Origin of the sequence: Kitasatospora sp. NPDC086801 (genome assembly GCF_044745805.1) — a bacterium.
GTDB lineage: Bacteria > Actinomycetota > Actinomycetes > Streptomycetales > Streptomycetaceae > Kitasatospora.
Genome location: NZ_JBIVAX010000022.1, coordinates 56458 through 114128, shown reverse-complemented (window position 1 = coordinate 114128; position 57671 = coordinate 56458). Strand labels below are relative to the sequence as shown.

The 57671-nt window shown below is 76.3% G+C and carries 6 protein-coding genes (1 of these 6 running past the window's edge); 1 reads left to right on the top strand and 5 read right to left on the bottom strand.

Features of this window, described 5'->3' with window-relative positions:
* The 4 genes from ACIPLC_RS22785 to ACIPLC_RS22770 form a co-directional block, all read right to left on the bottom strand.
* Window positions 1-870: the beginning of an SDR family NAD(P)-dependent oxidoreductase gene (locus ACIPLC_RS22785; RefSeq protein WP_400474825.1), read on the bottom strand. Its footprint begins 15528 nt before the window's first position; the window shows 870 of its 16398 coding nt (coding positions 1-870); it begins with the start codon at window positions 868-870; its stop codon lies beyond the left edge, outside the window.
* A 242-nt stretch (window positions 871-1112) separates the two neighbouring features.
* Window positions 1113-17453 (bottom strand): type I polyketide synthase, encoded by a 16341-nt coding sequence (locus tag ACIPLC_RS22780; protein ID WP_400474830.1) that lies wholly within the window; start codon window positions 17451-17453, stop codon window positions 1113-1115.
* On the bottom strand, window positions 17450-27637 hold the full coding sequence (locus ACIPLC_RS22775; RefSeq protein ID WP_400474824.1) for an SDR family NAD(P)-dependent oxidoreductase: 10188 nt from the start codon (window positions 27635-27637) through the stop codon (window positions 17450-17452). Before ACIPLC_RS22775 ends, ACIPLC_RS22780 begins: the two co-directional genes overlap by 4 nt.
* A 10-nt stretch (window positions 27638-27647) precedes the next feature.
* Window positions 27648-55655, bottom strand: a complete 28008-nt coding sequence (locus ACIPLC_RS22770; RefSeq protein WP_400474829.1) for a type I polyketide synthase — start codon at window positions 55653-55655, stop codon at window positions 27648-27650.
* Window positions 55656-55927: 272 nt separating this feature from the next.
* On the opposite strand from ACIPLC_RS22770, the gene ACIPLC_RS22765 reads away from it, so the two are divergent.
* A complete protein-coding gene (locus ACIPLC_RS22765; RefSeq protein ID WP_400474823.1) occupies window positions 55928-56242 on the top strand; it encodes a hypothetical protein in 315 nt (104 codons plus the stop codon).
* Window positions 56243-56292: 50 nt separating this feature from the next.
* Here the strand turns inward: ACIPLC_RS22765 and ACIPLC_RS22760 are convergent, their stop codons facing one another.
* On the bottom strand, window positions 56293-57330 hold the full coding sequence (locus ACIPLC_RS22760; protein WP_400474822.1) for a GDP-mannose 4,6-dehydratase: 1038 nt from the start codon (window positions 57328-57330) through the stop codon (window positions 56293-56295).
* Window positions 57331-57671: the final 341 nt, after the last annotated feature.

Sequence of the window (57671 nt, the reverse complement as noted above, 5' to 3'; positions counted from 1 at the left end):
GCGCACCACGGCCAGCACCGGGTGGCCGAGGCGCTGCGCGTCGGAGAGCCGCTCGACCAGGAGGACGGCCGCGCCCTCGCTCCACGCGGTGCCGTCGGCCGCCGCCGCGAAGGGCTTGCACCGGCCGTCGGCGGCGAGGCCGCCTTGCCGGGAGAACTCGGTGAACATCTGCGGGCTCGACATCACCGTCACGCCGCCCGCGAGCGCGAGCGTGCACTCGCCGCGGCGCAGCGACTGGACGGCGAGGTGCAGGGCGACCAGGGAGGAGGAGCACGCGGTGTCGACCGTGATGGCCGGGCCTTCGAGGCCGAGGACGTAGGAGATGCGGCCGGAGGCGACGCTGACGGTGTTACCGGTCAGCAGGTGTCCGGCGGCGGTCTCGGCGATCTGGCCCGCGGTGGTGGAGGCGCTGTCGTAGCCGCCGTGTCCGGCGCCGACGAACACGCCGGTCGGCGTGCCGGTCAGCGTCCCGGGGTCGATACCGGCCCGTTCGACGGCCTCCCACGCGGTCTCCAGGAGGATCCGCTGTTGGGGGTCCATGGCGAGGGCCTCGCGCGGGGAGATGCCGAAGAACCCGGCGTCGAACTCGCCCGCGTCGTGCAGGAATCCGCTCTCGCGGGAGGTGACGGCGCCCTCGGGCAGGTCCCAGCCGCGGTCGGCGGGGAAGGCCGAGACGGCGTCGACGCCGTCGCGCACCAGGTCCCAGAGCTCCTCCGGGGAGGCGACCCCGCCCGGCAGCCGGCAGGCCATGCCGACCACGGCGATCGGCTCCCGGTGCTGCCCGGTCGCCTCGCGGAGCTGCTCGCGGGCCTCGTGGAGGTCCGCGATCGCCCGCTTCAGGTAGTCGCGGAGCTTGTCTTCGTTCGACATCGGGACGTCAACCTCTCCGGGGGTCGCCAGGAACGCGGTGCGGGCGGCCCTGTCGTGCGGGCCCGTCCCGGCAGGCCCGTTCCGGGGGCCGGCCGCAGGCTCCTGACGTCAGGTCCGACCCGTCGCCCGCCCAGTCTCGCCACGGACGGCTCCGGTTTTCCCTAGAGGCGTGGACGCGCCGAGGAGCACGGACGGGCGTGCCCGGCACCCGTGGGTACCGGGCACGCCCGTCCGGCCTGCGACTACTCCTGGCCGCGCAGCCACTCCTCCACGATCTCGGCGGTGAGGGCCGAGTCCTCGCGGATCATCGACAGGTGGTCGGCGTCGACGGCGACCACCCGGGCGCCCGGCACGAGCGGCTCGGCCTGGGCGCGCTGCTCGATGGGGGCCTCGTCGACGCCGGTCAGGGCGCGGTCACAGGTGACGAGCAGGACGGGGGCCGTGGTGTGGTGGACCTCCAGGCGGTTGAGGAGGACCATCCAGCGGCCCATCGCGGACAGGCGGGAGTTGGTCAGCCGCACCGGCGAGTGGGCGCCGGTGAAGTTGAGCCGCATCATGCCTGTGTAGTCGGTGCCCTCGTCGGCGTTGTGCTGGAAGCTCAGCGTGTCGAGGAGGACGACGCCCGCCGGGCGGATGCCCCAGGTGTGCTCCAGCAGGCCGGCCGCGGCGTAGGCGAAGGAGCCGCCGGAAGAATGGCCGACGAGGACGAACGGGTGGCCGTCGCCGGCGCGCAGGGCGCTCTCGGCGATCACCCGGGTGGCGGCCTCGGGGGTGGCGGGCAGCCACTCGCCCGCGGCGAAGCCGATCAGCGGGAGCACCGACACCTCGCGCTCGCCACGGAAGTGGGCGGCGAGCCGGGAGTACTGGTGCACGCCCGCGTTGGCCGTCGGCGCGTTGACGCAGATCAGCCGGGTCGGGCGGGGCCCCTCGGCGAGGCGGGTCGCCCGGGGCAGGTCCTCCAGTTCGGCGGTCGCCTCGAAGGCGGGGCGCAGGTCCGCGACGGTGGCGAGCATGCGCTGGGCCTCGGGCACCTTGCCGTTGGCCAGGGCTTCGGTGAACAGCCGCTCCAGGGAATCGAGTTCGGGCTCGCCGCCGGGCACGAGCACGGCCCCGCCCGCGCCGTCCGCGGTGCGCTGGTTGGCGAGCTCGCTGCGGATCCAGGTGGCGAGCTCGACCGGCGAGCGGCTGTCGAAGACGACGGTGGCGGGCATCCGCAGGCCGGTGACAGCGGCGATCCGGTTGCGCAGCTCGACGGCGGTGAGCGAGTCGAACCCGAGCTCGTAGAAGTCGCGTTCGGCGTCGACGGCCTCCGGGGAGGGGTGGCCGAGGACGGTGGCGGCTTCGGCGCGGACGGTATCAACGAGGTAGCGCATGCGGTCGCGGTCGTTGAGGTCGAGCACCTGCCGGGTGAAGTCGGCGGCCGCGTCGGCGCCGCTCGCGCCGCCGCCCGAGGCGGTGCGCCGGGCGGCGCGGACGAGTCCGCGGAACAGCGGCGGCACGTCGCCCTGGGGGCGCATGCCCCCGGCGGCCAGACCCATCGGAATGACGAGCGGTTCGGCGGAGCCGAGGGCGGCCTCGAACAGGGCGAGGCCCTGCTCGACGGAGAGCGGCGGGATGCCGCCGGACTGCATGCGCCGTATGTCGGTCTCGCTGAGCTCGCTGGTCATGCCCGCCTCCTGGGCCCACGGGCCCCAGGCGAGCGAGGTGCCAGCCAGGCCGAGCGACCTGCGGTGGTCGACGAGGGTGTCCAGGAACGCGTTGGCCGCGGCGTAGTTGCCCTGGCCGGGGCTGCCCATGACGCCCGCGATGGACGAGAAGACGGCGAAGACGGCGAGGTCGAGGTGCCGGGTGAGCTCGTGGAGCTGCCAGACGGCGTCGACCTTGGGCCGCAGGACGGCGGACAGCCGCTCGGGGGTGAGCGCGGTGATGATGCCGTCGTCCAGCACACCGGCCGTGTGGATGAGGGCGGTGAGCGGGTGCTCGGCCGGGATGCCGGCGAGCAGGGCCTCGGTGGCGGCGCGGTCGGCGGTGTCGCAGGCGACGACGCGGGCCTCGGCGCCGAGCGCCGCCAGGTCGGCGAGGAGTTCGGCCGCGCCGGGCGCGTCCGGTCCTCGTCGGCTGGTGAGCAGCAGGTGGCGGGCTCCAGTGACGGCGAGGCGGCGGGCGAGGTGGCGGCCGAGGGCGCCGGTGCCGCCGGTGATCAGGACGGTGCCGTCGGGGTCGCGCTCCGCGGGCATCGTGAGGACGGTCCGGGCGGCGGACTCCCCGGCGGTGAGCGCGGTGCGGGCGGTGAGCGCGGTGCGGGCGGCGCGGACGTCGTGCGCGGCGACCGGCGGCGCGGTGAGCTCGCCGCGTCCGGCCAGGGCGACGAGCTCCGCGAGGATCGCGGCGGTCTCGTCGGCGTCCGGTGCGGGCAGGTGGGCGAAGGCGTCGTCGTCGAGGACGAGGTCGGTACCCGCCGCCGCGCGCCCCACGAGCCGCTCGGGCGGCAGGCCGTGGCCGAGCAGGGCGTCGCGCAGCCCGTCGGGGGCCGTGGCGGAGACCTCGGCGCCCAGTCGCAGGGCGAGCTCGACGGCGGCGGTGGCCGGTCCGGTGGCGGTGGCGTGCACGTGGACGGTCCGGCCGGCCTGGACGGCCGAGCCGCCGAGGGCCTGCCGTGCGGGGACGAAGTCCGCGGCCAGGGCGGCGGCGGCCCCGGAGGACCAGCCGTCGGGCAGCGGGGCCAGCAGGCGCCGGTCGGCGACCGCCTTCGGCCCCGCCGCCAGCAGGCCGAACACCTCGTCGCCCGGGCGAAGGTCCGGCACGCCGTCACCGACCGCCGTCACCACGCCGGCCGCGCCGGTGCCGCGGCCGTGGACGGCGGCGAGGACGGCGGCCCGGACGGCGACGGCGACCTGCCCGGCCGCGGGCGGCCCGGCCGCCTCGGGGCGGGGCACGAGCGCCATGTCGTCGGGCCGCAGGCCGTCCAGGACCCACGGCGTGCCGACCGGGGGCAGCAGCCCCGCCGCGTCCGCGAGCCGGGCCAACCGGCCCACCCGCAGGGCACCGCCGCGGACGGCGAACTGGGCCTCGCCGTCGGCCAGCAGTCCGGGCAGCAGCGGCAGGACCGCGGCCACGTCCTCCGTGCGGTCGACGTCGAGCAGGGCGAAGCGGCCGGGGTGCTCGGAGTTCGCCGAGCGGACCAGGCCCCAGGCGGCGCCGCCGGGCAGGTCGCGGACGGTCTCGCCGTCGGCGGCCCGGACGGCGCCCCGGGTCACGAACACCAGCCGGGAAGTGGCGGCCCGGTCCTCGGCCAGCCAGTCCTGGACCAGGGCGAGGACGCGCGTGGTGTGCGCGTGGACGGCCTCCGGGACATCGCCGGCCGGGCCCTCCAGGGCGACCAGGACGAGGTCCGGCACCGGGCGGCCGAGGTCCGCGAACGTCGCGGCCGAGGAGCCCGTGCCGTAGCAGTCCCGGCCGAGCGCCGTGCAGCGCACTGCCGTGGCGGCGGTCGGCGTGGCGGGGGCGGGGACCCACTCCACCCGGAACAGCGGGTCGCGGCCGGTGCGGGCGACGGCAGCGGCGGCCTGCGGGGCGCGCAGGGTGACCGAGCCGACCGTCAGCACCGCGCCGCCCGCCGGGTCGGTGGCGGTGACGGACACCGTGTCCTCGCCGAGGCGGGCGACGCGCACCCGCAGGGCGGCCGCTCCCCCGGCGTGCAGGGTCACGCCCTGCCAGGCCCGGGGCTGCGGCAGCTGCTCCTCGGTGCCGACGCCGATCAGCACGGCGGCGTGCAGGGCGGCGTCGAGCAGGACCGGGTGGAGGCCGAAGTAGCGGGCGTCCTCGCCGGGTTCGCCGGCCGGCTCGACCTCGGCGAACACCTCCTCGCCGCGCAGCCAGGCGGCGCGCAGTCCCCGGAACGCCGGGCCGCGCCCAGACTCGCGGTAGAAGCCGGCCAGGTCGACGGCGAGCGCGCCGGCCGGCGGCCAGGCCGCCTGGGCGTAGTCCGGCAGGTCGGTGTCCTGGGGCACGAGGGTCCCGGTGGCACAGCGCGTCCACGGCTCGTCGGGGGCGGCGTCGCCGGGGCGGGCGTAGCAGGCCACCGGGCGGGCGCCGGTGTCGTCGGGCGCGCCGACGCGCACCTGCACGACGGGTTCGTCGTCCTCGGCGAGCGGCAGCGGGTCGCCGAGCGTGAGCTCCGCGATCCGGCCGCAGCCGACCTGGTCGCCGGCCCGGACGGCCAGTTCGACGAAGGCGGCGGCGGGGAAGGCCAGCCGACCGCCGATCCGGTGGTCGAGCAGCCACGGGTGGACGCGCAGGGCGAGGCGGCTGGTGAAGAGCACGCCGTCGGTGTCGTCGGCGAGCGGGACGGCGGCGCCGAGCAGCGGGTGGTCGGCCGGGACGAGGCCGACGGAGGCGACGTCGCCGGAGAGGGCGGCCGGGCGCGGCCAGTAGCGGCGGTGGTCGAAGGCGTAGGTGGGCAGGTCGACCCGGCGGGCGCCGGTGCCGTCGAACAGGGCCGCCCAGTCGACCGGGACGCCGGCCGCGTGAAGCGCGGCGAGGGCGGTGAGCAGGGTGCGCTCGTCGGCGCGGTCCTTGCGCAGGGCGGCGGCGCGGACGCAGTCGGCCGCGTCGTCGCCGAGGCTCTGTTCGGCGAGGGCGGTGAGGACGCCGTCGGGGCCGAGTTCGAGGAAGGCGGTGGCCCCGGCCCCGCGCAGGGTGCGGACGCCGTCGGCGAAGCGGACGGCCTCGCGGACGTGGCGCACCCAGTGGTCGGGGCTGGTGAGGTCCGCACCGAGGGCGCCGGTGAGGTTGGAGACGACCGGGATCGAAGGGGCGCCGTAGGACAGGCCGTTGAGGACGGTGCGGAAGTCCTCCAGCATCGGATCCATCAGCGGGGAGTGGAACGCGTGGGACACCCGCAGGCGGGTCGTCCGGCGGTCGGCGAAGTGCGCCTCGATCGCCGCGACGGCCTCCTCCGTGCCGGAGACGACGACGGAGGCCGGGCCGTTGACGGCGGCGATGGACACGAACTCGGTCAGCAGGGGCAGGACTTCGTCCTCAGCGACCTGCACGGCGAGCATCGCTCCACCGGACGGCAGGGCCTGCATCAGCCGGCCGCGCGCCGCCACCAGGGCGCACGCGTCACCGAGCGAGAACACCCCGGCGACGTGCGCCGCGGCGATCTCGCCGATCGAGTGACCGGCGACGAAGTCCGGCCGCAGGCCCAGGGATTCGACGAGCCGGTACAGCGCCACCTCGACCGCGAACAACCCGGCCTGGGCGTACGCCGTCCGGTTCAGCAGCTTCGCGTCCTCGCCCCACACGACCGCGCGCAGCGGCTGGTCCAGGTGCTCGTCCAGCACCGCGCACACCGCGTCGAAGGCGTCCGCGAACACCGGGAAGCGCGCGTACAGCTCCTGGCCCATGCCGAGGCGCTGCGAGCCCTGGCCGGAGAACAGGAAAGCCGTCGAGCGGTCCGCCGCGACGCCGCGGGCGACCTCGGTCAGGCCCTCGCTGCACGCGAGCAGCACGGCCCGGCACTCGAAGGCGGAGCGTCCGGTGGCGAGCGAGAACCCGATGTCCAACGGGGAGAGTTCGAGGGCGGAGGCGCGGGCGAGGTGGGTCTCCAACGCGTTCTCGGAGCGGCCGGAGAGCACCAACGGGACGACGGCGGGCAGCACCCGCTGGTCCTCGGTGCGCTCGGTCACGGCGGGCGCCTGTTCGAGGATCACGTGCGCGTTGGTGCCGCTGATCCCGAACGAGGACACCCCGGCGCGCCAGGGCCGGTCGACCTCGGGCCACGGCCGGGCCTCGGTGAGCAGGTCGATCGAGCCCGCCGTCCAGTCCACGACGGCGGACGGCCGGTCGATGTGCAGGGACTTCGGCAGCACGCCGTGCCGCATGGCGAGCACGGTCTTGATCACCCCGGCGACGCCGGCGGCGGCCTGGGTGTGGCCGATGTTCGACTTCAGCGAGCCGAGCAGCAGCGGCCGTTCGCGGTTCCTCCCGTACGTGGCGAGGAGCGCCTGGGCCTCGATCGGGTCGCCGAGGGCGGTTCCGGTGCCGTGGCCCTCGACGGCGTCGACCTCGGCAGCCGACAGTCCGGCGCTCGCGAGGGCCTGGCGGATGACGCGCTGCTGGGACGGGCCGTTGGGCGCGGTGATGCCGTTCGAGGCGCCGTCCTGGTTGACGGCGCTGCCGCGCACGACGGCCAGCACCGGGTGCCCGTTGCGGCGGGCGTCGGACAACCGCTCCAGGACCAGCATGCCGACGCCCTCGGACCAGTTGGTGCCGTCGGCGGCGTCCGAGTAGGCCTTGCAGCGGCCGTCGGCGGCGAGGCCGTTCTGGACGGTGAAGCCGGCGAAGCTCACCGGCGTGGTCATCACCGTCACGCCGCCCGCGAGCGCGAGTCCGCACTCGCCGTTGCGCAGCGCCTGGGTGGCCCAGTGCAGGGCGACCAGGGACGACGAGCACGCGGTGTCGAGGGTGACGGCCGGGCCCTCCAGGCCGAGCGTGTAGGAGATGCGGCCGGACAGGACGCTCGACGCGAGGCCGGTGCCGGCGTGGCCGCCGATGTCCTCGCGCGAGTTCATCATGAGCGTCGCGTAGTCGAGGCCGTTGGTGCCGACGAAGACGCCGGTGCGGCTGCCGCCGAGCTTCTGCGGGTCCACCCCGGCGCGCTCCAGGGCCTCCCAGGACGTCTCCAGCAGCAGGCGCTGCTGCGGGTCCATGGCGAGGGCCTCGCGCGGCGAGATGCCGAAGAAGGAGGCGTCGAAGTCGGCGACGGCGTCGATGAAGCCGCCTTCCAGGGTGGCGCTGCGGCCGCGGCCGTCGCGGTCGCCGACGAGCAGGGTCCGCAGGTCCCAGCCGCGGTCCTCCGGGAAGCCGGCGATGCCGTCGCCGCCCTCGGAGACCAGGCGCCACAGCTCGTCGGGCGAGGTGACCCCGCCGGGCAGGCGGCAGGCCATGCCGACGATCGCGATCGGCTCGCCGTCGTCGGCCGCGGCTCGCACGGCGGGCGGCAGCGGGTCGGCGGGGGTGTCGAGGAGCTCGGTCAGGAGGTGCTCGGCGAGGGCCTGGGCGGTCGGGTAGTCGTAGACGGAGGTGGCGGGAAGCTTGAGGCCGGTGGCCGCGCCGAGCCGGGCGGGCAGCTCGACGGCCGTCAGCGAGTCGAAGCCGAGGTCGCGGAACTTGCGGTCCGGGGCGACGGCGGAGCGGTCGGCGTGGCCGAGCACGGCGGCGACGTGGGTGCGGACGAGGTCGGTGAGCAGGGCGGTGCGCTCGGTCGGGGTGAGGGCGCGCAGGCGGCCGGTGAGCTCGGAGGCGGCGGTCGCGTAGTCGCGGCGGACCGCGGCGGCGGCCTCCAGGGCGGGCCGGGCGGCCGGGAGGTCGCGCAGCAGCGGGTTGCCGCGCAGGCCGACGAGGCTCTCCAGGACCTGCGGCTGTGTCAGGTCGAGCAGCACGAGCGCGGGGGCCGGGCGGGTGACGGCCTGGCGCAGCGCGGCCAGGGCGAGGTCGGGGTGCAGGGCGGGGACGGGGTGCAGGGCGGGGACGGCGGTGCGCTGGGTGCGTCCGTCGTCCTCGGCCGGAGCCCCCGAGTCGATGCTGGTGTATTCAGCGCCGATCCACGCGCCCCAGGCCACGGAGGTGGCGGGCAGGCCGTCGGCGCGGCGGCGCTGGGCGAGCGCGTCCAGGACGGCGGCCGGGGCCGCGAGGGTGGCCCGGCCGGGGGTGCCGACGGCACCCGCGACGGAGGAGCAGAGCACGAAGGCCGTCAGGTCGAGGCCGCGGGTCAGCTCGTCCAGGTGGAAGGCGGCCCCGGCGCGGACCCGGTGGACGGCGGCAAGGCGCTCGGGCGTCAGGTCGTCGAGGACGCCGTCGTCGACCGTGCCCGCCGCGTGGACGACGGCGGTGAGCGGGGCGTCGGCGGGGATCGAGGCCAGCAGGGCGGCGAGGGCGTCACGGTCGGCGACGTCGCACGACGCGATCGTCACGACGGCGCCCAGGCCGCTCAGCTCCTCGACGAGGTCGGCGGCGCCGGGGGCGTCCGGCCCCCGGCGGCTCGCCAGCAGCAGGTGGCTCGCGCCCGCGGCGGCGAGCTGGCGGGCCACGGCCGCGCCCCGGCCGCCGGTGCCGCCGGTGATCAGCACGGTGCCCGGGGTCTGCCCCGGCGTCCAGCCCGCGTCCGGCGCGCCAGCCGGGGCCGGGACCAGGCGGCGGGCGTGGACGGCGGCGGCACGGATCGCGATCTGGTCCTCGCCGTCCGCTCCGTCCGCTCCGGCGAGGACGGCGGCCACCCGGCGCACCGCGGACTGGTCCGGCGCCTCGGGCAGGTCGACGAGGCCGCCCCACTGCTGGGGGTGCTCCAACGCGGCGACCCGGCCGAGGCCCCAGACGGCGGCCTGCTCGGGCGCGGTCGGCGGGTCGGTACGGGCCACGGCGACCGCGCCGCGCGTCAGGCACCACAGCGGCGCGGTGACGTCCGCGTCGCGCAGTCCCTGGAGGAGGGCGAGGGTCGCGGCGGCCGGGTCGGTCTCACGGCCGAGCGCGAGGAGGGACAGGACCCCGGTGAACGGGCGCCCGGTCGAGGGAAGTTCGCGCAGGAGCGCAGCGAGCTCGGCGCGCTCCGGGGCGGGCACGGACAGGCACAGCGCGTCCGGTCCGACGGCCTGGCAGGCCGCCTCCGTCCACGCCTCGTCGCCGTCCTCGGCCGGCGTCACCACCAGCCATGGGCCGGACGGCCGGGCCGTCGAGCCGCCCGGCAGCGCGCGCCAGGACTCGTGGAAGCGCAGCGCGTCCAGCAGGGACTGGTCGCGGTGGTGGCGCCGCCACGCGGACAGGGCCGGGAGCACCGCGCCGAGCGCGTCGCCGTCCACAGCGAGGTCGGCGGCGAGCACGTCCAGGTCCTCGCCCTCGACGACGGCCCAGAAGCGGGCGTCCAGCGCGTCGTCCGGCGCGGCGGCGCCGGGGCGGGTGGCCGGGGCGTGCGTCTGCGGCCAGTAGCGCTCGCGCTGGAAGGCGTACGTCGGCAAGCCGGTGCGGCGGGCACCGGTGCCGTCGAACAGGCGCGCCCAGTCGACGGGCACGCCGACGACATGGAGGCGGGCCAGCGCGGTCAGCAGGGCGGTCTCTTCGGGACGGCCGCGACGGCCGGCCGGCTCGATGACGATCTCCGAGGCATCCGCCAGGGTCTGGCGGACGGCCAGCGCCAGGGCCGCATCCGGGCCGACCTCCACGAAGTCGGTCGCACCGGCGGCGTGCAGGGTGCGGATCCCGTCGGCGAAGCGGACGGCCTCGCGGACGTGGCGCACCCAGTAGTCGGGGGTGCAGAGGTTCTCGTCGCCGAGTTCACCGGTGAGGTTGGAGACCAGCGGGACCGAAGGGACGTTGTAGCTCAGCCCGTTGAGGACCTCACGGAAGTCCTCCAGCATCGGATCCATCAACGGCGAATGGAACGCGTGCGAGACCCGCAGCCGCGTGGTCCGCCGGTCGGCGAAGTGCGCCTCGATCGCCGCGACGGCCTCCTCCGCGCCCGAGACGACGACGGAGGTCGGACCGTTGACGGCCGCGATCGAGACGAAGTCGCCCAGCAGCGGCAGGACTTCGCCCTCCGTCGCCTGCACGGCCAGCATCGCGCCGCCGGGCGGCAGGGCCTGCATCAGGCGGCCGCGAGCAGCGACCAGGGCGCAGGCGTCGGCCAGGCTGAACACCCCGGCGACGTGTGCGGCCGCGACCTCGCCGATCGAATGCCCCGCGACGAACTCGGCCCGCACGCCCAGCGATTCGACCAGCCGGTACAGCGCCACCTCGACGGCGAACAGCCCGGCCTGGGCGTACCCGGTCTGGTTGATCAGCTCCTCGTCCTCACCCCACACGACCGCACGGACGGGCAGGTCGAACTGCGCGCAGACCGCGTCGAAGGCCTCGGCGAACACGCGGAAGCGGGCATACAACTCCTGCCCCATGCCGAGGCGTTGGGCGCCCTGTCCGGAGAACAGCAGTGCCGTCCTGCGCTCGCCGTCGGCGACGCCCCGGGCCACCTCGGCGCCGTCCAGCAGCACCGCCCGGTGCGCGAACCGCGACCGCCCGGCGGCCAGCGAGAGGCCGACGTCAACGGGCGAGGCGTCCAGCCCTTCCAGTCGCACGAGCTGGGCGTTCAGCGCGGCCTCGGACTTGCCCGCCAGCACCCACGGCACGACGCCCGGCGCCACCGACGGCTCCGCCACGCCGGCCTCGGCCGGCGGCGCCTGCTCGATGATCACGTGAGCGTTGGTGCCGCTGATCCCGAAGGCCGACACGCCCGCACGGCGCGGCCGGCCGGTCTCCGGCCACTCCTCCGCCTGTGTGAGCAGCCGGATGTCACCGGCCGTCCAGTCGACGTGCGAGGACGGCGCGTCCACGTGCAGCGTGCGGGGCAGCACGCCGTGCTGCATCGACAGCACGGCCTTGATCACGCCGGCCGCACCGGCGGCGGCCTGGGTGTGGCCGATGTTGGACTTCAACGAGCCGAGCAGGAGCGGGCTTTCGCGCTCCTGCCCGTAGGTGGCGAGGAGAGCCTGCGCCTCGATCGGGTCGCCCAGTGTGGTGCCCGTGCCGTGGCCCTCGACGAAGTCGACCTCCGCCGCCGAGAGGCGCGCGTTGGCGAGGGCCTGGCGGATCACGCGCTGCTGGGACGGTCCGTTGGGGGCCGTCAGGCCGTTCGAGGCACCGTCCTGGTTGACGGCGCTGCCGCGCACGACCGCGAGCACCGGGTGTCCGTTGCAGCGCGCGTCCGAGAGGCGCTCCAGCACCAGGACGCCCGCGCCCTCCGACCAGCCCGTCCCGTCCGCGCCGTCGGCGAACGCCTTGCAGCGCCCGTCCGGGGCCAGTCCGCCCTGCCGGGTGAAGCCGGGAAAGCCGAGCGAGGACGACATCACGGTGACTCCGCCGGCCAGGGCCAGCGTGCACTCGCCGCTGCGCAGCGACTGGGAGGCCAGGTGCATCGCCACCAGCGAGGAGGAGCACGCCGTGTCGACGGTGACCGCCGGGCCCTCCAGGCCGAAGGTGTAGGAGATCCGGCCGGAGACCACGCTCGCGGCCAGGCCGGTGCTCGCGTGGCCCTCGATGTCCTCCTGGGCGTTCATGACGAGCGTCAGGTAGTCCTGGCCGCCGGTGCCGACGAAGACGCCGGTGCGGCTGCCGCGCAGCGCCGTCGGGTCGATCCCGGCGCGCTCGACGGCCTCCCAGGACGTCTCCAGCAGGAGCCGCTGCTGCGGGTCCATCGCGAGCGCCTCGCGCGGCGAGATCCCGAAGAAGGCCGCGTCGAAGTCGGCCACCCCGTGTAGGAAGCCGCCCTTCGCGGTGGCGCTGCGCCCCCGGTCATCGGGGCCGCCGCCGAGCAGGGTGTCGAGGTCCCAGCCGCGGTCGGTCGGGAAGTCGGAGATGCCCTCGCGGCCCTCGGCGACCAGCGCCCACAGCTCCTCGGGCGTGCCGATCCCGCCGGGCAGGCGGCAGGCCATGCCGACGATCGCGATCGGGTCGTCGGCGGTGGCGGCGGCCGCCGCGGCCGGGGCGACCGGCTCGTCGTGCCGGCCGAGCACCTCCGCGAGCACGAGGTCGGCGATCGCGGCGGGGGTCGGGTGGTCGAAGACCAGGGTCGCCGGGAGGCGCAGGCCGGTGACGGCGGTGAGGCGGTTGCGCAGTTCCAGTGCGGTGAGGGAGTCGATGCCGAGGTCGTGGAAGTCCCGGTCGGCGGCGACGGCCTGCGGCGAGGCGTGGCCGAGGACGGCCGCCGCCTCGGTGCGGACCAGGTCCACGACGTGGCGCAGCCGGTCCGCCTCGCGCAGCTCGTAGAGGCGGGCGGCGAGGGCCGTCATGGTGGCGGCGCCGGTGCCGGTCGCGGAGGCCGTGCGGCGCCCGGCGGGCAGGAGGGCGCGGAACATCGTCGGTACCTCGCCGCGCGGGCGGGCGCCGGCGGCCATGCGGCCGGTCGCGACCAGGTAGGGCTCGTCGATTCCCATGGCGGCGTCGAGCAGGGCGAGGCCCTGCGCCTCGGTGAGGGGCGGGACGCCGGTGGCGTGGATGCGGTGCAGGTCGGCCTCGGTCAGCGTTCCCGTCATGCCGGCGGTGGGCATCCAGGCGCCCCAGCCCAGGGACTGCGCGGGCAGCCCCCGGTGGCGGCGCCAGTGCGCGAGGGAGTCCAGGTAGACGTTGGCCGCCGCGTAGTTGCCCTGGCCCGCACTGCCCATCACGCCCGAGATGGAGGAGAACAGGACGAAGGCCTTGACGTCCTGGTCCTTGGTCAGCTCGTGCAGGTTCCAGGCGGCATCGACCTTCGGGCGGAGCACGGCCGACAGCCGCTCGGGGGTGAGCGCCGTGACGATGCCGTCGTCCAGCACACCGGCCGCGTGCACGACACCCGTGACCGTCCGGCCGTCCAGGGCCCGCGCCAGCGCCTCACGGTCGGCCACGTCACAGGCCACCACCTCGACACGCGCGCCCAGCCCCGCCAACTCGTCCACCAACTCGGACGCGCCCCCGCGCCGGCTCAGCAACAACAGGTCCCGCACACCGTGTCCGGTCACCAGGTGCCGGGCGACGAGACGGCCCAGACCCCCGGTACCACCCGTGACCACCACGGTTCCCGCACCCCAGCCCGACCAGCGCCCACCGGGGGCCACGCGAGCCAGCCGACCCACCCGGACAACGCCGTCGCGTACCACCACCTGCGGCTCGCCCACGGCCAGCACCGCGTCCAACGGAAGCTCGCCATCCGCGTCCACGAGCACGAACCGGCCCGGGTTCTCCGACTCCGCCGCCCGCACCAGGCCCCAGACCGCACCGCCGGCCAGGTCCGCGACCTCGCCACCCACCACCGCGCCCCGCGTGACGAAGACGAGGCGCGCGTCCGCGAACCGAGGCTCGGCCAGCCACTCCTGCACCAGGCCCAGCGCCCACGCCGTCACCTCGTGCACGGCCTCCGGCGTCGAACCACCCGCCACCGGCGCGAGCACGACCTCCGGCACCTCGCCGGTCATGTCGGCGAACGACGCCACGCCCGCACCCAGCGTCGCCGCCGTCACGCGCTCACCCGCGCGCGACGGCGCGGGCACCCATTCCAGCCGCAGCAACGAGCCCGCCGCAGCCGCTCCCTGCGCCACGGCAGCCGGCTCGGCCAGCGTCAGGTCCTCGGCGGACAGCACCGGCTCCCCGGCGGCGTCCACGACGGCGAGCGCGAGCGTCTCCCCGCCCGTGCGCACGAGCCGGGCCCGCACCACGGACGCGCCCGAGGCATGCAGCGACACCCCGGACCACGCCACCGGCACCAGCCCCCGGCCGTCCGCCCGCACCACGGCCGCCAGCAGCGCCGGGTGCACGCCGAACCCCGCGGCGTCATCGGCCGCGTCGCCCGGCAGGACGGCCTCGACGAAGGTCTCCTCGCCGCGCCGCCAGACCGATCGCAGCCCGTCGAAGGCCGGACCGAGGTCCGCCTCCACCTGGATCCCGGCCAGCTCCGCGACGACCGCGCCCTTCGGCGGCCACACCGAGGCGTCGAAGTCGGCCGTGCGCTCGCCGCGGACGAGCTCGCCCGAGGCGTGCTCCGTCCACGCACCGTCGGCGTCGGTGTCGGTGTCGGGGCGGGAGAAGATCCGCACCGGGCGGGCGCCGGAGGCCGTCGGGGCGTCCACCTGGATCTGGACGACGACCGCGCCGTCCTCGGGCAGCACCAGCGGCTCGACGAGCGTCAGCCGCTCGACCCGGTCACAGGCCACCTGGTCGGCGGCCCGGAGGGCCAGCTCCAGGAACCCGGTCGCCGGGAAGACGGCCACGCCGCCCACCCGGTGATCGCCCAGCCACGGCTGCGCCTTCAGCGACAGCCGACCGGTCAACAGCGCGCCCTCGGCGCTCGCGAGCGCGACGGTCGCGCCCAGCAGCGGGTGCTCGGCGGGCGACAGGCCGGCGCCGGTCACGTCGCCGATGCGGCGGGCGGGGCGCGGCCAGTAGTGCTCGTGCTGGAAGGCGTAGGTGGGCAGGTCGACGCGGCCGGCGCCGGTGCCCTCGAAGAGCCGCGCCCAGTCGACCGGGACACCCGCGACGTGCAGGCGGGCCAGCGCGGTGACGAGGGTGTGCTCCTCGGGCCGGTCGCGACGCAGCAGCGGGAGCGCGGGAGCGTCCCCGTCCTGCTGGGCGAGGGCGGCGAGGACGCCGTCCGGGCCCAGCTCGACGAAGGCGGTAGCGCCGGACTCGCGCAGGGTGCGGACGCCGTCGGCGAAGCGGACGGCCTCGCGGACGTGGCGCACCCAGTAGTCGGGGCTGGTGACGTCCTCGCCGAGGGCGCCGGTGAGGTTGGAGACCAGCGGGATCGACGGCGCGCTGAAGCTCAGCCCGTTGAGGACCTCGCGGAAGTCCTCCAGCATCGGGTCCATCAGCGGCGAGTGGAACGCGTGGGACACCCGAAGGCGCGTGGTCCTGCGGTCGGCGAAGTGCGCCTCGATCTCCGCGACGGCCTCCTCCGTTCCCGAGACGACGACAGAGGTCGGGCCGTTGACGGCCGCGATCGACACGAAATCCGTGAGCAGCGGCAGGACTTCGTCCTCCGACGCCTGCACCGCCAGCATCGCGCCACCCGACGGGAGTGCGTGCATCAGACGGCCACGAGCGCTCACCAGCTTGCACGCGTCCTCCAGCGAGAACACCCCGGCCACATGCGCCGCCGCGATCTCACCGATCGAGTGCCCGGCCACGAACTCCGGCCCCACACCCAGCGATTCGAGCAGCCGGAACAGCGCCACCTCGACCGCGAACAGTCCGCACTGGGCATTCGCGGTCTGGTTCAGCAGCTCCGCATCCGAACCCCACACCACACCACGCAAGCCCGGATCGAACTCCACACACACCGCATCGAACGCCTCGGCGAACACCGGGAACCGGGCATACAACTCCCGCCCCATCCCCAGCCGCTGCGACCCCTGCCCCGAGAACAGGAACGCCGTCGACCACTCCCCCGCCACCCCGCGCGCAACCTCGGCCCCGTCCACCAGCACCGCCCGATGCCCGAACCGCGAGCGCCCCGCCAACACGAGGGCGACGTCCACGGGAGAATCATCGACCTCGGCGAGCCGCTCCACCTGCGCGTCCAGCGCCGCCCCCGACTTCGCCGAGACCACCCACGGCACCACACCGGGCACGACCGACAAGCCGGCCGCAGAATCCTCCTCCACCGCCTCCTCGACGATCACGTGCGCGTTCGTCCCGCTGATCCCGAACGCGGACACACCCGCCCGGCGGGGCCGGTCCACCTCCGGCCAGGCCCGGGCCTCGGTGAGCAGCTCGACGGCCCCCGCCGACCAGTCCACCTCGGCCGACGGCGCGTCGACGTGCAGCGTCTTCGGCAGCACGCCGTGCCGCAGCGCCATCACCGTCTTGATCACACCGGCCGCGCCCGCCGCCGCCTGGGTGTGGCCGATGTTCGACTTCAGCGAGCCGAGCAGGAGCGGCTGTTCACGGTCCTGCCCGTAGGTCGCAAGCAGCGCCTGGGCCTCGATCGGGTCGCCGAGCGGCGTGCCCGTCCCGTGGCCCTCGACGGCGTCGACCTCACCGGCCGACAGCCCGGCGGCGGCCAGCGCCTGCCGAATGACGCGCTGCTGGGAGGGGCCGTTGGGCGCCGTCAGACCGTTCGAGGCACCGTCCTGGTTGACGGCCGAGCCGCGCAGGACGGCCAGCACCGGGTGCCCGTTGCGGCGGGCGTCCGAGAGCCGCTCCAGCACCAGCACGCCCGCGCCCTCGGCCCAGCCCGTCCCGTCCGCCGCGTCGGCGAACGCCTTGCAGCGCCCGTCCGAGGCCAGCCCGCCCTGCCGGGAGAACCCGGAGAAGCTCATCGGCGTCGACAGCACGGTGACGCCGCCCGCGAGGGCCAACGTGCACTCGCCGGCCCGCAGCGCCTGCGACGCCAGGTGCATCGCCACCAGCGAGGACGAGCACGCCGTGTCGACGGTGACCGCCGGGCCCTCCAGGCCGAAGGTGTACGACACCCGGCCGGACAGCACGCTCGCCGTCAGGCCGGTGGTCGCGTGGCCCTCCATGTCCTCGTCCGAGTTCATCACCACGCCGACGTAGTCGACGCCCGCCGTGCCGACGAACACGCCGGTGCGGCTGCCGCGCAGGCCGCTCGGGTCGATGCCCGCCCGCTCGAAGGCCTCCCACGAGGTCTCCAGCAGCAGGCGCTGCTGCGGGTCCATCGCGAGGGCCTCGCGCGGCGAGATCCCGAAGAAGCCCGCGTCGAACCCGCCGGCTGCGACGAACCCTCCCTCGACCGAGGCGCTGCTGCCGCTGCCCTCGCCGAGCAGCGCCGCCATGTCCCACCCGCGGTCGGCGGGGAACCCGGTGATGCCGTCCCGCCCGTCCGCAACCAGCCGCCAGAGCTCCTCGGGGGTGGTCACCCCGCCCGGCAGGCGGCACGCCATGCCGACGATGGCGATCGGCTCGTGCCGGCCGGACTCGGCCTCCAGCAGTCGTTGGCGTGTCTGGTGCAGGTCGGCCGTGACCCACTTGAGGTAGTCAACGAGCTTGCTGTCGTTCGACATGGGGGGTGGTGCCTTCCTGTGATGAGGCGGGTCGGTCAGCGGTCGCTCAGCCGGCCGAGCTCGTTGTCGATGAAGGCCAGGACCTCGTCCGCGCTCGCTGCTTCGAGCCGCTCCGCGATGGCGTCCTCGGCATTCTGCGCGTCCTGGTTTCGCAATTTCTCCAGCATTCGGCGCAACCGGAGCGAAACCGCGTTGCGGGTCGCCTCGTCGGTGTCCGCATCGGCCAGGGCCGCGTCCAGGCAGTCGAGTTGGCCGAGCAGCGCGGCGCCGTCCGCCGCGTCCTGCTCGTCCAGGAGCACGCCGAGCAGGTGTGCGGCGAGGACGGCGGACGTGGGGTGGTCGAAGACCAGGGTCGCGGGCAGGCGCAGGCCGGTGACGGCGGTGAGGCGGTTGCGCAGTTCCAGTGCGGTGAGGGAGTCGATGCCGAGGTCGTGGAAGTCCCGGTCGGCGGCGACGGCCTGCGGCGAGGCGTGGCCGAGGACGGCCGCCGCCTCGGTGCGGACCAGGTCCACGACGTGGCGCAGCCGGTCCGCCTCGCGCAGCTCGTAGAGGCGGGCGGCGAGCACGGCCACCGCGCCGGTGCGGCCGCCGGTGGACTCGGCCGCGCGGCGGGCGCCGCGGACGAGGCCGCGCAGCAGCGCGGGCACGGTGCCGGGCATCCGGGCCGGACCGGTGGCGCGGCCGATGGGGACGAGGTAGGGCTCGTCGATTCCCATGGCGGCGTCGAGCAGGGCGAGGCCCTGCGCCTCGGTGAGGGGCGGGACGCCGGTGGCGTGGATGCGGTGCAGGTCGGCTTCGGAGAGGGTCCCGGTCATGCCGGCGGTGGGCATCCAGGCGCCCCAGCCCAGGGACTGCGCGGGCAGCCCCCGGTGGCGGCGCCAGTGCGCGAGGGAGTCCAGGTAGACGTTGGCCGCCGCGTAGTTGCCCTGGCCCGCACTGCCCATCACGCCCGAGATGGAGGAGAACAGGACGAAGGCCTTGACATCCTGGTCCTTGGTCAGCTCGTGCAGGTTCCAGGCGGCATCGACCTTCGGGCGGAGCACGGCCGACAGCCGCTCGGGGGTGAGCGCCGTGACGATGCCGTCGTCCAGCACACCGGCCGCGTGCACGACACCCGTGACCGTCCGGCCGTCCAGGGCCCGCGCCAGCGCCTCACGGTCGGCCACGTCACAGGCCACCACCTCGACACGCGCGCCCAGCCCCGCCAACTCGTCCACCAACTCGGACGCGCCCCCGCGCCGGCTCAGCAACAACAGGTCCCGCACACCGTGTCCGGTCACCAGGTGCCGGGCGACGAGACGGCCCAGACCCCCGGTACCACCCGTGACCACCACGGTTCCCGCACCCCAGCCCGACCAGCGCCCACCGGGGGCCACGCGAGCCAGCCGACCCACCCGCACGGCTCCGGCACGGGCGGTGAACTGGGAGTCTCCACGGTCCAGTTGGGTGGAGAGGACAGGCAGCGCCGTCTTCACGTCCGACGCGCGCTCGACGTCGAGCAGGGCGAACCGGCCCGGGTTCTCCGACTCCGCCGCCCGCACCAGACCCCACACGGCAGCACCGACGAGGTCGGACACCTCGCCGCCCGCCGTGGCACCCCGCGTGACGAAGACGAGGCGCGCGTCCGCGAACCGAGGCTCGGCCAGCCACTCCTGCACCAGGCCCAGCGCCCACGCCGTCACCTCGTGCACGGCCTCCGGCGTCGAACCACCCGCCACCGGCGCGAGCACGACCTCCGGCACCTCGCCGGTCATGTCGGCGAGCGACGACACGTCCTCGCCCAAGGTGACGGCCTGCACGGGCCTGGCGGCCAGCGCCGGGACGTCCACCCAGTCGAGCCGCAGCAGCGCCCCGGCCGGTCCGCTCCGCTCGGCCACGGCGGCCGGCTCGCCCAGCGTCAGCGACCCCGCCGACAGCACGGGCCCGCCCGCCGCGTCCGCGACCTCGACGGACACCGCGTCCGCGTCCGCGCCCGCCCTCGCGACCCGCAGCCGCACGACGGCCGCGCCGGTCGCGTACAGCGCCACGTCGCGCCAGTCCGTGGGCACCAGCCGCTCGCCGCCGTCCGCCCCCGTCAGAGCGGCGATCTGGACGGCCGCCTCCAGCAGCGCCGGGTGCAGCCCGTACGGCGCCGCGTCCTCGGCCCGGCCCGGCAGCACGGCCTCGGCGAACACCTCGTCTCCCCGCTGCCACACCGCCTGCAACGCGCGGAACGCCGAACCGTGGTCCAGCGGGTCGTGGCAGTCCTCCGGGTCCACGGCGACCGCGTCCGCCGGGGGCCACGCAGAGGCGTCGAAGCCGCCCTCCGCCTCGCCGACGGCCAGCGCGCCGGTGGCGTGGCAGGTCCACGGACCGTCCACCGCGTCCTCCGGCCGCGTGTAGCAGCTCAGCGGGCGCGTCCCGGCCTCGTCCGGGGCACCGGCCACCAACTGGACGACGACGGCGCCGTTCTCGGGCAGCACCAGCGGCTCGGCGAGCGTCAGCCGCTCGACCCGGTCACAGGCCACCTGGTCGGCGGCCCGGAGGGCCAGCTCCAGGAACCCGGTCGCCGGGAAGACGGCCACGCCGCCCACCCGGTGGTCGCCCAGCCACGGCTGCGCCTTCAGCGACAGCCGACCGGTCAGCAGCACGCTGCCCGATTCGGCCGGGGAGACCACCGCGCCCAGCAGCGGGTGCCCGGCCGGCCGCAGGCCCGCGCCGGTCACGTCGCCCGCGTGCGCGGCCTGGGCGGGCCAGTAGCGCTCACGCTGGAAGGCGTACGTCGGCAGGTCGACGCGCCGGGCGTCGGTGCCGTCGAAGACCCGGGCCCAGTCGACGGGCACGCCCGCGACGTGGAGACGGGCGAGCGCCGTCAGCAGGACGCCCTCCTCCGGCCGGTCGGGGCGCAGCGCGGGGGTCGCGACGCGGTCGGCCCCCGCGTCGAGGTTCTGCTCGGCGAGGGCGGTGAGCACGCCGCCGGGACCGAGCTCCAGGTAGTCCGTCGCGCCGGCCGCGTCGAGGGTGCGGATGCCGTCGGTGAAGCGGACGGCGTCGCGGACGTGGCGCACCCAGTAGTCGGGGCTGGTGAAGTCCGCACCCAGAGCGCCGGTGAGGTTGGAGACCAGCGGGATCGAAGGGGCGTTGTAGCTCAGCCCGTTGAGGACCTCACGGAAGTCCTCCAGCATCGGATCCATCAGCGGGGAGTGGAAGGCGTGCGAGACCCTCAGCCGGGTCGTCCTGCGGTCGGCGAAGTACGCCTCGATCGCCGCGACGGCCTCCTTCGTACCCGAGACGACCACGGACGTCGGTCCGTTGACGGCCGCGATCGAAACGAAGTCGCCCAGCAACGGCAGGACTTCGTCCTCCGTCGCCTGCACCGCCAACATCGCGCCACCCGACGGCAGCGCCTGCATCAGACGGCCACGAGCACTCACCAGCCTGCACGCGTCCTCCAGCGAGAACACCCCGGCCACATGCGCCGCCGCGATCTCACCGATCGAGTGCCCGGCCACGAACTCCGGCCGCACGCCCAGCGATTCGACGAGACGGAACAGTGCCACCTCAACCGCGAACAGCCCGGCCTGGGCGTACGCGGTCTGGTTCAACAGCTCCTCGTCCTCGCCCCACACCACCTCACGCAAGCCCGGCTCGAACTCCGCACACACCGCGTCGAACGCCTCCGCGAACACCGGGAACCGGGCATACAACTCCCGCCCCATCCCCAACCGCTGCGACCCCTGCCCGGAGAACAGCAGCGCGAGCCTGCGCTCCCCCGCCGCGCCGCGCGTCACCTCGGCGCCGTCCAGCAGCACCGCCCGGTGCCCGAACCGCGACCGCCCCGCCAGCGACAGCCCGACGTCCACCGGCGAGCCGTCCAGGCCGGCGAGCCCGGCCAGTTGCGCGTCCAGCGCGGCCTCCGACGCTCCCGAGACCACCCACGGCACGACGCCCGGCGCGGTGCCTGGCTCCTTCGCCTGGTCCGCCACGGGCGCCTGCTCGACGATCACGTGGGCGTTCGTCCCGCTGATCCCGAACGACGAGACCCCGGCCCGTCGCGGGTGTCCGGCCTCCGGCCACGCACGCGCCTCCGTCAGGAGCTCCACCGCGCCGGCCGACCAGTCGACGTGCGAGGACGGCGCGTCGACGTACAGCGTCTTCGGCAGCACTCCCGCCCGCATCGCCTCCACCATCTTGATGACGCCCGCGACCCCGGCCGCCGCCTGGGTGTGCCCGAGGTTGGACTTCACCGAGCCGAGGAACAGCGGGAGTTCGCGGTCCTGTCCGTAGGTCGCGAGCAGCGCCTGGGCCTCGATCGGGTCGCCGAGGGTCGTGCCCGTGCCGTGCGCCTCGACGGCGTCCACCTCGGCGGCCGACAGCCCCGCGTTGGCCAGTGCCTGGCGGATCACGCGCTGCTGGGACGGACCATTGGGGGCCGTCAGGCCGTTCGACGCGCCGTCCTGGTTGACGGCGCTGCCACGTACAACGGCCAGCACCGGGTGCCCGTTGCGGCGGGCGTCCGAGAGCCGCTCCAGCACCAGCACACCGGCGCCCTCCGACCAGCCCGTCCCGTCGGCTCCGTCCGCGAACGCCTTGCAGCGCCCGTCCGAGGCCAGTCCGCCCTGCCGGGTGAAGCCGAGGAAGCTCATCGGCGTGGACAGCACGGTCACGCCGCCGGCCAGCGCCAGCGTGCACTCGCCGCTGTTGAGGGACTGCGCGGCCAGGTGCATCGCCACGAGCGAGGACGAGCAGGCGGTGTCGATCGTGAGCGCCGGGCCCTCCAGGCCGAAGCAGTACGACACCCGGCCCGAGATCACGCTGTTGGCCAGCCCGGTGCTCGCGTGGCCCTCCACCTCCTCCCGGGAGTTCATCACCAGCGAGGCGTAGTCCTGGCCCGTCGTGCCGACGAAGACGCCCGTCCGGCTGCCGCGCAACGCGGTCGGGTCGATGCCCGCCCGCTCGAAGGCCTCCCAGGACGTCTCCAGCAGGAGCCGCTGCTGCGGGTCCATCGCCAGGGCCTCACGCGGCGAGATGCCGAAGAAACCCGCGTCGAAGTCTCCCAGGCCGACGAGGAAGCCGCCCTGGCGGGTGGCGCTCACGCCGTGGCCGGTGCCGAAGAGCGCGTCGAGGTCCCAGCCCCGGTCGGTCGGGAAGTCGGTGATGCCGTCGCGGCCCTCGCTCAGGAGCCGCCAGAGGTCCTCGGGGGTCCGCACTCCGCCGGGCAGGCGGCAGGCCATGCCGACGATCGCGATCGGCGCCCCGGCGTCGGCGCGGGTGGCGGCCGCCGCCGGGGCCACCGAGTCGTGTTCTTCGCCGAGAAGTTCCCCGAGGAGGTACGCGGCGAGGGCGTGCGGGGTCGGGTAGTCGAAGACCATGGTCGCCGGGAGCCGGAGCCCGGTGACGTCGGCGAGGCGGTTGCGCAGCTCGATCGCGGTGAGGGAGTCGAACCCGAGGTCCCGGAACTCCCGTCCGGGGTCGACCGCCTGGCCCGAGGCGTGGCCGAGGACGCCGGCCGCCTCCACGCGGACGAGGTCGACGAGGTGACGCAGGCGGTCGCCCTCGCGCAGCTCGAAGAGACGGGCGGCGAGCGCGGCGCCCGTGCCCGTGGTGCTCGCGGCGGTGCGGCGCCCGGCGGGCAGGAGGGCGCGGAACAGCGTCGGCACCTCGCCGCGCGGGCGGGCGCCAGCGGCCATGCGGCCGGTCGCGACCAGGTAGGGCTCGTCGACGGCCCTGGCGGCGTCGAGCAGGGCGAGACCGTCCTCCTCGGTCAGGGGCGGGACGCCGGAGGAGCGGATCCGGTGCAGGTCGGCCTCGGAGAGCGTCCCCGTCATACCGGCCGTCGGCACCCACGCACCCCAGCCCAGCGACTGGGCGGGCAGGCCCCGGTGGCGGCGCCAGTGCGCCAGCGCGTCGAGGTAGACGTTCGCCGCCGCGTAGTTGCCCTGACCGGCGCTGCCCAACACACCGGATATCGACGAGAAGAGGACGAAGGCCTTGAGGTCCTGGTCCTTGGTCAGCTCGTGCAGGTTCCACGCCGCGTCCACCTTGGGGCGCAGTACGGCGGAGAGACGCTCGGGCGTCAGTGTGCTCACGACGCCGTCGTCCAGCACACCGGCCGCGTGCACGACACCCGTGACCGTCCGGCCGTGCAGCACCTCCCCGAGGGCCTCCCGGTCGGCGGCGTCACAGGCCACCACCTCGACGTCCGCGCCCAGCTCGCGCAGTTCCTCCAGCCACGCGCCGACGCCACCGCGGCGGCTCAGCAACAGCAGGTCCCGGACGCCGTGTTCCGCCACCAGGTGGCGCGCGACGATCCGGCCGAGGCCGCCGGTGCCGCCCGTGACGACGACCGTGCCCTCGCCCCAGCCCGCGGCCGGCCCGCCGCCCGCAGCGCGGGTCAGCCGGCCGACGCGCACGGCGCCCTCGCGGACCAGCACCTGCGACTCGCCGGTCGCCAGCACCGCGTCCAGCGGCAGCTCACCGTCCGCGTCCACGAGGGCGAACCGGCCCGGGTTCTCCGACTCGGCCGCCCGCACCAGACCCCACACGGCAGCACCGACGAGGTCGGACACCTCGCCGCCCGCCATGGCACCCCGCGTGACGAAGACGAGGCGCGCGTCCGCGAAGCGCGGCTCGGCCAGCCACTCCTGCACCAGGCCCAGCACCCACACCGTCACCTCGTGCACGGCCTCCGGCGTCGAACCACCCGCCACCGGGACCACCACAGCACCCGGCACGTCGTCGCCGAGCTCCGACAGCTCCGCGACCTCCACGCCCAGCGTCACGGACCGGACGCTCACCGGCCGGGCGGGCGCAGCCGCGACCCACTCCAGCCGCAGCAGCGACCCGTTCGCCCCACGGGACGCAGAGACCGGCTCGCCCATCTCCACGGACTCCGCCGACAGCACGAGCTCGCCCGCCGCGTCGGCGAGGACCAGCGACAGCGTGTCCGCGCCCGTCCGCGCCAGCCGGGCCCGCGCCACCGTGGCACCCGTGGCGTGCAGCGACACCCCGGACCACGCCACCGGCACGAGCCCTCGGTCGTCCGCCCGCAGGACGGCGGCCAGCAACGCCGGGTGCAGACCGAACCCGGCCGCCGAGCCAGCCAATTCGGCCGGCAGCTCGGCCTCGACGAAGGTCTCCTCGCCGCGCCGCCAGACGTCGGCGCCGTCCGCGACCGCGCCGGTCGGCGGCCAGACCGCCGCGTCGAAGTCGGCGGCGCGCGCTCCCGTGGCCAGCACCCCGGTGGCGTGCTCGGTCCAAGGCTCGTCGAGCCCGCCGTCGGGGCGCGAGAAGAAGGTCACCGTCCGCGCACCCGACTCGTCCGGCGTGCCGGCCCGGACCTGGACCATCGTGCCGCCACCCGCACCACCCAGGGCGAGCGGACGGGTGACGGCGAGCCGCTCGACCCGGTCGCAGCCGACGTGGTCGCCGACCCGGATCGCCAGCTCCAGGAACCCGGCCGCCGGGAAGACGTCCGCGTCGCCGTCCCACGCCGCCGCCGTGCCGGGCGAGAGCCGGCCGGTGAAGACGACGCTGTCCGTACCCGCGAGCGGCACGGCCGCCCCGAGCAGCGGGTGGTCCGCCGCCAGCAGACCGGCGGAGGCGACGTCGCCGACGCCGCTGCCCAGGGTGGGCCAGTAGTGCTCGTGCTGGAAGGCGTAGGTGGGCAGGTCGACGCGGTGGGCGCCGGTGCCGTCGAACAGCCGCGCCCAGTCGACCGGGACGCCCGCGACGTGCAGCCGGGCCAACGCGGTGACAAGGGTGCGCTCCTCGGACCGGCCCCGGCGCAGCAGCGGGAGTGCGGGGGCGTCCGAGTCCTGCTGGGCGAGGGCGGCGAGGACGCCGTCCGGGCCGAGTTCGACGAAGGCGGTCGCACCGGCGGTGTGCAGGGTGCGGATGCCGTCAGCGAAGCGGACGGCATCGCGGACATGGCGCACCCAGTAATCGGGGCTGGTGAAGTCCGCACCCAGAGCGCCGGTGAGGTTGGAGACCAGCGGAATCGAAGGAGCCTGATACGTCAGCCCGTTGAGAACCTCCCGGAAGTCCTCCAGCATCGGATCCATCAGCGGCGAGTGGAACGCGTGCGAGACCCTCAGCCGCGTGGTCTTGCGGTCGGCGAAGTGCTGGTGAACCGCCTCGACGGCCGCCTCGCTGCCCGAGACGACCACGGACGTCGATCCGTTGACGGCCGCAATCGACACGAAGTCACCCAACAACGGCAGGACTTCACCCTCCGCCGCCTGCACCGCCAGCATCGCACCACCCGACGGCAACGCCTGCATCAGACGGCCACGAGCACTCACCAGCCTGCACGCGTCCTCCAGCGAGAACACCCCGGCCACATGCGCCGCCGCGATCTCACCGATCGAGTGCCCCGCCACGAACTCCGGCCACACACCCAGGAATTCGAGCAGCCGGAACAACGCCACCTCAACCGCGAACAGCCCACACTGGGCATTCGCGGTCTGATTCAGCCGCTCCGCGTCCTCGCCCCACACCACCTCACGCAAGCCCGGCTCGAACTCCGCACACACAACATCGAACGCCTCCGCGAACACCGGGAACCGGGCATACAACTCCCGCCCCATCCCCAACCGCTGCGACCCCTGCCCGGAGAACAGGAACGCCGCCGACCGCTCCCCCGCCACCCCGCGCGCCACCTCGACGCCGCCCACCAGCACCGCCCGGTGCCCGAACCGCGACCGCCCCGCCAACGACAGCCCGACGTCCACCGGAGAACCCCCGACCCCGGCGAGCCGCTCCACCTGCGCGTCCAGCGCGGCCCCCGACTTCGCCGAGACCACCCACGGCACCACACCCGGCACGACCGAGAGATCCGCCCCAGACGCATCCTCCGCCGGAGCCTGCTCGACGATCACGTGCGCGTTCGTCCCGCTGATCCCGAACGAGGACACCCCCGCCCGGCGGGGCCGCTCGTCCCCCGGCCACTCGCGCGCCTCCGTCAGCAGCCGCACCGCGCCCGCCGACCAGTCCACACGCGAGGACGGCGTGTCCGCGTGCAGCGTCTTCGGCAGCACGCCCGCCCGCATCGCCTCCACCATCTTGATGACGCCCGCGACCCCGGCCGCCGCCTGGGCGTGGCCGAAGTTGGACTTCACCGAGCCCAGCCACAACGGCCGGCCGTCCTCCCGCCCCTGCCCGTAGGTGGCGAGGAGCGCCTGCGCCTCGATCGGGTCGCCGAGCGGCGTGCCCGTGCCGTGGCCCTCGACGGCGTCGACGTCGGCGGCCGTCAGCCCGGCGTTGGCGAGCGCCTGGCGGATCACCCGCTGCTGCGAGGGGCCGTTGGGCGCGGTGAAGCCGTTGGACGCGCCGTCCTGGTTCACCGCCGAGCCCCGGACGACCGCGAGGACGCGGTGCCCGTTGCGGCGGGCGTCCGAGAGCCGCTCCAGCACCAGCACGCCGACGCCTTCGGCCCAGCCCGTCCCGTCGGCCCCGTCGGCGAACGCCTTGCAGCGCCCGTCCGAGGCCAGTCCGCCCTGCCGGGAGAACTCCATCAGCGAGCCGGGCGTCGCCATCACGTTGACGCCGCCCGCGACGGCGAGCGTGCACTCGCCGGCCCGCAGCGCCTGGACCGCCCAGTGCAGGGCGACCAGCGAGGACGAGCAGGCGGTGTCGACCGTCACCGCCGGGCCCTCCAGCCCGAGGGTGTAGGAGAGGCGGCCGGAGAGGGCCGAGGCGGCGATGCCGGTGCCGATGTCGCCGGTGGCGTCGGCCAGGGAGCGCACCAGCAGGTACGCGTAGTCCTGGCCGTTGGTGCCGAGGAAGACACCGGTGCGGCTGCCGCGCAGGCCGCTCGGGTCGATGCCCGCCCGCTCGAAGGCCTCCCACGAGGTCTCCAGCAGCAGGCGCTGCTGGGGATCGGTGGAGACGGCCTCGCGGGGCGAGATGCCGAAGAAGTCGGCGTCGAAGCCGGACACCGAGTCGAGGAAGCCGCCGCGCCGCGAGACGCGGGTGCCGCGCTCGTCGACGCCGGCGTCCGCCAGGGCGCCGAGGTCCCAGCCGCGGTCGGCCGGGTAGCCGCCGGTGGCGTCGGTGCCGCCCGCCACGAGGTCCCAGAGGTCCTCCGGCGAGGCGACGCCGCCGGGGTAGCGGCAGGCCATGCCGATGACGGCGACGGGTTCGGCGGCCGCGGCCAGGAGCTGGCGGTTCTGCCTGCGCAGCCGTTCGGTCTCCTTCAACGAGGACCGGAGAGCGGCGACTACCTTGTCGTGGGGCGTGGTCATCTCTGCTCCGTCAGTCCTGGGCGTGGTCGGGGTCGTTGCGCAGGGCGGCCTGCACCAGGTCGTCCAGGTCCATCGCATCGATCGCGTCGGTGTCCTCGGCCTCCTGGGCGGGCGCGCCGTCGGCGAGCCTCAGCAGCGCGTCCAGGACGCCGCTGCGCCGCAGGCGGTCCAGCGGGACGGACTCGACGAGCGCCCGCAGGCGGGCGCGCTCGGGGTCGGCGCCGTCCGTTCCGGCCCCGCCGTCGCCCTCGAACAGCAGGCCGAGCAGGTGCGCGGCGAGCTCGGCCGGGCTCGGGTGGTCGAAGACCAGCGTCGGGGACAGGTCGAGGCCGGTGGCGGCGCCGAACCGGTTGCGCAGCTCGATCGCGCCGAGCGAGTCGAACCCGAGGTCACGGAAAGCCTTCTCGGGGCCGACGGCCTCGATGCCGGGCAGTCCGAGTACCTCGGCCGCGCGGCCGCGCACCAGCCCGAGGAGGGCGGCGGAGCGGCGGGCCGGGCTGAGCGCGGCCAGTTCCGCGCGCAGCTCGCGGCCGTTGGCGTTGCCTCCACCGGGGCCCTGCGGGTCGGCGTAGCCGGGGAGTTCGGCGAGCAGCCGGCTCGGGCGGACGGCGGTGAAGGCCCGGACGAAGCGCTCCGGGTCGACGTCGGCGACCAGGGTGGTCGGTGCGGTGTCGAGGACGGCGCGGCGCAGCGCGGCGACCGCGACGGCCGGGTCGAGCGGCTGGATGCCGGTGCGGCGGGCGGCCTCGCCGGCCCGGGCGTCGGCGGCCATGCCGCCGCCGGCCCAGGCGCCCCAGGAGAGGGAGGTGGCGGCGAGTCCGTCGGCGCGGCGGCGTTCGGCGAGGGCGTCGAGGACGGCGTTGGCGGCCGCGTAGTTGCCCTGGCCGGGGTTGCCGACGGCCGCGGAGGCGGAGGAGAACAGGGCGAAGACGGCGAGGTCGTGGTCCCGGGTCAGCTCGTCGAGCAGGAGGGCCGAGGTGGCCTTGGCGCGGTAGACGTCCTCGAAGCGGTCGGGGGTGAGGCCGTCGATGACGCCGTCGTCGAGCACGCCGGCGGCGTGGACGACGGCGGTCAGCGGGTGCTCGGCGGGCACGGCGGCCAGGGCGGCGGCGAGCGCCTCCCGGTCGGCCGCGTCGCAGGCCGCGACGGTGACGGCGGCGCCGGTGGCGGCGAGTTCCTCGCGGAGCTCGGCCGCCCCGGGGGCGTCCGGGCCTCGACGGCTCAGCAGTACGAGGTGCCGCGCGCCGGCGGCGGCGAGGCCGCGGGCGACCTCGGCGCCGAGCGCGCCGGTGCCGCCGGTGATCAGGACGGTGCCGGTCGGGTCCCAGTGCGCCTGGTCACCGGCGGGAGAACCACCGGCCGGAGAACCACCGGCCGTCGAGCCGCCGGGTGTGGCGGCCAGGCGCCGGCCGAGGACCCCGGTGGACCGGACGGCCAACTGGTCCTCCCCGTCCGGGTCGGCGAGGACGGCGGCCAGCAGGGTGGCGGTGCGCCGGTCGAGGCCGGCGGGCAGGTCGATCAGGCCGCCCCAGCGCTGCGGGAGTTCGAGGGCGGCGACCCGGCCGAGGCCCCAGACGGCCGCCTGGGCCAGACCGGTGACGCGGTCGCCGGGGGCGGCCGCGACGGCGTCCCGGGTGAGGCACCACAGGGGTGCGCCGATCCGGGCGTCGCCGAGGGCCTGCACCAGGGCGGCGGTGCGGGCGAGCCCGGCGGGGGCGCTGCCGTCCGCGGACTCGTCGAGCGCCAGGAGGGACACCACTGCGGTGATCTCCTCGGCCGTGTACGGGAGTTCGGCGAGCTGCTCGGCGAGGCCGGCCCGGTCGGTGTCGGCCTCGACGGTGAGCCGGACGGCGTCCGCGCCGAGTGCGGCCAGGACCGCGTCCGTCCAGGCCGTGTCACCGTGGCCGGCGGGCACGACGGCGAGCCAGGTACCGACCGGGGCCGCGGCGCGCGGCCGGTCGAGCGGCTTCCAGACGATCCGGCGGCGGCGGGCGTCCACGGCGGCCTGCTCCTCACGCCGGTCGTGCCAGTCGCGCAGCGCCGGGAGCACCTGGGCGAGGGCGTCGCCGTCGACGTCCAGGGTGCCGGCGAGCGCGTCGAGGGACGCCGTGCGCAGCGCCGTCCAGAACTCCCCGCCCGGGGCTGCGGCCGGGGTGAACGACTGCTCCGGCCAGTAGCGCTGCCGCTGGAACGGGTAGGTGGGCAGGTCGACCCGGTGGGCGCCGGTGCCGGCGAAGACGGCGGACCAGTCCGGCGCGAGCCCGTCGGTGTGCAGGCGGACGACGGCGGCGAGCAGGGTCGTGCGCTCGTCACGGCCGTGGCGCAGCGCGGTGGCGGTGACCACCGGGCGGGCCGGGTCGGCGTCCTCCCCGGTGTTGGCCTGGACGAGGGCGGACAACACACCGTCCGGGCCGAGTTCGAGGTGGCGGCGCACACCGCGGGCGGTGAGGGCGACGACGCCGTCGGCGAAACGGACGGCCTCGCGGACGTGGCGCACCCAGTACCGCGCCCCGTACGCCACCCCGGTGTCGCCGGTCAGGTTGGACACGAGCGGGATGCGCGGGGCGGCGTAGGCGATGCCCCGGGCGGTCCGCTCGAAGTCGTCGAGCATGGCGTCCATGTGTACGGAGTGAAACGCATGGCTCACCCGCAAACGCCTAGTCCTGCGTCCGTCGGCGGCGCATCCGGCGGCGATGCGTTCGACCGCGTCCGCGTCCCCGGAGAGGACGACGGCGCGCGGGCCGTTGACGGCGGCGATCGAAACGCCGTCCGTCAGCAGCGGCAGCACCTCCGCCTCCGTCGCCTCGACGGACACCATCGCTCCCCCGCCCGGCAGTTCGGACATCAGCCGGGCCCGAGCGGCCACCAGCGTGCAGGCGTCCTCCAGCGAGAACACCCCCGCCACGTGCGCCGCCGCGACCTCACCGATCGAGTGCCCGACCACGAAATCGGGCCGCAGACCCCACGACTCCACCAGCCGGAACAGCGCCACCTCCAACGCGAACAGCGCCGGCTGCGCATACCCCGTGTCATCCAGCAGCGCAGCCTCCGCCGACCCCTCCGCCGCGAACAGCACCGGGCGCAGCGGCCCGGCCAGCCGTCCTTCGAAGCCCGCGAGGACAGCGTCCAGCGCGTCGGCGAACACCGGGTGGGCGGCGTACAGCTCGCGCCCGGCGCCGGGGCGCTGCGAGCCCTGGCCGGGGAAGAGGAAGGCGGTCTTCCCGCCCAGCGCCGAGCCGTGGACGAGCTGCGGCACGGCCCGGCCGTCGACGAGGGCGTGCAGGCCCCGCGTCAGCTCGGTGCGGTCGGCGGCGAGCACGGCGGCCCGGTGGTCGAGCAGCGTGCGGGTGGTGGCGAGCGAGTGGCCGAGGTCGCGGACCGTCAGCTCCGGGTGCGCGGCGAGGTGGCCGAGCAGCAGGGCGGCCTGCTCGCGCAGCGCGGCGGGCGTCGCGGCGGAGAGCGGGACGGGCAGCGGTCGGTCGTCCGGGCGCTGGTCGGCCGGCTCGGCCGCGGGCGGCGCCTCGACGATCACGTGGGCGTTGGTGCCGCTCGCGCCGAAGGCGGAGACGGCCGCCCGGCGCGGGTGGCCGGTGGCCGGCCACGCGGTCTCCTCGGTGAGGAGCTCGGCGGCGCCGGCCGTCCAGTCGACGTGCGAGGACGGCGTGCCGACGTGCAGCGTGCGCGGCAGCAGCCCGTGCCGCATGGCCAGCACCATCTTGATGACCCCGGCCACGCCGGAGGCGGCCTGGGTGTGGCCCAGGTTCGACTTCAGCGCGCCGATCAGGACGGGCCGTTCGCGGTCCTGGCCGTAGGTGGCGAGCAGCGCCTGCGCCTCGATCGGGTCGCCGAGCCTGGTGCCGGTGCCGTGCGCCTCGACCGCGTCGACCTCCGCGGGCGCCAGGCCCGCGTTGGCCAGGGCGCGCCGGATGACGCGCTGCTGGGACGGGCCGTTGGGCGCGGTGATGCCGTTCGACGCGCCGTCCTGGTTGATCGCGGAGCCGCGCAGGACGGCCAGCACGCGGTGGCCGCGGCGCTCGGCGTCGGAGCGCCGCTCGACCACCAGGACGCCGACGCCCTCGGACCACGCGGTGCCCTCGGCGGCGTCGGAGAAGGTGCGGCAGCGCCCGTCCCGGGACAACGCCCCCATCTCGCCGAACTCCACGAAACCGACCGGGCTCGACATCACCGTCACACCGCCCGCCAGGGCCAGCGAGCACTCGCCGAACCGCAGCGCCTGGGCGGCCAGGTGCAGCGCCACCAGCGAGGACGAGCACGCGGTGTCCACGCTGACCGAGGGCCCCTCCAGCCCGAGGGTGTAGGAGAGCCGGCCGGAGAGCAGGCTCGCGGACTGCGCGGTCTCGACGTGCCCGAGCTGGCCGACGGCCGGCCGGTAGTCGCCGCTGCCGCCGCCGATGAACACGCCGGTGTCGCCGCCGCGCAGGCCCGCCGGGTCGATCCCGGCGCGCTCCAGCGCCTCCCACGCGGTCTCCAGGACGAGCCGCTGCTGCGGGTCGACGACCATCGCCTCGCGCGGGGAGACCCCGAAGAAGGCGGCGTCGAACTCGGCCGCGTCGTACAGGAACCCGCCCTGCTGGGTGACGCTGCGCCCGCGCCCGTCGCGGTCGCCGTGGGCGAGCCGGTCGAGGTCCCAGCCGCGGTCCGCCGGGAAGGGGCCGATCGCGTCGGTGCCCTCCCGCAGGAGCCGCCACAGGTCCTCGGGCGAACGGACGCCGCCCGGGTAGCGGCAGCCCATGCCGACGATCACGATCGGGTCGTCGGTGTCGGTCGCGACGGCCGGACGCTCCACCTCCTGCGCCTCGTCGAAGAGTTGGGCGCGGAGGTAGGCGGCGAGGGCCGCCGGGGTCGGGTAGTCGAACACGAGGGTCGCGGGCAGGCGCAGGCCGGTCGCGGTGGTGAGCCGGTTGCGCAGGTCGACGGCGGTCAGCGAGTCGAAGCCGAGGTCCTTGAACGGGTGCCCGGACGGCACGTCGTCGGCGTCGGCGTGGCCGAGCACGGCGGCCGACTCGGTCCGGACGATCGCCAGCAGCGCCTCGGTGCGCTCGGCCGCCGACCGCTCGCGCAGGCCGGCGCGCAGCGTGTCGGTGCGGCTCCCGGTCTCCTCCTCGGGGCGCGCGGCGACGCGGGCCTCGGGCAGGTCGGCGAAGAGCCGCGTCGGCCGGGCCTCGGCGAAGGCGGGCGCGAAACGCTCCCAGTCGACGTCGGCGACGGTGACGGCGGGGCCGTCGAGGGCGGCGGCGAGCGCCGCCAGGGCGCGGTCGGGCGCGATCGGCGGCAGCCCGTTGGCCCGCAGGTGCGCGGCCAGGGAGTCGGGCGTGCTGCCCGCCCAGGCGCCCCACGCGGCAGCGGTGCCGGCCCGCCCGGCGGCACGGCGGCCCTGGACGACGGCGGCGAGGAGGGCACTGGCGGCGGCCTCGTCGGCCCGGCCCCGCACACCCCAGGTGCCGGCGATCGACCCGAACAGCACGTAGGCGTCGAGCTCCCGGTCCGCGAACGCCTCGTCGAGCGCCCTGAGGTCGGCGAGCAGCCCGGCGAGGTGGTCGGCGGGCTCGCCGGCCCGGCCCGTGTAGAGGACGGCGGAGAGCCCGGGGAGCCCGAGGACGGAAGCGACGGCCTCCGGGTCACCGGGCGTGCCGGTGACGAGCGTCAGCTCGGCGCCCTGCTCGGCGAGTTCGGCGCGCAGGCGGTCGACGGCCTGGCCGTCGACGCCGGTGAGCAGCACCACCTGCCGGGCGCCCGCGTGGGCGAGCCAGCGGGCGGTGGGGGCCGCGTGGCCCTCCGGGTCGCCGACCACCAGGACCGTGCCGCGCGGGGTCCACGGGCGGGCGGTGTCGGCCGTCGTGGCGCGCACGAGACGGCGGGCGAAGGCTCCGGCGGGGCGCAGCGCCAGCTGGTCCTCGCCGTCCCCGGCCGTCAGCAGGGCGCGCAGGCGGGCCGAGGTGCGGGCGTCGGGCGCTTCCGGGAGGTCGATCAACCCGCCCCAGCGCCGCGGGTGTTCGAGGGCGGCCACCCGGCCGATGCCCCAGACGGCCGCCTGCGCGGCGACCTGCGGGGCCTCGGTGTCGCCGACGGCGACGGCGCCCCGGGTGAGGCACCACAGCGGTGCCTCGACGCCCGCCTCGCCGAGGGCGGCGAGCAGGGCGTCCGGCCGGGCGAGGCCGGTGGGCACGCCGTCGGGGGCGGCGAGCAGGGACACCACGCCGGTGATCGGCCCGGCGAGCGGGGCCGGGTCCGCAGCGGCGTCCCCGTCGGCCGCCACCCGCACGACGTCCGCGCCGAGGGCCGCGAGCACCACGGACGTCCAGGCGTCGTCGTCCCGGCCGGCCGGGACGAGGGCCAGCCACCTGCCCGGCAGGGCGTCCGGGCCGGTGGGGGCGGCGTACGGCTTCCAGACGGCGCGGTAGCGCAGCCGGTCGGCGTCCGTCCGCTCGGTCCGGCGGCGGCGCCACGCCGAGAGGGCGGGGAGCAGCGCGCCGAGCGACGTGTCGTCGTCGAGGCCCAGGGTCGTGCCGAGGGCGGCGGTGTCGGCGCGCTCGACGGCGGACCAGAACGCGGCGTCCGCCGGGTCGGCAGCGGCGACGGCCTCCGGCGCGCGCTCGGGCCAGTACAGCTCGCGCTGGAACGGGTAGGTGGGCAGGTCGGCGCGGCGGGCGCCGGTGCCCGCGAGCAGGGCGGTCCAGTCGACCGGCACGCCCGCGACGTGCAGGCGGGCGAGGGCGGTGACCAGGGTCCGCTCCTCGGGCCGGTCGCGGCGGCAGGTCGCTTCGGCCACGGGGTCGAGGTCGCGGGCGGACCGCTGGGCGAGCGCGGCGAGGACGCCGTCCGGGCCCAGCTCCAGGAAGGCGGTGGCGCCCGCCTCTTCGAGCGTCCGGACGCCGTCGGCAAAGCGGACGGTCTCGCGGACGTGCCGCACCCAGTACTCGGGCGACTCGACGTCCTCCGCCAGGGCGCCGGTCAGGTTGGAGACCAGCGGGATCGAAGGCGCCTGGTACACGAGCCCGTCGAGGACGGCCCGGAAGTCGTCGAGCATCGGCTCCATCAGCGGCGAGTGGAAGGCGTGCGAGACCCGCAGGCGGGTGGTCCGCCGGTCGGCGAAGTGCGCCTCGATCGCGGCGACGCCCTGGGCAGCGCCCGACACCACCACCGACGTCGGACCGTTCACCGCCGCGATCGAGACGAACTCGCCCAGCAGCGGCCGGACTTCGTCTTCCGAAGCCTCCACGGCGAGCATCGCGCCGCCCTCCGGGAGCGCCTGCATCAGCCGGCCGCGCGCCGCCACGAGGGCGCACGCGTCCTCCAGCGAGAACACCCCGGCCACGTGCGCGGCCGCGATCTCACCGATCGAGTGCCCGGCCACGAACTCCGGCCGCACGCCCAGGGATTCGACGAGCCGGAACAGCGCCACCTCGACGGCGAACAGCCCGGCCTGGGCGTATTCCGTCCGGTTCAGCAGCTCCGCGTCCTCGCCCCACACCACGTCCCGCAGCGGCCGGTCCAGCAGTTGGTCCAGCCGCGCGCAGACGCCGTCGAAGGCCTCGGCGAACGCCGCGAAGCGGGCGGACAACTCCCGTCCCATGCCGAGCCGTTGCGAGCCCTGCCCGGAAAACAGGAAGGCCGTCGAACGCTCGGCGGCGACGCCGCGCGCGACCTCGGCGCCGTCCAGCAGCACGGCCCGGTGCCCGAGCGAGGCCCGGCCGACGGCCAGCGAGTGGGCGACGTCCAGCGCGGACGGCCCGTCCAGCTCGGCGAGGCGCGCGAGCGAAGCGTCCAGCGCGGCCTCCGACTTGGCGGAGACCACCCACGGCGCGGCGTCTGCGGTCAGCACCGGACCGGCCTGGTCCACAGCCGCAGGCGCCTGCTCCAGCAGGACGTGCGCGTTGGTGCCGCTGACGCCGAAGGCGGAGACGCCGGCCCGGCGCGGGCGGCCGGTCTCCGGCCAGTCGCGGGCCTGCGTCAGGAGCTCCACGGCGCCGGCCGTCCAGTCGACGTGCCGGGAGGGCGCGTCGACGTGCAGCGACTGCGGCAGCGCGCCGTGCTGCATCGCGAGCACGGTCTTGATCACACCGGCGACGCCGGCGGCGGCCTGGGTGTGGCCGAGGTTGGACTTCACCGAGCCGAGCAGGAGCGGCAGTTCGCGGTCCCGCCCGTAGGCGGCCAGCAGGGCGTGCGCCTCGATCGGGTCGCCGAGGGCGGTGCCGGTGCCGTGCGCCTCGACGGCGTCGACCTCGGCGGCGGTCAGGCCCGCGTCGGCGAGGGCCGCGCGGATCACCCGCTGCTGGGCCCGTCCGTTGGGGGCCGTCAGCCCGTTGGAGGCGCCGTCCTGGTTGACGGCGCTGCCGCGCACGACCGCGAGCACCGGGTGCCCGAGCCGGCGGGCGTCGGAGAGCCGCTCCAGGACGAGCACGCCCGCGCCCTCGGACCACGCGGTGCCGTCGGCGGCGTCGGCGAAGGGCTTGCAGCGGCCGTCGGCGGCGAGGCCGCCCTGCGCGGTGAACTCGACGAAGGCGTCCGGGCTGGACATCACCGAGGCGCCGCCGGCCAGGGCCAGCGAGCACTCCCCGGCGCGCAGCGCGCGGGCGGCCAGGTGGAGCGAGACGAGGGCGGAGGAGCACGCGGTGTCGACGGTGACGGCCGGGCCCTCCAGCCCGAGCGTGTAGGAGAGGCGGCCGGACAGGACGCTCGCGGTGTTGCCGGTGGCGGCGTGGCCGCGGACGTCTGCGGTGCCGCGGCGCAGCACGGTCAGGTAGTCCTGGCCGTTGGTGCCGACGAAGACGCCGGTGTCGCTGCCGCGCAGGCGGTCGGGGGCGATGCCGGAGCGCTCCAGGGCCTCCCAGGAGGTCTCCAGGAGGAGGCGCTGCTGGGGGTCCATGGCGAGGGCTTCGCGGGGCGAGATGCCGAAGAAGCGGGCGTCGAAGCGGCCGACGCCGTCGAGGAAGCCGCCGTGGAGGGTGGCGGAGCCGCCGCGGCCGAGGGCGTCGAGGTCCCAGCCGCGGTCGGCGGGGAACGGGCGGACGGCGTCGGCGCCGTCGCCGTCGCCGAGCAGTCGCCAGAGGTCCTCCGGCGACTCGATGCCGCCGGGGAAGCGGCAGGCCATGCCGACGATCACGACGGGGTCGTCCGGGACGTCCCGCAGGACCGGGGCCCGGTCGGGTTCGGGCAGGGTGCCGAGGAGTTCGGCGAGGAGGTGGGCGGCCAGGTCGGCCGGGGTCGGGTGGTCGTAGACCAGGGTGGCGGGCAGGCTCAGGCCGGTGGCGGCGGTCAGGGCGTTGCGCAGCTCGACGGTGGTGAGGGAGTCCATGCCGAGGTCGGTGAAGGGCTGGTCGGCGCCGACGCGCTCGCCGCCCGCGTGGCCGAGGACGGCCGCGACGCGGGTGCGCACGAAGTCGAGGACGAACCGCTCCCCGGCCTGCTCGGACAGCTCGGCGAGGCGCTGCCGCAGCCCGGACTCCGGGGCGGCGGTGGCCGCACGGTCGGCCGGTCCAGCCAGCGCGGCGATCAGCGGGACGGGCCGCTGCGCGGTGAAGACCGCGGCGAAACGCCGCCAGTCGATGTCGGCGACGGTGAGCGCGGTGTCGTCGTGGTCGAGGGCGTGCCCGAGGGCGGTCAGGGCGCGCTCGGGCGCCATGGGGCCGTAGCCGCCGCGGCGCACCCGCTGTTCGACGCCGGCCCCGGCCATGCCGTCGCCGGCCCACGGGCCCCAGGCGATCGCGGTGGCCGGGCGACCGTCGGCGCGCCGCTGCTCGGCGAGGGCGTCGAGGTGGGCGTTGGCGGCGGCGTAGTTGGCCTGGCCGGCGGCGCCGATGGTGCCGGCGGTCGAGGTGAAGAGGACGAAGGCCGCGAGGTCGGTGTCGCGGGTCAGCTCGTCGAGGTGGTGCGCGGCGTCGACCTTGGGGCGGAACACCTCGGCGAAGTGCTCGGCGGTCAGGGTGTCGAGGGTGCCGTCGGCGACGACGCCGGCGGTGTGGAAGACGGCGGTGAGCGGCCGGTCGGCGGGGACGGCGGCGAGGACGGCCGCGAGGGCGTCCCGGTCGGCGGCGTCGCAGGCGGCCAGGGTGACGTCGGCGCCGAGGGCGGCGAGGTCCGCGCGCAGCTGCTCGGCGCCGGGAGCGTCCGCGCCGCGACGGCTGAGCAGCAGCAGGTGCGCGGCGCCCCGGGCGGCGAGGCGACGGGCGAGCTGCCCGCCGAGGCCGCCGGTACCGCCGGTGATGAGGACGGTGCCGGCGGGCGTGTACGGCCGGGCGGCCGGGCGCTCGCCCAGCGGGTGGCGCAGCGGGTGACCCAGCGAGTGGCGCAGCGGGTGGCGCACGAGGCGCCGGACGAAGGTGCCGGAGGCACGGACGGCGAGCTGGTCCTCGCCGTCGGTGCGGGCGAGCGCGGCGGCCAGGCGGCGCAGCGCGGTGTCGTCGGGCTGCTCCGGCAGGTCGATCAGCCCGCCCCAGCGGGTGGGCAGTTCGAGGGCGGCGGAGCGGCCGAGGCCCCAGACGGCGGCCTGCCGGGGGTCGGCGGGCCGGTCGGAGCGGCCGGTGGCGACGGCACCGCGGGTGAGGCACCACAGCGGGGCGGTGGGGCCGGCGTCGCCGAGGGCCTGGACGGCGGTGAGGGTGGCGGCGAGCGGGTCGTCGCCGAGGGCGAGCAGGGACAGGACGCCGGTGAACCCGCCTTCCTCCGTGGTCACGTCACGCAGCTGCGAAGCGAGCGCGGCCCGGTCGCCGCAGACCCGGAGGGTCACCCCGTCGACGAGCCCGTCCGCCCACGGCGCGTCGTCCGACACGAGCACCAGCCAGCGGCCGGACGGCCGGGCCGCCGCAGCGCCCGCCCCGTCGAGCGGCGCCCAGGAGGCGCGGTAGCGCCAGGCGTCCACGGCGGAGCGCTCACGGCGGGCGCGGCGCCAGGTGGAGAGGGCGGTCACGGTGTCGCGGTCGAGGTCCAGCCCGGTGCCGAGCGCCCCGAGGTCGCCGCGGTCGACGGCGGCCCAGAACTCGGCGTCCACGGGGTCGGATCCCACCGACGGGGCGGACCGGCCCTCCGGCCAGTAGCGCTCCCGCTGGAACGGGTACGTGGGCAGGTCGGCACGGCGGGCGCCGGTGCCGGCGAAGACGGCCGCCCAGTCCGGGCGCAGGCCGCCGACCGCCAGCCGGGCGAGCGCGGCCGTGAGGGCCGGGGCGCCGGGCCGGCCGCGCCGCAGCGCGGGCACGCCGGTGAGGCGGGCGCCGTCGCCGAGGGTGTCGCGGGCGGCGGCGGTGAGGACGCCGTCCGGGCCGAGTTCGAGGAAGGCAGCGGCGCCGTGGCCCGCGAGCGCCCGGACGGCGTCGGCGAAGCGAACGGTGCCGCGCACCTGCCGGGCCCAGTACGCGGGCGCGGCGAGCTCGTCGGCGGTGGCGGGCGCGCCGGTGACGGTGGAGATCAGCGGGATCGCCGGGGCGTCGTAGGTGAGCGCGGCGGCGGCGCGGGTGTAGGCGTCGAGCATCGGCTCCATGTGCGGGGAGTGGAAGGCGTGCGAGACGCGCAGGCGCTTGGTGCGCCGCCCGTCGGCCGCGAACTGCTCGGCGATCCGCAGGACTTCACCCTCGTCGCCCGCGAGGACGAGCGAGGCGGGCCCGTTGACGGCGGCGATCGAAACGCCGTCCGTCAGCAGCGGCAGCACCTCCGCCTCCGTCGCCTCGACGGACACCATCGCTCCCCCGCCCGGCAGTTCGGACATCAGCCGGGCCCGAGCGGCCACCAGCGTGCAGGCGTCCTCCAGCGAGAACACCCCCGCCACGTGCGCCGCCGCGACCTCACCGATCGAGTGCCCGACCACGAAATCGGGCCGCAGACCCCACGACTCCACCAGCCGGAACAGCGCCACCTCCAACGCGAACAGCGCCGGCTGCGCATACCCCGTGTCATCCAGCAGCGCAGCCTCCGCCGACCCCTCCGCCGCGAACAGGACGTCCCGGACGGGCCGTTCGTAGCCGAGGTCGAAGCGGGCGAGGACGGCGTCCAGCGCCTCCGCGTACACCGGGTACCGGTCGTACAGCTCCCTGCCCATCGCCGGGTACTGGCTCCCCTGGCCGGTGAACAGGAACGCCAGGCCGCCGCCGGCCGCCCGGCCGGTGACGAGGGCGGCGTCCGGCAGGCCGTCGCGCAGGGCGGCGAGGGCGCGCCGCAGCTCGGCGCGGTCGCCGGTGGTGACGGCGGCGCGGCGGTCGAGCGCGCTGCGGGTGGTGGCGAGGGAGAACGCCAGGTCGGCGAGCGGCAGTTCGGGCTGCCCGTCGAGCGCGGCGAGCAGCCGACCGGCCTGGGCGCGCAGGGCCTCGTCGGTACGGGCGGACAGCGCGAAGGGCACGGTGTCACCGTCCGTCGGCGCAGCTGCCACAGCGGTGGCCGGTGCCTGTTCGAGGATCACGTGCGCGTTGGTGCCGCTCAGCCCGAAGGAGGAGACGGCGGCGCGGCGCGGACGCCCGGTCTCGGGCCAGTCGCGCGCCTCGGCGAGGAGCTCGATGGCGCCCTCCGTCCAGTCGACGTGCGTGGACGGCCGGTCGATGTGCAGGCTGGCCGGGAGCACGCCGCTGCGCAGCGCGAGCACGGTCTTGATGACGCCGGCCACGCCGGAGGCCATCTGGGTGTGGCCGATGTTGGACTTCACCGAGCCGAGCAGCAGCGGCAGTTCGCGGTCCTGGCCGTAGGTCGCGAGCAGCGCCTGCGCCTCGATCGGGTCGCCGAGCCTGGTGCCGGTGCCGTGGCCCTCGACCACGTCGACCTCGCCCGGGGCGAGCCGTGCGCCGGCGAGCGCGGCACGGATCACGCGCTGCTGCGCGGGCCCGTTGGGCGCGGTGAGGCCGTTGGAGGCGCCGTCCTGGTTGACGGCGGAGCCGCGCAGGACGGCGAGCACCGGGTGGCCGAGCCGCTCGGCGTCGGAGAGGCGCTCGACCAGGACGAGGCCGACGCCCTCGGCGAGGCTCATGCCGTCGGCGGCCTCGGCGTAGGCCTTGCAGCGGCCGTCGACGGCCATCGCGCGCTGGCGGCTGAAGCCGACGAACGCGTTGGGCGTGGCCATCACGCTGACGCCGCCGGCGAGGGCGAGGGCGCTCTCCCCGTTGCGCAGCGACTGGCAGGCCAGGTGCAGGGCGACGAGCGAGGACGAGCACGCGGTGTCGAGCGTGACGGCCGGGCCCTCGAAGCCGAAGGTGTAGGAGAGCCGGCCGGACAGGACGCTCGGGATGATGCCGGTGACGAGGTGCCCCTCGGCGCCGTCCTGGGCGGAGTCGCCGGGGCGGTAGTCCTGGTAGCTGGCGCCGATGAAGGTACCGGTGGGGCTGCCGCGCAGGGCGGACGGGTCGAGGCCGGCGCGCTCCATGGCCTCCCAGGCCGTCTCCAGGAGGAGGCGCTGCTGCGGGTCCATCGCCAGGGCCTCGCGCGGGGAGATGCCGAAGAACGCGGCGTCGAACTCGGCGACGTCCCGCAGGAAGCCGCCGCGCACCGAGTACGTGCGGCCGGGCGCGTCCGGGTCCGGGTCGTACAGCCCCTCGGTGTCCCAGCCGCGGTCCGCCGGGAACTCGGTGATGGCGTCGCCGCCCGAGGTGACGAGCCGCCACAGGTCCTCGGGCGAGGCGATCCCGCCGGGGTAGCGGCAGCTCATGCCGATGATCGCGATCGGCTCGTCCGGTGCGGCGCCCACCATCGTGGCGGCGGGGCCGTCGGCGGCGGCGCCGGCGATCCTCTCGCGCAGGAAGCGCACCAGGGCGAGCGGGTTCGGGTGGTCGAACACGAGGGTGCTGGGCAGCGTGAGCCCGGTCGCGGCGGCCAGCCGGTTGCGCAGGTCGACGGCGGTCAGCGAGTCGAAGCCGACGTCGCGGAATGCCCGCTGCTCGGACAGCACGTCGGGCGAGGCGTGACCGAGCGTGGTGGCCGCCTCGGCCCGGACCAGGTCCAGCAGCCGGCGCTCCTGCTCGGCGACCGGCAGGGCTCGCAGCCGGGCGACGAACTCGCCGTCCCTGGACGGGCGTTCGGCGGCCTCGGCGAGTCGGCGCACCTCGGGGACGTCCTCGAACAGGGCGGTCGGGCGACCGGAGGTGAAGACCGGGTGGTAGTGCTCCCAGTCGACGTCGGCGATCGCGAGCACCTGCTCGTCGGCGTCCAGGGCCTGGCGCAGCCCGTCCAGGGCGAGCGCGGGGTCCATGAAGTCCAGGCCGCTGCGCCGGATCCGGCCGGGGTCGACGCGGCCGAGCTTCAGGTCGTCGGCCCAGATGCCCCAGGAGATCGCGGTCGCCCGGCCGCCGCGGGCGCGGCGGTGCTCGGCGAGCGCGTTGAGGTAGGCGTTGCCCGCGACGTAGGCGGCGTGCCGGCCGCTGCCCCACATGCCGGCGGTGGAGGAGTAGAGGACGAAGGCGTCGAGCTGGTCGTCGGGCAGGAGCTCGTCGAGGTGGCGGGCGCCGGCGGTCTTGGCGTCCAGGACCTTGGCGAAGGCCTCGTGGGTGGTCTCCTCGATCGACAGCAGCTCGATGACGGCGGCGGTGTGCACGACGGTGCGCACCTCGTGGCCGGCGGCGGCGAGGTCGGCGAGCATCCGCGCGACGGCGTCGCGGTCGGTGAGGTCGCAGGCCGCCAGCTGGGCCGTGCAGCCCGCGGCGGCGAGCTCGGCGAGCAGTTCGGCGGCGCCCGGCGCGGTGGCGCCGCGGCGGCTGGTGAGCACGATCCGCTCGGCGCCCTCGGCGGCGAGGCGGCGGGCCAGGTGCGGGGCGAGGGTGCCGGTGCCGCCGGTGATGAGGACGGTGCCGCGCAGCGGCCGGGCCTCCCGGCGGGTGGCGGCCTCGGCGCGCACGATGCGCCGGGCGTAGGCGCCGGAGGGGCGGATCGCCACCTGGTCCTCGTCGCGGGCGGCCAGCACGGCGGCCAGCCGCTCGCCGCCGCGCCGGTCGAGCGCGTCGGGCAGGTCGACGACGCCGCCGAAGCGCTGCGGGTGCTCCAGGGCGGCCGTCCAGCCGAGGCCGTGGACCTGTGCCTGCACCGGGTTGGCGACCCGGTCGGTGCGCCCGGCGGCGACGGCGCCCCGGGTGAGGCACCACAGCGGCGCGTCCTGCCCGGCGTCGCCGAGGGCCTGGATCAGGGCGAGCGTGAGCGCGACGCCCTCGGGCAGGGCGGGGTGGCGCTCGCCCGGCCGCTCGGCGGTGGCGAGCAGGGAGACGATGCCCGTCAGGCCGTCGACGGCGGGCTCCAGGAGCGCGGCGAGCCGCCCGCGGTCGGTGCAGGTGTCGTCCAGGACGAGCCGCTCGACCGCCGCGCCGTGCGCGGTCAGCGCCTCCGCGACGTCCTCGCCTTCGCCCTCCGTGGCGGTGACGAGCAGCCAGGTGCCGTCCAGCCCGGCGGGAGCGACGGAGAGCGGCTTCCACGTCGCCCGGTAGCGCCAGGAGTCGAGCGTCGAGCGCTCCCGACGGCGGCGGTGCCAGTCGGACAGCGCGGGCAGCACCGGCGCGAGCGCGCCGCTGTCGACGCGCAGCCGGGCGGCCAGCGCCTCGACGTCGGCCTCCTCGACGGCGCTCCAGAACTCGCCGTCCTCCGGCTCCGCGCCGGGGCGCGGCGCGACGGCCCAGAGGTGCTCGTGCTGGAAGGCGTAGGTGGGCAGCGGCACGCGGCGCCCGCCGGCCGTGCGGGCGGACCAGTCGGCCCGTCCGCCGCGAACGAAGGCCTCGGCGAGCGAGGCGAGGAAACGGTCGGTGCCGCCCTTGTCGCGGCGCAGGGTGCCGACGGCGGTGGCACGGTCGCCGCGGTCCTCGGCGGTGGCCTCGATCACCATGGTGAGCACGGCGTGCGGGCTGACCTCGACGAACAGGCCGTGGCCCTGGGCCATCAACTCCCGCACGGCCGGGTCGAAGCGCACCGGGTTGCGCAGGTTGCGGTACCAGTAGCCGGCGTCCATGGCGGTGGTGCCGAGCCAGTCGCCGGTGACGGTGGAGAAGAACGGCACCTCGGCGGCGCGCGGGCGCACGGGGGCGAGGTCCGTCAGGAGGTCCTCCCTGAGGAGTTCGACCTGGGCGGAGTGCGAGCCGTAGTCCACGCTGATCCGCCGGGCGCGCAGGCCCTCGGCCTCGAACTCGGCCATGAGCTCGTCGAGTTCACCGGCCGGACCGGCGACGACGACGGTCCTCGGCCCGTTCACGGCGGCGACGGCGAGCCCGCCGCCGCGCGAGCGCAGCCGCTCCTCGGCCTCCTCGGCGGACAGCGGCACGGAGACCATCCCGCCGGAGCCCGCCAGGACGCGGCCGATGAGGCGGCTGCGCAGCGCGGCCACGCGGGCGCCGTCCTCCAGGGAGAGCGCCCCGGCGACGACGGCGGCGGCGATCTCGCCCTGGGAGTGGCCCACCACGGCGTCCGGGTGGATGCCGTGGGCGCGCCACAGTGCGGCGAGGGCCACCATGACGGCGAAGGTCGCCGGCTGGACCACGTCGACGCGGTCCAGCGCGGGCGCGTCCTCGGCCTGGCGCAGCACGTCGAGCAGCGACCAGTCGACGTGCGCGGACAGGGCCGCCGCGCACTCGGCGATGCGCTCGGCGAACACCGGCGACTCGTCCAGCAGCCGGGCGCCCATGCCGGCCCACTGGGAGCCCTGGCCGGGGAAGACGAAGACGGTGCGGCCGCCGTCCTCGGCGAGGCCCCGGACGGCGTTCGGCGCGGAGGCGCCGGCGGCGAGCGCGGCGAGGCCCTCGCGCAGCTCGGCGGCGTCGGCGCCGAGCACGACGGCGCGGTGCTCGAAGAGGGCGCGGGTGGTCAGCAGGGTGTGGGCGACGTCGTGGAGGCGCAGGCCCGGCTCGACGTCGAGGTGGTCGGCCAGGCGCGCGGCCTGGGCGCGCAGGGCGGCGGGGGTGCGGGCGGAGAGCACCCACGGCACGACGCCGTCGGACGCCCCGGCGCTCTCGGTCGGGAGGGCGGCGGGCGCCTCCTCCAGCACGACGTGCGCGTTGGTGCCGCTGATGCCGAAGGAGGAGACCGCGCAGCGGCGGGTCCGCTCGCCGGCCGGCCACGGCGTGGCCTCGTTGAGCAGGGTGACGGTGCCCGGCGTCCAGTCGATGTGCGAGGACGGCTCGGCGGCGTGCAGGGTGGCCGGCAGCACGCCGTGGCGCAGCGCCTGGACCATCTTGATCACGCCCGCGACGCCGGCCGCCGACTGGGTGTGGCCGAGGTTGGACTTGACCGAGCCGAGCAGCAGCGGGCGCTGAGGGTCCCGGTCGCGCCCGTACGCGGCCTGGAGGGCCTGGGCCTCGATCGGGTCGCCGAGGGCCGTACCGGTGCCGTGCGCCTCGATGGCGTCGACGTCGTCGGGGGTGAGGCCCGCGTTGTGCAGGGCCAGGCGGATGACGCGCTGCTGGGACGGCCCGTTGGGCGCGGTGAGCCCGTTGGAGGCGCCGTCCTGGTTGATCGCGGAGCCGCGGATGACGGCGAGCACCTGGTGGCCGTTGCGCTCGGCGTCGGAGAGCCGCTCCAGGACGACGACGCCGACGCCCTCGGCGAGGGTCATGCCGTCGGCGGCCTCGGAGAAGGCCTTGCAGCGGCCGTCGGCGGCGAGCGCGCGCTGGCGGCTGAAGGCGATGAAGGCGTTCGGACTGGTCATGACGGTGGCGCCGCCGGCGAGCGCGAGGGAGCTCTCGCCACCGCGCAGCGACTGGCAGGCCAGGTGCAGGGCGACGAGCGACGAGGAGCACGCGGTGTCGACGGTGACGGCGGGGCCCTCCAGGCCGAACAGGTAGGCGAGGCGGCCGGAGAGCACGCTCGGGCTGGTGCCGGTGACGGCGTGCCCGGCGGAGCTGTCGTCCATGCCGAGCCCGTACTCCTGGTACGTGGACCCGATGAAGGTGCCGGTCGCGCTGCCGTGGACGGAGGTCGGGTCGATGCCCGCGGATTCGAGGGCCTCCCAGGTCGTCTCCAGCAGCAGGCGCTGCTGCGGGTCCATCGCCAGGGCCTCGCGCGGGGAGATGCCGAAGAACGCGGCGTCGAACTCGCCGGCCTCGTGCAGGAAGCCGCCCCGGGTGGAGTAGGTGCGGCCGGGGGTGTCCGGGTCCGGGTCGTAGATACCGGTGTCCCAGCCGCGGTTCTCCGGGAACTCGGAGATGGCGTCGGTGCCCTCGGCGACGAGCCGCCACAGCTGGTCGGGGCTTGCGGCGCCGCCGGGGAAGCGGCAGCCCATGCCGACGATGGCGATCGGCTCGTCCGGGTCGGCGGCGGCGACCGGCGGCGCCGTCACGTCCTGAGGTCCGTCGAGCAGTTCGCCGCGCAGGAAGGCGGCGAGGGCGACCGGCGTCGGGTGGTCGAAGGCCATCGTGCTGGGCAGCGGCAGACCGGTCAGGGCGGCGAGGCGCTTGCGCAGCTCGACGGCGGTCAGCGAGTCGAAGCCGGCGTCGCGGAAGGCACGCTTCTCGGGCACGCCGTCGACGGAGCCGTGGCCGAGGACGGCGGCGGCCTCGCGGCGCACCAGGTCGACGAGCAGGCGGTCGCGCTCGCCCTCGGACCGGCCGCGCAGGCGGCGGACGAGGTCGGAGGCGGCCCCGGCGCCGGCCGCGGCGCCGCGGGCGAGGGCGCGGACCTCGGGCAGCTCGTCGAACAGGGCGCTCGGCCGGGCGGCGGTGAAGACGGGGGCGTAGCGCTCCCAGTCGACGTCCGCCACGGTCACGGCGACATCCTCGTGCACGATCGCGCGGCGCAGCTCGGTGAGCGCGGTCTCCGGGGCGAGGAGGCGCAGGCCCTGGCGGCGCAGGGCGTCGGAGACGGCCTCGTGGGCGGCCATGCCGGCGCCGGCCCACGGGCCCCAGGCGATCGAGGTGGCGGTCAGGCCGCGGGCGCGGCGGTTCACGGCGAGGGCGTCGAGGTAGGCGTTGGCGGCGGCGTAGGCGCTCTGCCCGGCGCTGCCCCAGATGCCGGCGACGGAGGAGAACAGGACGAAGAAGTCCAGGTCGTGGTCGGCAAGGAGGGCGTCGAGGTGGGCGGCGCCGTGGAGCTTGGCGGCGGTGAGCGCGGCGACCTCGGCGACCGGGGTGTCCGCGAGCGGGGCGGCCTGGCCGATGCCGGCGGCGTGCACGACGCCGGTCAGCGGGTGCTCGGCCGGGACGGCGGCGAGGACGGCGGCGAGCGCGTCGCGGTCGGCGACGTCGCAGGCGACGACGGCCGCGGTGGCGCCGTGCTCGGCGAGTTCGGCGACGAGTTCGGCGGCGCCGGGGGCGTCCGGGCCGCGGCGGCCGGTGAGCACGAGGTGCCGGGCGCCGCTGCGGGCCAGCCAGCGGGCGACCTCGGCGCCGAGCGCGCCGGTGCCGCCGGTGACGAGGACGGTGCCGTCTGCGGTGAACTCCTCGGCGCGGGGCAGCTCGTCGACGGCGTGCCGCACCAGGCGGCGGCCGTAGACGGCGCTGCCGCGCAGCGCGACCTGGTCCTCTCCCCCGCGCTCGCTGCCCGCGAGGACGCCGACGAGGCTCTGCACGGTCGGTGCGTCCAGCACCGGCGGCAGGTCGACCAGCCCGCCCGGCACCTGCGGGCGCTCCAGGGCGGCGACCCGGCCGAGGCCCCACGTGGCGGCCTGGACGGGGTTGGTGAGCGGGTCGGCGGGCCCGGTGGAGACGGCGCCGCGGGTGACCGTCCACAGCGGAGCGGCGGAGCGGAGGTCGCCGAGGGCCTGGGCGAGGACGACGCCGAGCGCGATCCCCTCCGGCAGGCCGGGCCCGGGGGTGGACCGGTCAGCCAGCGGGACGAGCGACAGGATTCCGCTCAGCTCGCCGAACTCTGCTATGCGGCGGGCGAGTTCGGCGCGGTCGCGGCAGTTCTCGGCCAGTGCCAGCCGTTCCAGGCGGGCACCGTGGCCGCGCAGCGCGTCGAGCAGGTCGGCGTCGTCGACGGCGTCGGTGGTGACGACCAGCCAGGTGCCGTCCAGCACGGGCGCGGCCGCCGGGCGGACCGGCCGCCAGTGGACGCGGTAGCGGGCGGCGTCGAGCCGGGCCTTCTCGTGCCGGGTGCGGCGCCAGTCGGCGAGGGCGGGCAGGAGGGCGTAGAGGCCGGCGTGCTGCTCGTCGCGCAGACCGAGCAGGCCGGCGAGTTCGGCGGCGCTGCCGCGCTCGACGGCGCCCCACAGGGCGGAGTCGGCGGGGTCGGCGGCCGGCACCGCGGTGCCGGGCTCGGCTTCCGGCCAGTAGCGCTCGTGCTGGAACGCGTAGGTGGGCAGGTCGGTGCGGCGGGCACCGGTGCCCGCGTACAGCGCGGCCCAGTCCGGTGCGTGCCCGCGCACGTGGAGCCCGGCCAGGGCTAGGGCGGCGGTCCGCTCCTCGGGCCGCCCGGCGCGCAGCAGCGGGACGGCCGTCACGGCCCCGTGGTCGCCGGGCGCGGTGTCGGCGAGGACGTCCTCGGTGAGCGCGGACAGCACGCCGTCCGGGCCGAGTTCGAGGAAGGTGGTGGCGCCGGCCGCGCGGGCGGCGCGGACCCCGTCGGCGAAGCGCACGGCGCGGCGGACGTGCTCGACCCAGTACTCGGGCGAGCACAGCTCGGCCCCGGTGGCGAGCTCGCCGGTGGTGTCGGAGACGAGCGGGATGGCTGGTGCGCGGAACTCCAGCTCCGCCACGGCGCGCCGGAACTCCTCCAGCATCGGCTCCATCAGTGGCGAGTGGAAGGCGTGCGAGACGCGCAGCCGCCTGGTCCGCCGGCCCTCGGCCGCGAACTCCCCGGCGATGCGCAGGACTTCGTCCGCCAGGCCGGAGACGACCACGGCCCGCGGCCCGTTGACGGCCGCGACGGACACGCCGGGCACCAGCCGCGGCAGCATCTCGTCCTCACCGGCCTCGACGGAGACCATGGCCCCGCCCTCGGGCAGCGCGTCCATGAGCCGGGCCCGGGCGGTCACGAGCGCGCACGCGTCGGCGAGCGAAAGCACTCCGGCGCAGTGCGCGGCGGCGATACCGCCGACGGAGTGGCCGAGCAGGACGTCGGCCCGCACGCCGAGCGAGGCGAGCAGGCGGAACAGCGCCACCTCGACGGCGAAGATCGCGGGCTGCGCCCAGCCGGTGCGGTTCAGCAGTTCCTCGTCCTCGCCCCACAGCACGTCGCGCAGCGGGCGCTCCAGGCGGGGGCCGAACTCGCGCCACACCTCGTCCAGCGCCTCGGCGAACACCGGGAAGCGACGGGCGAGTTCGCGCCCGGTGCCGAGATGCTGGGCGCCCTGGCCGGCGAACAGCAGGGCGAGCTTGCCGGCACCGGCCTCGCCCGCGACCAGCCCGGCGGCGGAGTCACCGGCCGCGAGGGCGGCCAGGGCGGCGAGCAGTTCCGCGCGGTCGCCGCCAACGGCGACGGCGCGGTGGTCGAATCCGGAGCGGGTGGTGGCGAGCGAGAGGCCGAGGTCGGCCGGGCTCGCGGCCGGGTCCGCCGCGGCGAACGCGCGCAGCCTGGCCGCCTGGTCGCGCAGCGCGGCCGGGCTGCGGCCGGCCAGCGGCCAGAGCAGGACGGGCGCGGTGACGGCCGGGGCGCTCTCCCGCGCCGCGACGACGGCGGGCGCCTGTTCGAGGATGACGTGGGCGTTGGTGCCGCTGAAGCCGAACGAGGAGACGCCGGCCCGGCGCGGACGGCCGGTCTCCGGCCAGTCCGCCTCCTCGGTCACCAGCTCCACCGCGCCCTCGTCCCAGTCCACGTGGGAGGACGGCTCGGCCGCGTGCAGGGTGCGGGGCACGACGCCGTGCCGCATCGCCAGCACCATCTTGATCACGCCCGCGACGCCGGCGGCGGCCTGGGTGTGGCCCAGGTTAGACTTCACCGAGCCGAGCAGCAGCGGGAGTTCACGGTCCTGGCCGTAGGTGGCCACCAGCGCCTGGGCCTCGATCGGGTCGCCCAGGGAGGTGCCGGTGCCGTGCGCCTCGACGACGTCCACGTCGGCCGTCGCGAGCCCGGCGGTGGCCAGGGCCTGGCGGATGACACGCTGCTGGGACGGCCCGTTGGGGGCGGTGAGTCCGTTGGAGGCCCCGTCCTGGTTGACGGCGGAACCGCGCACGACGGCCAGCACCGGGTGTCCGTTGCGGCGCGCGTCGGAGAGCCGCTCCAGGGCGATCACCCCGACGCCCTCGGACCAGCCGACGCCGTCGGCCCGGTCGGAGAAGGCCTTGCAGCGCCCGTCCGGGGCCAGGCCGCGCTGCCGGGAGAACTCGATCAGCGAGGTCGGGGTCGACATCACCGTGACGCCGCCGGCCAGCGCGAGCGTGCACTCGCCGGCGCGCAGGGCCTGCATCGCCCAGTGCATGGCGACGAGCGAGGATGAGCACGCGGTGTCGACGGTGACGGCCGGGCCCTCCAGGCCGAGGGTGTAGGAGACCCGGCCGGAGGCGATGCTCGGCGAGGTGCCGCTGCCCTGGTGGCCCTCGAAGCGGCCGCCCGCGAGCAGCGCGGAGTAGTCGTTGTACATGACGCCGGCGAACACGCCGGTCCGGCTGCCGCGCAGTGCGACCGGGTCGATCCCGGCCCGCTCGACCGCCTCCCAGCAGGCCTCCAGCAACAGCCGCTGCTGGGCGTCGGTGGCGAGTGCCTCGCGCGGGCTCATGCCGAAGAAGGCGGGGTCGAAGTCGGCGGCCCGGTGCAGGAAGCCGCCGAAGCGGGTGTAGCTGGTGCCGAGGTGGTCCGGGTCCGGGTGGTAGAGCGCCTCGACGTCCCAGCCGCGGTCCGTGGGCAGGCCGGAGATCGCGTCGGTGCCCTCGCGCAGCAGGCGCCACAGGTCCTCGGGCGAGGCGACGCCGCCGGGGTAGCGGCAGCTCATGCCGACGATGACGATCGGGTCGTCGTCGGCCGCCGCCCGCACGGGGGCCGCGGCGGCGGGCGCCCGGGCGCCCGTCAGGCCGTCCAGGACGTGCCCGGCGAGGGCGGTGACGGTCGGGTAGTCGAAGACGACGGTCGCGGAGGTGCGCAGCCCGGTGGCGGCGCTCAGGCGGTTGCGCAGCTCGACGGCGGTGAGCGAGTCGAAGCCGAGGTCCTGGAACGGGCGGTGCGGGTCGACCTCCGACGCGTCGGCATGCCGCAGCACGGCCGCCACCTGGGCGCGGACCAGATCGACGACGGCCCCGGTGCGGGCGCGCTCGTCCAGCCCGGCGAGCCGGCGGGTGAGGGCGCCGGCCGCCTCGGTGGCGGTCACGGCGGCACGCCGCGCGGGGGTGCGGATCAGGCCGCGCAGGAGCGGCGGCACCTCGCCCCGGGCGCGCAGCGCCGGGAGGTCGAGGCGGACCGGCAGCAGGACGGCCTCGGGGCGGGCGAGGGCGGCGTCGAACAGCGCGGTGCCGTCGGCCGCGGAGAGCGCCGGGGTGCCGAGCCGGGCGAGCCGGTCGAGGTCGGCGTCGGTGAGCCCGCCGGTCATTCCGCCGACGGGGGCCCAGGGGCCCCAGCCGAGCGAGAGTCCGGGCAGTCCGGCGGCGCGGCGGGTGCGCACGAGCGCGTCCGCGAAGGCGTTGCCCGCAGCGTAATTGGCCTGCCCGGCCGCACCGACGGTGCCGGAGAAGGACGAGTAGACGACGAACGCGGCGAGGTCGAGGCCCCGGGTGGCCTCGTGGAGGTGCCACAGGGCGTCAGCCTTGGGCCGCAGCACGGCGGCCAGCCGCTCGGGGGTGAGCTGCTCGACGACGCCGTCGTCGAGCACGCCGGCGGCGTGCACCACGGCGGTCAGCGGGTGCCCGGCCGGCACGCCCGCGATCAGGCGCTCGACGCCGGCGCGGTCGGTGAGGTCGCACGCCTCGACGGCGACCTCGGCGCCCGCCTCGGTGAGCTGCGCGGCCAGGTCGGCGGCACCCTCGGCCGCGGCGCCGCGGCGGCTCGCGAGCACGAGGCGGCGGACGCCGTGCTCGGCCACCAGGTGCCGGGCGAGGACGGCGCCGAGGCCGCCGGTGCCGCCGGTGATCAGGACGGTCCCGTTCGGGTTCCACGCGGCGCCGGTCGCGGCCACCGCGTCCGCGCGGGCCAGCCGGGCCGCGAGCACGGCGCCGCCGCGCACGGCCAGCTGCGGCTCGTCGCCGCCGAGGGCGCGCCCGGGCAGCGGGCCGCCGGCCGGGTCCAGGTCGACCAGGCCGAACCGGCCCGGGTGCTCGGCCTGTGCGGAGCGCACCAGGCCCCACACGGCGGCCGCGGCCGGGTCGGTGACCTCGTCGTCCGCCGTGGTGGCGACGGCGCCGCGGGTCACGAACACCAGCCGGCCGTTCGTGTCCTCGGCGAGCCACTGCTGGAGCCGGGCCAGGGCCAGGGCCGTCAGCGCTCGGGCCGAGCCGACCGGGTCGGCCGGGTCGCCCGCGAGCGGCACGAGCACCACCTCGGCCGGGGCCTCGCCCGCCGTCGCCAGCGCGCCGAGGCCGAGCGGGTCCGCATCCGGGACGGCCACCGAGGCGGGCGCCTGCGCGCCGCCGCGCGGCCGGGACCAGCGCAGCTCGAACATCGCGTCCCGGACCGGCCCGGCGCCCGCACCGGCCAGCGCCGGGAGCGCCCGCAGCAGCAGCGAGCCGACCGAGACGACCGGGCCGCCCGCCGCGTCGGAGACCTCGACCGCGACCGCGTCGTCCCCGGTCGCGGACAGCCGCACCCGCACCACCGACGCGCCCGCGGCGTGCAGGCTGACGTCCTGCCAGGAGAACGGCACCCCGCCGAGCCCGAGGAACGCCGTCGCGTGCAGCGCCGCGTCCAGCAGAGCCGGGTGGATGCCGAACGCGCCCGCCTCGCCGCTCGCGCCCTCGTCCAGCGCGACCTCGGCGAACACGTCCTCGCCGCACCGCCAGGCCGCGCGCAGCCCGCGGAACGCCGGGCCGTAGCGGAAGCCCGCACCCGCGAGGCGCTCGTCCAGGCCGTCCAGGTCGAGCGCCTCGGCACCGGCCGGCGGCCACTGCGTGGACTCCCCGACGAAGGGTCGGTGTTCGCCGGCCGAACCGCCCGACGCGAGGATGCCGTCGGCGTGCTGCGTCCACGGGGCGTCCTCGTCGCCCTCGGGGCGGGCGTAGACGCCGACGGTGCGCCGCCCGCCCGCGTCGGCCCGCCCGGCCCACACCTGCACCTGCACGCCGCCCTGTTCGGGCAGCGGCAGCGGCGCGGTGAGCGTCAGCTCCTCGACGCGCTCGCAGCCGACCTCGTCGCCCGCGCGCACGGCGAGCTCCAGGAAGGCCGTGCCGGGCAGCAGGACGGTGCCGTCGACGGCGTGGTCGGCCAGCCACGGGTGGGTGCGCAGCGAGAGCCGGCCGGTCAGCAACAGGCCGTCGGTGTTGGCGAGCGAGACGGCGGCGGCGAGCAGCGGGTGGTTGGCCGAGCCGAGCCCGGCGGAGCGGACGTCGCCGGTGCGCGAGAGCGCGCTCTTCGGCCAGTAGCGCTTGTGCTGGAAGGCGTAGGTGGGCAGGTCGGCGCGGCGGGCGCCGGTGCCCTCGAAGTAGGCGTCCCAGCGCACCGGGACGCCGCGCACGTGCAGTCCGGCGAGGGCCTCGGTGAGCGCCTCGGTCTCGTCGCGGCCGGGGCGCAGCGCGGCGAGGGCGCTGCAGTGGTCGCGGGCCGGCCCGTCGAGGGCGCCCTGGGCGAGCGCGGCGAGGGCGCCGTCGGGGCCGAGTTCGAGGAACAGGGTGGCGCCGTGGCCGCCGAGCCAGCCGGCGGCGTCGGCGAAGCGGACGGCCTGGCGGGCCTGGTCGGCCCAGTAGTCGGCGGAGGTGAGCTGCTCGACGGTGGCGAGCGTGCCGGTGAGAGTGGAGACGATCGGGATCGCGGGCGCCTGCGGGTCCAGCGCGGCGACGACGGTGCGGAACTCGTCGAGCATCGGGTCCATGAGCGGCGAGTGGAAGGCGTGCGAGACGCGCAGGCGCCGGACCTTGCGGCCGAGTTCGGCGAAGTGCGCGCCGACGGCCTCGACCGCGCCGGTCGCACCGGCGACGACGACGGCCTGCGGGCCGTTGACGGCGGCCAGCGACACGCCGTCGCCGAGCAGCGGGAGGACCTCGTCCTCGCTCGCCTGCACCGCGACCATGGCTCCGCCGGCCGGCAGGGCCTGCATCAGGCGGGCCCTGGCGGCGACCAGGGCGCACGCGTCGGCCAGCGAGAACACCCCGGCGACGTGTGCGGCGGCGATCTCGCCGACCGAGTGGCCGGCCAGGAAGTCCGGGCGCACGCCCCAGGACTCCAGCAGCCGGTACAGAGCGACCTCGACGGCGAACAGCGCGGGCTGGGCATGGCCCGTGCGGTTCAGCGCCTCTTCGTCGGCGCCCCAGATCAGGTCGCGCAGCGGCGCGCCCGGCCGGCCGTCGAGCTCGGCGAGCACCTCGTCCAGCGCGGCGGCGAACACCGGGAAGCGGGCGGCCAGTTCGCGGCCCATGCCGAGGCGCTGCGAGCCCTGGCCGGCGAACAGGAAGGCGAGCTTGCCGCGCCCCTGGGTGGTGCCCAGGACTGCCCGGCCGTCGCCCTCGCCGTCCGCGAGCGCGGTGAGCGCCGCGACGGCCTCGGCGCGTCCGGCCGCGGTGACGACGGCGCGGTGCTCCAGGGCGGCCCGGGTGGTCGCGAGCGCGTGGGCCAGGTCGGCGGCGGAGCCCTCGGCGTCCGTCGCCAGGAACGCGACCAGCCGTGCGGCCTGGGCCCGCAGCGCCTCGGGGGTGCGGCCGGAGACCAGCCAGGGCAGCGTCCCGGCGTCGACGGCGTCGGGCGCGGGCGCCTCCTCCGCCGCCGGGGCCTCCTCGATGACGGCGTGCGCGTTGGTGCCGCTGAGGCCGAAGGACGAGACGCCCGCCCGGCGCGGCTCGGCGCCCTGCGGCCACGGCGTCGCCTCGGTCAGCAGCTGGACGGCGCCGGACTCCCAGTCGACGTGCGTGGACGGCTCGTCCACGTGCAGGGTGCGCGGCAGCAGCTCGTGCCGCAGCGCCAGCACCGTCTTGATCACCCCGGCCATGCCGGCGGCGGCCTGGGTGTGGCTCAGGTTCGACTTCACCGAGCCGAGCAGCAGCGGGCGCCGCGGGTCGCGCCCGCGCCCGTACGTGGCGAGCAGCGCCTGGGCCTCGACCGGGTCGCCGAGGACGGTGCCGGTGCCGTGCGCCTCGACCGCGTCGACCTGGTCGGCGGCGAGCCGCGCGTTGCGCAGCGCCTGCTCGATGACGCGCTGCTGGGACGGCCCGTTGGGCGCGGTGAGCCCGTTGGAGGCGCCGTCCTGGTTGACGGCGGTGCCGCGCACGACGGCCAGCACCCGGTGCCCGTTGCGCCGGGCCACCGACAGCCGCTCCAGGACGAGCACGCCGACGCCCTCGGCCCACCCGGTGCCGTCCGCAGAGTCGGCGAAGGAGCGGCAGCGGCCGTCCGGGGCCAGGCCGCCCTGACGGGCGAACTCGACGAAGGTGGTGGGGGTCGACATGACGGTGACGCCCGCGGCGAGCGCCATGCCGCACTCCCCCGCGCGCAGCGACTGCGCGGCCAGGTGGAGCGCGACGAGCGACGACGAGCACGCGGTGTCGACGGTGACGGCCGGGCCGACGGCGCCGAGGACGTAGGAGAGGCGGCCGGAAATCACGCTGGTCGCGTTGCCCGTCAGCACGAACCCCTGGACGTCGTCGTCCGGCCCGGTGCGGTAGTCCTGCGGCATCGCCCCGACGAAGACGCCGGTACGGGTGCCGCGGACACTGCTCGGGTCGATGCCCGCGCGCTCGATCGCCTCCCACGAGGCCTCCAGCAGGACGCGCTGCTGCGGGTCCATGGACAGCGCCTCGCGCGGCGAGATGCCGAAGAAGCCCGGGTCGAAGTCGGCGGCGCCCTGCAGGAACCCGCCCCGGACGTCGACCGGCCCGTCCGCCGGGTCGAGCTCCCAGCCGCGGTCGGCGGGCAGGCCGGTGATGCCGTCCTCGCCGGCGACGAGCATCGCCCAGAGGTCCTCGGGAGCCGCGACCCCGCCGGGGAAGCGGCAGCTCATCCCCACGATGGCGATCGGCTCCCGGGCGGCCGCCTCCAGCTCGTCCACCCGCTGCCGGGAGCGCTGGAGGTCCGCGCTGGCCCGCTTGAGGTAGTCCCGGAGCTTCTGTTCCTTGTCCATCATCGACGCAACCCATCTGGAAGACCGGCGAACGGCAGGGATCCGCGTGAGGACGGCCCGCGTGCCCGGCACGCGCGGCGCTCGCATTCCCGCACTCCAGCGCCCAGTCTCGATCGGGGCCGCGCCGAATTTCCCTAGGGTCTGTCGATCATGTCCGAACGGGCTTCGGACTCTAGGGAATTGCCGGGTCGTTCGGCCGGATCGTCAGTTGCGCGAGCCGTGGGTACGGCCCGACCGGGCCGAGCGCCCCGACGTCGACGAGGATCACCGCCATGCCCGAACCCTTCCCGCCCGGCGACGCACCGAGAGTGCCGCCGCCCTCCGCCGAGGGCACCGCGGACCCGGCCGCGGCAGAGCTCAGCGAGCTCGACGAGCAGCTGATCGCCCAGTTGGTCCACCGCGTCCGGCTGGCCCGCGACCACCAACTCAGCCGCCGCGCCGCCGGACTGCCGACCACCAGCCTCGCGCAGGAGAACGCGATGCTGCGCCGCTACGCCTCCCGGCTCGGCGACCGGGGTGCCGGGATCGCACTGGCGATCCTGGAGCTCTCCCGGCCGCCGAGCGGGCCGGCCGTCGAACAACCGTAGGGCGGTGGGGACGCGAAGTCCCCACCGCCCTACGCCGTTCCCGGCGGGTGTCACCAGCGGGCGTCGGCCAGCACCTCGCCGTGGTCACGGGCCACGCGCGCCTGCTCCAGGTCGGACTCGACCATCATCCGCATGAGCTCGGGGAAGTCGACCTTCGGCTCCCAGCCCAGCTTCTCCCGCGCGTTGCCGGCGTCGGCGCAGAGCGTCTCCACCTCGGCGGGCCGCACGAGCCCCGGGCCCACGTCGACGTACTGCTCCCAGTCGAGCCCGACGCACTCGAAGGCGATCCGGGCCGCGTCCCGCACCGAGTGCATCCGCCCGGTGCCGATGACGTAGTCGCCCGGGTCGTCCTGCTGGAGCATCAGGTGCATCGCCCGGACGTAGTCCCCGGCGAAGCCCCAGTCGCGGACGGCGTCGAGGTTGCCGAGCAGCAGCCGGTCCTGCAGGCCGAGCTTGATCTGCGCGACCGCGAGGGAAATCTTCCGGGTCACGAACTCGGCTCCACGGCGCGGCGACTCGTGGTTGAACAGGATCCCCGAGACGCCGTACATCCCGTAGGACTCGCGGTAGTTGCGGGTGATGTAGTGACCGTAGGTCTTCACCACGCCGTACGGGCTGCGCGGGTGGAAGGTGGTCCGCTCGTTCTGCGGGGTCTCCGCCACCATGCCGAACATCTCGGAACTGGAGGCCTGGTAGAACCGGATCCGCCCGGGACCGCCTGCGGCACCGGCCGACTTGTTGATCCCGCTCACCATCCGGATCGCCTCCAGCACCCGCAGCACGCCGGTCCCGTTGACCTCGGTGACGAGTTCCGGCTGGCGCCAGGACATCGGCACGAAGGAGATCGCCCCGAGGTTGTACACCTCGTCCGGCTGGATGGTGTCGACGGCGGAGACCAGGCTGCTCTGGTCCATCAGGTCGCCGTCGACGAACTGTAGGTCCGGGATCAGCCGGCTGACCCGATCCTTCCGCGGGTTGGCCTGCCCCCTGGTCAGGCCCCAGACCTCGTATTCCAGGGAGATCAGGTGCTCGGCCAGGTAAGACCCGTCCTGACCGGTCACCCCGGTGATCAGTGCACGCTTGGACATCCGTTCCCCTTCAGCCACTGCTCGCGGAGTGCTCTCGGCACGACCAGCGAACCAGAGAAGGGGCTAAGGAATTTGCGAGACTTCCGGCGCACGCCGCCCGGCCCCCGTCGGATCGGCACGGGGCCGACGGAATGGAAGGCCCGGGGAAGGGCACATTCCGTCACAGAGGTCTCACACCCAAATGGAAACGCGTCTCACACCGCAGGTCAGGGCCGTGGGACGCGTCCCCGTGGCCGATGGGACGTCAGACCGCCTTCCGGACGGACGGCGGAGTCGGACACAGTTCTGCCGCGGCCGTCGAGCACATCGAGCGCCAGGCGGTGAAGCACTCCGCCCTGTCT

Coding starts and splice junctions, on each gene's coding strand:
- ACIPLC_RS22775 (WP_400474824.1), bottom strand. CDS start 27,637: ATGACCACGCCCCACGACAAGGTAGTCGCCGCTCTCCGGTCCTCGTTG.
- ACIPLC_RS22770 (WP_400474829.1), bottom strand. CDS start 55,655: ATGGACAAGGAACAGAAGCTCCGGGACTACCTCAAGCGGGCCAGCGCG.
- ACIPLC_RS22765 (WP_400474823.1), top strand. CDS start 55,928: ATGCCCGAACCCTTCCCGCCCGGCGACGCACCGAGAGTGCCGCCGCCC.
- ACIPLC_RS22760 (WP_400474822.1), bottom strand. CDS start 57,330: ATGTCCAAGCGTGCACTGATCACCGGGGTGACCGGTCAGGACGGGTCT.